This is a genomic window from Pseudomonas glycinis (genome assembly GCF_054871425.1).
Genome location: NZ_JBTYHF010000004.1, coordinates 455,136 through 510,757, shown reverse-complemented (window position 1 = coordinate 510,757; position 55,622 = coordinate 455,136). Strand labels below are relative to the sequence as shown.

The following is a 55,622-nucleotide window of genomic DNA, read 5'->3' as shown; positions in this document are numbered from 1 at the left end:
CCGTTATCGGCGATCGCGATGCAGACGTAACGCCCCGCCGCCAGCCCGCCCTGATGTGGATCCGTGGCATCCGGGACAACGACGTTGCGGGTCTGCACGGTGATCACCGGCTGTTGCTGTTGCTGCTGCCCCAACGCATCGCGGGCATTGGACAGCAGATGATTCAGTGCCATCTCGGCCTGCGCCGGGTCGAGCCGGCAGTTCCACAAGTCCTCGGCCAGTTCGAATCGCGGTTCCAGATCGGCGGATTCATGCGTCGGCAACGGAGAGCGCTCAAGCAAGGCATTAAGATTGATCACCCGCCCCTCAAGCCGTTGTCGGCGGGAGAATGCCAGCAGATGCTGGGTCAGCAAACGTGCTTTTTCCGCCGCCGCGCGAGCGTGGCCGGCGCCGACCACGATGCGTTGCGGATCAATGCTCGGCCGCTTGGCGGTGTGCTGGATCAGCTCGATGTAGCCGATCATCACTTGCAACAGATTGTTGAAATCGTGGGCGATGCCACCGGTCAACTGGCCCAGCGCTTCCATGTTCTCGCTGTAGCGCAGGCCGTCCTCGGCGTCGCGTCGGCGGCTGACGTCCATTTGCGAGGCGAAGAAATACACCAGTTGCCCGCGCTCGTTGAATAGTGGCGCGATAAACAGCTCGTTCCAGAACGACGAGCCATCCTTGCGATAGTTGAGTACCTCCACGCAGGTTTCGTGTTGATGTTTGAGCGCTTGCTTGACCTGTTGCAAGACGGAACGATCAGTCTGCTCGCCTTGCAGAAACCTGCAGTTGCGCCCGAGCACTTCTTCCAGCTCGTAGCCGCTGAGTTCAAGAAACGCATTGTTGGCAAAAATGATGGGATCGTCGGGCTGCGCTGGATCGGTGACAATCATGGCCATACGGCTGACCTGCACCGCCGCGAAAAACACATCTTTGCGTTCTTGCGAAAGGGTCGCCGCATCGGCGCGGTCGACGATCGGCCTGGATTTTCTGGGCAAGTTGGCCTCCGCTAAGTGACTCCGTTTCGCTGTGACCATCATCAGCGAGCGAAGTGCCAAGGCCGCACACCGCAACGGCGGGTGTCCGATGAATTGTCCCGGTACTTCGATGGATCCGAATCGCCTCGCTGATTGTCGAAAGCTCACCGAGAACTGCACGCAATATCTGAAATCCGATCCGCCAGGGAGAACCACCGTGGATTTGTTGTTTCTGGGCACGTCTGCCGGCGTGCCGACCCGCCAGCGCAACGTCAGCGCAACAGCATTGATCGCCTCTGCCGGCAAGGGCTGGTACCTGATCGATTGCGGTGAAGGCACCCAGCACCAGGTGCTGCGCACGCCGCTGTCACTGAGTGAATTGCGGGCGATTTTCATCACTCATGTGCACGCCGATCACTGCCTGGGCTTGCCGGGTCTGCTGGCGAGCACCGGCATGTCCGGACGCACGCGGCCACTGGACATTATTCTGCCGGCGGCGCTGCAGCCGTGGCTGAGAATGAGCCTGGAGGTGACGCAATCGCATCTGCCCTTCGAGATCAACCTGCACGCTGTGGAAACGCTTACCGAATGGCGCAACCTCAACGTTCAGGTGCAGACCGTCGAGTTGTCCCACCGTGTGCCGTGTCATGGTTATGTCTTCACCGAGTCCGACCCGGAACCACGTCTCGACGTGCAGCGACTCGACGCTGAAGGCATCGAACGCGGCCCGCTCTGGGGTCAGTTGGCCCATGGTCAGGACGTGGAGGTTGACGGGCGGATGCTGCACGCTCGCGACTATCTGCTGAGCGCGCGACCTGATCGGCGCATCATCGTCTGCGGCGACAACGATCGGCCGGCACTGCTGGCAGAAGTGGCGCAATGGGCGGATGTGCTGGTGCATGAAGCGACATTCGTGCAGGCAGCAATCGACCGCGCTCGTGCCGGTTACGGCCACAGTAGCGCCGCCGCTGTCGCCGGTTTCGCCGAATCCGCTGGGGTGCGCAATCTGGTGCTGACGCACTTTAGCGCGCGCTATCAGGCCAACCCGGCGCTGAGTCCATCCATCGAAGATGTGCGCAGTGAAGCGGCGGCGCTGTATAACGGCCAACTGATTCTGGCGCGGGATCTGCAGCGCTATCACTTGGATCGGCTGGGTCATTTGCAACCAGTGGAGATCGAGCGCAAGCCGCTGCAGGTCGCACCGTAATTTGATAGCGCGTCCGCCCGTCTGGCAGGCGGACGCCGGTGGCAAGGGTTACTTCTTGGCTTCTTTGTCCGGATCCGCCGAGCGTTCGAGAAACGCGTCGGTCAGTTGCGGCAAATGCTTGAGCAGCCATTCAGCCATGGCCACTTCCTGCGGCAGAATCTGTTCGCAGGCCTTCTGCGTCTGCGTATCCCCCGCCGCTTTCGCCGCTGCGATCAGTACGGTATAGCTGGCGACCTCCATGTTCTCGAAAACGTAGCCGGCCATGGCGCCCTTGATCACTTCATCGCTCATCAAGGAGCCGCCAACAGCCTGACCGAACGCCATCAATTTGCCGCCCAGGTCTTTCATCGTCGAGGATTCACCACCCAGACGTTGCAGGCATTCGTCGATGAGTTTCTGCTGGCCGAGGGTTTCTTCGATGTGCTGATCGATGCGCGCCTTGAGCTGCGGGTAATGTTCCAGACGCTTGGATTGTGCCTTGAGCATTTGCTCGGCCTGTTGCTCCATGGCATGGGCATCACGCAGCCAGTCGAGCAGGTTTTCCTGTGGAGTAGCCATTGTCGAGTCCTCTTCTTGATGATTTCACAGTGATCAACCGGGGCGCGCCGCCTGATGTCCGGCGCGCCCCACGTGCCTTACAAACCAGGCTTGGCCTGCGCGCCGGAGCCCAGATCCGCACCGGTGACCGGCTCGCTGTTGGGGTCGGACATGGTGCGCATCTTCATGTTTTCCAGCAGCGCTTCGTCGGCGCTGTCCAGTTGCACGGTGGCCAGGCCATCGCCGCCGTCGACCGCCGGCGTCGGACTTTCGACGAACTCCCAATCGTCGCCCTGATTCCACGGGCCGCGCATGCTTTCGGTACCTTGCGACATGTTGAAGTAGACGTTGGTGAACTCAGGCATGCCGGGCAGCTTGCCTTGCGGGAAGTTTGGCTGAATCGAATGCAGGGCTTTTTCGAACGACAACTGGTGCGCAATCTCACGGGTCATCAGAAAGCCCAGCGCCTCTTTCACGCCGGGGTCATCGGTCACGTTCATCAAGCGCTCATAAACAATCTTCGCCCGTGCCTCAGCTGCAATGTTGGAACGCATGTCGGCGGTCGGCTCACCGATGGTATCGACATACGCCGCCGTCCAGGGCACGCCGGCCGAGTTGGTCAGGGGCGAACCGGCACCGTAGAGCAGGCTGGTGATGTGCGAGTCATTGCCGTTGCCATTGAGCGAACGATACAGCTCGCCTTCTTGCTCGACGCCTTCAGCCATCCGGCCTTTTGCGCCCTTGTTGAGCATGACGATGATCGAGCCAATGATCTCCAGGTGACTGAGTTCTTCAGTGGCGATGTCCATCAGCAGGTCTTTGCGTCCCGGGTCGTCCTCGGCCAGGGCTTGAGTGAAATAGCGCGAAGCCGCCGCCAGTTCACCTTGTGCGCCGCCAAACTGCTCGAGCAACAGATTGGCCAGCCCCGGATTGGGCTCGGCGACACGAACGGTGTATTGAAGTCGCTTGTTATGTAGAAACATGACAAATCTCCTCAGTCGGGTAAGCGTGGCAAGTTCTGGGTAAAAGTTTGCCTACCCTTTTGTGAAGCATTGTCGTTGCGGAAATTTCAAAAAATTTGTGGCGACAGGACAAATGGTTTGAACCGCGCCAACAAGCGAAACGGGGCTATACCGCTGGGGATATTCGCACTGGAATGACCGGAACTTATTGCCGGAATCGAGTCTCCAGCGCGCGATTCGATTTCCAGCGCCGCGATCACTAACGCAGCAAATGCACCACCAACCCAACCAACGCACAGCCCAGCAACACCTGAATCACGCCGCGCTTGAAGCGAAACAGCGCAATGGCCGCCGCAATGGCGATCAACGCCGAGGGCCAGTCCAGGCTGCCGCTGAAGCCTTGCGGCCAGAGCACGTGGTAGCCGAAGAAACACGCCAGATTGAGAATCACCCCGACCACCGCAGCGGTGATCGCGGTCAGCGGGGCGGTGAATTTGAGTTCGTCGTGCGTCGACTCCACCAGCGGGCCGCCGGCGAGGATGAACAGGAAGGAAGGCAGAAAGGTGAACCACGTCACCAGCGCGGCGGCGACCGCTCCGGCGAGAAACACCTGATCGGCGCCGAACACCTGCGTCACATAAGCGCCGACAAAACCGACAAACGCCACCACCATGATCAGCGGCCCCGGTGTGGTTTCGCCCAGCGCCAGGCCATCGATCATCTGCGTCGGGGTCAGCCAGCCGTAGTGACCGACCGCACCTTGATAGACGTAGGGCAACACTGCGTAAGCTCCACCGAAGGTGAGCAGCGCTGCCTTGGTGAAGAACCAGCTCATCTGCGTCAGTGTGCCCTGCCAGCCGAATAGCGCGGTCAATACCCCCATCGGCAACGCCCAAAGCGCGGCGCCAATCACGGCGAGCGTGGCCAGTTTCGTCCAGCTGAAACGGGCATGGGCCGGGGTTGGCGTGTCGTCGTCAATCAACGCCGCGCCGAAAGACTTCTTCGCTGCGCTATGCCCGCCGGCCCTGAATTTCTCCGGCGCCAGGCGACCGCCGAAATAGCCAATCACCGCCGCGCCCAGCACGATCAACGGGAACGGCACATTGAACGCAAAAATCGCCGTAAACGACGCCGCCGCAATCGCCCACAGCCAATTGTTCTTCAGCGCCCGCGAACCGATGCGATGCGCCGCCTGCACGACGATGGCCGTCACCGCAGGCTTGATCCCGTAAAACAGCCCGGCGACCACCGGCACTTCACCGAAGGCGATATAGAGCCACGACAGGAAAATCAGGATGAACAGCGAAGGCAACACGAACAACGCCCCGGCCACAATCCCGCCCCAGCTCCGATGCATCAGCCAGCCAATGTAAGTCGCCAACTGCTGCGCCTCAGGCCCGGGCAGCAACATGCAATAGTTCAAGGCATGCAGAAAACGCCGCTCGGAAATCCAGCGCCGCCGCTCGACCAACTCCTGGTGCATGATCGAAATCTGCCCGGCCGGCCCGCCGAAACTGATAAAGCCCAGCTTCAACCAGAACCAGAACGCCTCGCGCAGACTCACGGCCTGCGGCCTAACGTCGTCATCACCCACCAACGGCTGAACTTCACTCATCGAGCTGTTCCTTTTATGCAGTCGGCAGGTTGTACCCGAAAAGCCTCACGAACGAAACGCCAGAAACGAAAAAACCCCCGTAATCATCAATGATTACGGGGGCTTTTTCTTGTTCAATAATGGCGGAGAGATAGGGACTCACCATACGTAGCCGCCAAGCCCAGCAGGTGCCGTATTTACTGGCTTTCCCGGCGATTTTACGTAGACTCTTTACGTAGAATCATCGGAGCTACTGACCATGCCCAAGGCCAACAATCTCGAACTTCAAGGCGGCACCTACCACGTCAGAATGGATATACCCAAGGACGTGCGAGAGGCTTTCGGCGGTCGTCGTATCCTGTCCCTGTCGCTGAAAACTGGCTCGCGAGAGGAGGCAATGTTCCGTCGTCTGCCCATCCTGCACGCTTGGAAGAGCCAGATAAAAGCCATACGTGAAGGCAAGCTACTGGGAGATGGCTGGCAAGAAGACATAGTGCAAACCCTTGAAGATTTGGATGCCATCACCCAAGGGCAGAAACGAGCGCTTGTCGGTGAGACCGCCCCACCACTGCCTGATGTTGATCCAGCCCTGAAAGCGAAGCTGATGAGCAGCCCTCGGCTCATGGAAGCAGTGCGCCTGCTCGTGGGCGACCACCTAAAGGATGGAATCGGCGGGCGAGTACAGATTCAGGACGAACTGAATCGAGGGCTCAAAGGCATGCTGCAAAAGCGTCTCGGCACTGATTACAAGCTCACCGCTCAGCAGCGCCAAGAACTGGAAACATTGGTGAAAGATCCGGCCAGCTACAAGGCTCGCTCGCCGATTACGAAGGCACGGTTAGCCTCATTCCGCACCTACAGGCTTGAGCACCATGTCGCCCTCAAGACGGTGAATCAGCAGGAGTCGAAGCTGTTGAATCTGTCGGAGCATCTGCAAACGACTGGCACCAAGCTCGACTTTGATTCGGTGAGTGCATGGCTACAGGGCATGAAACTCAGCTCGAAAACCAAGCAGCAATATCTGCTCGCTGGTAGCCAATTCTGGCGATGGGCAATGACGCATGAGCCACAGTGGCGACAGACCTTCAAAGGGCATGTGAACCCGTTCGAAAAACACACGCTACCTACACTCAAAGGCAAGGCCAAGCTTGACGCGAAACGGAAGGCTTTCACCGTTGAGGAAGTCGGCACCCTGTATTCAGCAGCGAAGAAACAAGGTCTCGACACACTGGCAGACTTGATCATACTGGGTGGGTATACCGGCGCTCGCATTGAGGAACTGTGCCAGCTCCGCAAGGAACATCTGATTACCGTGGACGGGGTGAGGATGTTCGATATCGTGGATTCGAAGACCGTTGCGGGGATTCGACAGGTGCCAGTGCATCCCAACCTAACGGCGCTGGTGGATCGACTCAGCGAATCATCTACGGATGGCTATCTGGTGCCCACCGGCAGCAATAACAAATACTCGATTCGGTCGGACGCATTGAGTAAGGCGTTTGGTAGGCTGAAAACCACCTTGGGCTTTGATCGTAACCGCGTGTTCCACAGCATAAGGGCGACGGTAATTACTCAACTGGTACGGGCAGACATACCTGACAGGTTGATCAAGGAGCTTGTAGGTCATGAAACCGGAACGGTGACGTTCGACGTATATTCGAATGGATCGTCACCGAAACAGAAGTTCGACGCCGTCGCTAAGCTGCCTGCCGTACCAATTGATCAAATGTTAGGCCACTCAATCTGGCTACCAAAGCCCACTAACTATCTAAAAAAAGATATAAAATATCATAACGGCAACAGCACCTGATTGAATCCACTTAGATAAGCGTGACGAAACACATGATGAATTTGCCACCATTTGTACATTGCCACCCCAGTGCTGAGACTTCCAAATAAAAGCGGCCAGACATTATCAGTAAACCATGCCAGCCCCATTGCTCCTTTTAGAAAAGCGTAAACGATAGCAACCATGTACAAAATTCTGTTCGGAGTTACATCGTAGCTTCTCCCCCCCGAAGACTTTATATTCATACCGTCTTTGACAAATTCAGCACTAAGCCCGAATGTTATTTTTACTCGATTCGGGTATGAGTAATCCCAAGGGCCAGTTGGGCTAAATTCATCTCGCCCCCCTTCCCGCTCCAAATCATCTCTGTATGTAAGATATCCATACATCTTCAGCCCGACAAGTTTTCCGTCCTCATCTTCCTCTGCAAGCGAAGCCGCATACTTGAAAGCACTACCTTTGTATGCAAACCTGCAAACATTAATTAACACCCTATCCAAAGTATTATGCATATGCTTATCAAAACGCAGCGACCCTGCTGGAAGCCTCTGGTAAAACCGGAAAAACAGATAAACATTAATTAACGCAATAACGAACCACGCGTGACGGATATTCTCCTTGAGATAGATCTCATTACCCATTAATTTAAACTGACTTAGATCTGCACCAAAGAACCACAACAGCAGAACTACCAATGAATACCCGATCAAAAATCCTCGTGCTTTATTGAAATCTGGCGAATCCGTGTCACCCATCGTGCCCCCTTCGAAACGATAACTACTATCAAGAAAAAATTTGCATTCCCAGCAAAAAAATGCTCGGGCAGTCTCTCAGACTTAAGTATAACCAGAACGTGGTGGCACTATGCCAAAATAAAGGATAATGTCGCAATCCCCACTGACATGGAAGGCATCATGAAATCAAGAAACCTATACACAATCCACGACCTGATAGTCAGAGACTATACGATCACGGAACAACCAAGCGGTAAATTTCTTCATCAGTTCAAACCCTCTACTACTGAGACGCTGTACCAATTCGAGACAAATAGCAGTGCTATCGAATTAGTAAATGGTGAGCGTTATAATATCGGATACATGGAGGACGCGGCTGGCAGAAGAGTTATAGACCCATCATGCTTGGGCAAAGCAGATACCGTAAACAAATACCTTAGCTACTCAGCGGCCAAGCAATTTTCTTTAGACAAACTCGCCGAGAACAAGGGCAAAAATGATGATCGAGTGAGACACAAGGCCAAAGATGGATACTACTGGGGACGCAAATACGCGTGGCGCCGATTTGGCCTAGTGATTGCTAAGGATGCCTTCTACCAATATTTAGAAGAAATTAAACACCCATCCGTGCCATGCAAAACCATTAGCGGCGACGTCGGAATTCACTCAAATCAAGAATCGATTGCTTATAAAGAGGAGGGTCTCGAAGAGGCGATGGATGAACTCATAGAAACAGCAGTCAGAAAAGGTCGCCTTTTCAAATCCCCCAAATACACAAAGCAATTCCAGATTCGGCCTATCAATGCCATAACCGACAAAAAGTAGGTTGAACATCCCCCGCCGTTTTCAGACTTTGCAAAGGGCGGGGGGCGTCTCTGTGCAGGGGTGGAAAAATAAGCTGTAGCCCTGAGTTCTCTCAGAAGTGTTGAGCAGACCACGTCTGAGCGAGGGGTATAGCGTGATGAATTCAAAATAAAGACAGTCGCCCTGTAGCGCTCTCAGACGCTGTCAGAGGCGTGCAACCTCAGCGAAGATGGATGCACTACAAAGACAACAAAGCCCGCTCAAGGCGGGCTGATGTGGGTGTACAGGGTCTAATTCAAACCTTGTTCCAATGTCTCTTGATGGTGGGCAAGCTCACCTTGAGTTCGGCTGCTGCCTGAGCCTGTGTCATGCCTTTAGCCTTGAGCTTCTGCACTGCTTCCGTGGTGTCGGTAGCCACTGGACGACCACCCTTCTTGCTCGACCTTGCGAGGCCCTCTTTGGTGCGCTCCTTGATTCGATCACGCTCAAAGGCTGCAACTGCTGCGAGAACTGTTAGCTGTAGCTTCCCGGCTGCACTGGTGAGGTCTACACCATCGAGGTCAAGACTACGGACATGGATACCATCCTTTGCCAGTTTCTCTACTGTGGCGAGAACGTCTTGCACGTCACGGCCTAGGCGATCCAGTTTCAGCACCACCAACGTGTCCCCCGTTTCCATGCGTTCGGCCATCTTGCTGAACTGTGGACGTTGGAGGGCTGGTACGCCGCCACTGATTTGTTCAGAGAACCAGCGGGTGGGCTTGATATCGAAACCCTTGGAGGTGAGCGCCACCAGTTGGTTGTCGGTGTTCTGCTCTGTTGTACTGACACGACCGTATCCGAATAGACGACTCATTTACTCACCTCCTAGGTATTCCCCCACGCCGTTCGTGGGGTATCAACAATGGAGGGATCATCATGCAATGGTATCAACAATCTGTAAACCCGTATTTGATGATACCGGGATAGCTATCGGATAGACGGTATCGCTTAACGGTCGTTTGTTGACACCAACATCTCCGGTGTCAGGTTCAACGCCGCGTAGCACGCAGGAAGCAACATCGCGTTGGAGTAGGTGCGCTGACCTCTTATGTCATTTGGTTCACCAGTCGCCCAGCCATTAGCGATGAAACGCTCGAAAAGCGGCACGTCATCGCTTCGAATATCAGGAAGCCTACGGTGTAGGCGTAAGGCCAGCGCTATGTATTCATCACCACTAAATACGTCCATATCCACACCCCTGCTCTCATGACTGGAGGATCTAGTGAAGGCATCAGCTCAGCGCCTGTCAATGTTGCCGATTTGCACTAATCGGTGATTCCGGCTCAAAACTACCGTTTTGGCGTAGAAACCTCGGATTGAAGCGTTCTCACCGGATCGAGCTTGACCCACTTTCACCAGACCCCGCGTAAATACTGCCTCATAGCTTTGCTCTATCAATGCAATATTCCTGACAGACACAACTGCACACAGGGTTTTAGTGGGGATTCGCCCCGGTTGTTTTGAGATATGGCCGAGGTTTCAGACTCGGCCAATGGAAGCACTGAGTCAGGCGGCATTTACAGCCGGGTCGAACTCATTAACCTTGTAAATTCCTCGAACCTTCTCAACCACTATACGAGTTGGAGGTGTATTTCCCATTTGAAGTACGTATGAAATCCTCTGGATGTCTAGCTTCTCTACTGTACTTCTTAGTATTTCGTGAATGGAGCCAGCTAACTCATCAATTCTCTGCTGAGTGTTGCTCACATTCATCGGAAGAACCCAAACCGTATCGACGCCATCCACCTTTATGAAATGTACCGCCCTCAACTTCTTGTACAAATCGTCGCGCTGTTCATCAGCGTTTTTCAAGTCCAGCGACAGCATTATGTGAATCATTCCGTGCTTCCTTTCAGGGGGGATGGGATACCCAGACAACCTACCCCGGATAGACGCTAGGAAGCAATGCCAATGAGCCACTATCAAAGTGGTATGGTATCTCTTACCGGAGAGCGCGTGTAAGCCATGGGCGTGAGATGGCATCGACGCCAGTAACTGATCACAGACTATTTTAGGAGTAGAGAGGATGCATGCAGAAGGATGGCGACGGCTCTGGGAGCTGTTGAAGTGGACGGCAGCCATTGCCACCGGGCTGTTTGTATCCTTCAAGCTGATTCAAACATCGCCGCATGTACCAGAGGCAGGAAATAATCAGCTGGGTATTGGTATCTTCCTTGGCGGTGTGCTTGCGGGATTAGCTATATACGGAATATTGCATGCATTTGAGTGGGTGTATCGAGGGTTCCGCCCCTTACTCGTCAGTCCCACGGGAGAGGCTCAACCTGATTCGCAAGCGGAGCGATCTGATACAGCTCTGACACCGGCAGAAGCATTGGAACATCATCCTGCCCTTCCCCATCCAGACAGTCAGCGAATGAACGAGCGTCAGCAGCGACGCTGACAGGGCTGTGCACCTTTGCCCCAACCTTAGCCGGGCGCTGAGCTTTGAACACGATTGGCTGGTATGTGGGGATACGCTCTATAGCTCCGCTGTGGCGCTCCGCGAACACTTCGAGCACTGGGTGAATGGCATCTACGTCTTTCCCGTGCAACACATCGAACAGAGCCTGTAGCTCGGGTGGTGACATGAAGTCGGCTGGCACCCACCCCACCAGCTCATCGATTGAACGAGAGCAAATGACATCGGCTGACCAGCTACTAAAGAAGTGCCCTGCTGCTACATGGATCACCTTCACCACTTGGGCCAGCTCAGGGCGGTGCTGGGCATGGCGCTCAAGCTCGCGATACAACACTTCAAACTGTGTGTAGGCACGTGTGGTGAATTTGAAATTACATCCTTCCTTGCCCTCGATACCGGCCTTAAGGGCTGTCAGGGCCTTTGTTGTCATTGTGTCGAGGCTTGTTAACCATGTGTGGTGTTGGGTGTTACTCGGGTCAAGGTGGGCACGGAGCCAGGTCAACACTGTGACGCGCTTGGATGGCTGCATACCCGCAAGCTTCGACGCTTGGGCAACTACGTTAGGGCCAACAAACTTGATGATGCGTTGCACAATCGCCTTCTGTGTTTCCCCACGCTCAACGGTGTGACGCGGGTTGAGCTTGTTGCGATCAATGCTCACGCCGTGGCCGAAGTGACGGGTGCCGTGACATCTGTTCATGTCCTTGGGTGCCACTGTCAGGTTTCGTGGATGGCAGAGACCGACTGTGTTTTCACCCTGTGACGGAGCAATGTGTGACAGCTCGAAATCCTTGGCTTCGCCGAATCGGTTTGCACGTAGCTTGAAAGCGTACAGACGGTAAAGCTCAGCGAGGGATTCAGCATCAAGGCCGGTGAAGACCTCCAGCGTTCCGGCACGTTGAGCTTCAAAGGCCAGAGTCTGGAAGAAGGCACTGTCTCTGGCTTTCTCAGCGTATCTGACGCGCTTCTTGGCTGTGGCGGCGTTTTGTTTGCACTGACGTGTGCAGTAGATGGCTTTGATACTGGTTGTGCGGAACTGCTTAGCGCAGTGTTTACAACGTGGACGGCGCTCGGCCTTATTAGTCTTGTTCGATGTGTCTTGTTGCATGTAGTGCTCCGTCATGGTCAGCAGGGTGTGTTGGTTTTGGATTGATTAGGGTGAATTCATGTCTGCAACGTCCGCTGCAAAAGACTTGAACCTTTGAATTAGAAAACTGGGTTTGGCAGTGCCTACAGATGAAAGTCTTCATGCTGTGAATACCTCGTATGGGATTGCCGGGTTTCCGTCTGGATGTGTGACGATCCAGCGGAGCTGACCAAATGGATTGATGATCTGTTTGATTACAAATTTCTTACGTGTTGTTCCGATCAGGGTCATGGCAGCGGTTAACGCCGCCCCTGATGATTTGAATTCGAATGGCAATGCCATACAGTTGTCTCCTGTGAAATGGGATAGAAATGTGTGCTCACGCACACGGTGGTGTGACAGGAAAAAGGGTTACAGCCCTTGAATTACTTGACCTGTAGCGATGTACTGAGGAATCACTCAGATACATAGGAGGGTGTTACTTCTTTTCTGGAACTGGTAGGCGGTGATCACTCAGAATATTGAGCTGTGCGAGTTCCTCAGTCGCACCTGCCAGCAGTGAAGACCAAAGCGTATCCAGCACGGCCGGTAGCTGATGCACTACAGCCTCACCGTAAGTCTCGGCGACATAAAGGCCGCAAGCGGCCCTATAGTCTGATTGGTTGACGATCTCATAATATTTCATTGCTTATGCCCCTTGGGAAGTTGAGAAAGCTTCAAGTCGATCCGCTTATCAATCCATGTATGAAGGCTTTCACGCTCTTGCGAGCGTTCCAGCTGAAGTTGGTTATATCGCAAACGTAGTGCCTCATCGGTGTAAGCGTTGGCGTTACGCTCTGCCATTTGGGCATACTGCAACGCCATATCGCTGTTGTGATTGAATAGCCAGAGCGTTAGGCCCGTCGCTATAACGATCTGAACTAAGAAGCCTAGCGCTATGCAAGGATGATTCCTTTCATCACTCAACCTCGGTCTGTGAAGCTCGGGCCGTTCTCAGCGCCTTATTGAATTCATCATGGAAGGTCTCAGCCGAAAGCTGTCTCATTTCGGCAGCATCCATACCACGAGCATCCACATTTACAGAGACGTTAACCTCTGTATGACTTTGGTCGATATTGCTTTCAGCGGGTTTGACGCTTCGCCCATTATTTGGATCATCTGCCGACATCCAGTCACTTGGCAACGCCGTTTGCTTGCGTTGTTGTTGCGCTGCTTCCATCACGTCCTGAGCAGTAACAGGTTGATAACGAAACTGACGAAGTTTTCCGTCTGCAAGATTCTCTGGATCTTTGCCAAGATCTGGAGAGCCAATTCGGAATACATCGAAACTTTCGCGTTGAACTGGGTTGATATGTCCACCCGCCCAACGTTCTCTATGCTCATTGGCTTTAGCTTGATCATCTTCAATGGTTGTTCCAGTGAGAAGACGACGCAGACCATTCAATAGTCCGGGCTGAGCACGCTCTTCCAAGTCTCCTTGGGCATTTAGAGGTGCTGGCTTCAATCTCGGGCCAAGCGCTGCACCTACTGAGCCGGGAGTCGGATTTGCATCTTTCGACATAGCAGTGGTTGCAACAGTGCCATCTGAATCGCGGCCAATCATCCAGCGGATTATGCTTGTGTTTGCACGCATCAAACCTGCTTCGAAATCCATTAACGATTGCTTCAACGGAGCGAGTGCAGTGACAAGCTCACCCTCGGCGGCGATACGATCACTGATGGATTTCACCAGCAAAGGCGAAGCGTTGATTTCCTGTTGCTGCAAATACTTGGCATTGTCCAGACGGGTTTGCTGAGCGTCGATACTCACCATCTGGCGAGCAAGCGTTTCTTGTTGCTGTGATACGAAACGAGCGAAGCCAGCTTCGAAATCCGCCGAGGTGACACCACCCTTTGGAATCGACTTCATGAACGCACCGTCAAGGTTGTCGCCCTTGTACCCGGTACGCTGACCCCAAGCCTCTGTGATAGCCAATCGAATCAAGGGCGCCGATTCTGTGAAGGTTTTTACGTCCTCTGTATCCGCTTTGCCCAAGCTCCGCACCTGCTGCAACTGAATCACGGCGCGATCCTGCTGAGCCTTAGTCATCCCAGCCGCCCGGAACGCCGCAAGCTGCGTTTCATACGTGGCAAGACTCTTTGACATTGCAATGCCTTTGGCCTGCTGACTGAGCATGAACACACGGAAATCGGCGGCTGTCTGGGCGTTGTTGGTCATGCCGTATTTCTCGGTCATTTCGGCGAAAGCCTTTTCAGCTCGTTCCGCATTGGCTGGGTTTTTACCTCCCACCTGAGCGAAGATATTCTGATAGGTTTGGCTCTCGCTTGCGTCGGCTTGACGCTTGTCCAGTCGTGCAGAGAGGGCACCCAGCGCAGCCACTACAGCGGCAACGCCACCTGCAACACCACCAAGGGCAATACCTGCACCAAAGCCTGTAAAGGGCTTAGGCTCAGCCTGCTTAGCAGCCCACGCTGCCTGTCTTGTTTGCGCCCATTGGAAGCGCTCGGCTTTCTGGGCGTGGCTCACATCGAGACGCTGAGCGCGAAGCTTTGCAGCCTCTTGTGACGCAGCGAATTTCTCTGCTGCCCTATGGCCTCGAATTCTCGCCTGCTGCAATGCAAACTCGGCTCTCTGGGTGGCCGTCATTGCTTGGAATTGCTTCTGTTGCAAGATGGCGGTCTTCTGTTGCTGCTGACCCAAGAGCGCTTCCCAGCGAACTTGACGGGCCTTGTGCTGCTCAACGGATTGAGCCTGCTTAAGAGCTGCACCTGACACCTTCAAGCGCTCCCCTTCGGCCTTGGCTGATTTGGCATCTAGAACGGCCTGAGCGATCTTGTCGCGTAGGGCCTGGGACTGGATCGCAGCCCCTTCTTTCTGACGAAGGTTGATGAGTTTCTGCCCTGCCAGCTCAGCGGTGAACGTGGCGCGGCGTGTACGCTGCACAGCGTTTTCAAGCTTCAACTCTCTGTCGAGGTTGGCTCTTACAGTCTTGGCTAGTTTTTCCTGAGCGGCGCTATCAACCTTGATGCCCATCTTGGTGCCAAGCTTCTTGCTCAGTACATCTGCCTCACGAGACAGAGCCATCATCTTCTGGCGTGCTTGGGATAGGCCACGCTCGAATCTCTGGAGGCCGGAGACATCCACTTGAAACTGGAGAAGGCCAACGAGCTTGGCAATGATCTCGGTGTTCATCGGCTGCTCCCCCTTCCGTGGTATCCATGAATTGGGTGAAACAGTAGCGCGACATCTCGTTCGAATTCCGAGTGTCGATGTCCGTAATGCTCAATGTGAAATGCAACTTCGCGATGCTCAAGATAGGACTCAAATGCTTTCAAGACAGAGCGAGTTCCGCTAATTGCGTAGAAGAGCGCCCCACTTTCGTGGCGAGTCCACTTGTAAACAACTTTGACCGGGTGGCCGTGCCAACGATTAGCGTAGTCGGCAAACTGTGACATGAAATCTCGTGTAGAGATTGCTGCGGCAGGGTGTACTGTGAAGATTGCGTGATACTGGTGGGAGGCTTTATTCAGCCTTGTAGCGGTGTTACTTGTTTGATCCATTAGTTTCCTCAGGGTATTCGATAAACACCCAGCTTCCGGCTGGGATGCCTTCATAGGTGCAAGGTAGTTGGTAGCTGTTACTCATCTGTTCGGGATGTAGGCTGTTAAACTCAGCGCAAGCGTTGGTGATATCAGCGTCGTCATACTGGGTTGAATCCATCAAAACAGCAATCACACCAGTACGACCACTTGCAGACTTATATACGACCTCCTGAGAGCTTACAGGAGACACTTTATTGGCTTGCTTATGTGTATGTAGCGACTCAACATTAGAAGCGCTTACAGGAGCTTGTAGGGCCTTGTTAGTTGGATCATATTTCTCAAGCAAGATTCGGGTAGTTGCATCAATTGTCATGCTGCACTTCCATCGGCGTTCAATTTGCCGGATTCAATGAGTTGATCTCGGAGCTTTGCACGGGAAGCGGCGAGTTCATCACGAACTTCTTGTTCACGGTTCAAGCGTTGTTGTTGTTCGGCCTGTAGGCGGTCACGCTCATCTTTGGCAAGTGACAACGCCACTTGACGATCAATTTCAGCATTCAACGCTGCTTCAAGTTCGGCCTCATATTGAGCCTTAACCTGCTGACGAATCTTCACACAATCACTTTCCTGCTGGGCATCAGGCTTCATCAGGTAAATGGTGACGAATGAACCCAGCGGACTATCAAATAGTGTTGCTGTTGGGAGAGCCGACATCTCTTCAAGCGGCGTGTAACCAGCAGAAAGCATTTGATGGTAGTAATCGAGAGACTGTCGCAATGTTAGATTGCTCGGTGAAGATTCGATGATAGCCCCGACGATACCCTCATATGGCTTCTCGATTCGTGACTTATAGAACGCAATTTCATTTTCGCAGCGTGATCGGTACTCCGTTTCGGAAAATACAAATTGCATTGGTGTTTGTGTCGCCATTGGTGTTACCTCTTGGGTTTGAGATTGTTGTTTTGTGTTTTGCTTCTCTTGGCGATGAAACTGCATCCGGCATTTACCGGAACAGAACTTCGCATGGGGTGCTTGGGGCCTTACAGGAAACTTGGTACTGCACACAGCACAAGGCTGATAGGTGACTCTTGATGCCATAGTGGCTCCTTGAACTTAGTTTTTTGGTTTTAGGTTGTGACGCAGATAACGAGGCACGAAAAAATGGCCAGAATTTTTAGGCTCTGGCCACAAATGCAACACCATTGAATATTAGTGCCTATGCCGGGATCACGGCTGCTGCTGTAGGCGGCAACACGACAGATTCACAAGGTCTGTCTATGCGGAGAACTCCCAAGTTTAGGAGCGAGCAAGTTCACCGGCAGTTTGGTTTGAAATTAGTTGTCCATGCCGTCGAGTAGCTGACCGTAGGACTGACGGTGCGGCGAGTGACCTAAACCCACCTTACAGAGTTTCGACCAAGCCGGCCCTGTCAGCGGCTGAGGTGGGTGCAATGAACCCATGGTCTACATCCGCACCGCTCGACAAGTTCATGCTTGGATCGGTGTGGGTGATTCGGAAATGACGAAACCGAACTCAGCTCGGCGCTGGCCCGGTATATGTTCTGGAATTCTGGTTGAAACTGGAGGGTGGCGGAGTGATGAAGCCCGGACAGACGTTTGAGCTTCTACCCTACACTATTGTCGCACGGAACATTTAAAAAGTCAAGCAATTTCTGTGCCAGCTAATGAAATATCTACAACCGACTGTGTGGCTTCCTGCCGCGTTTCTGTACCTGTATGTGCTAAGTATACACCCAAAAGGCGTTTTTGTAAATGGTAATTCTACAAATGTCAATAGCCGTTCGTCACCAAAAGGGCGTCGGCAACCATGGGATGTCGCTCTTATGTACGAACTGTCAATCCGGCTTGGTCGGCACGAGCGGTTGCTCCCACGTCGATCCGTCACGCTGGTGAAGTGATGCCCTAGAGCGCTACAGGCGCAATGAGAACGCTCAGGCAGAACAATGACTGCGAGCCGAAGGAAGCGAGCCACAGGAGCGCCCTGAGGGGGCTGTAGAGACAAGTATTTTACGTAGAAACGCTACGTAGAATCCCAGAAAGCAAAAAGCCCCGCGACCTGAGTCTACGGGGCTTTTCAATGTATGGCGGAGAGATAGGGATTCGAACCCTAGGTACCGGTGAAGGTACAACGGATTTCGAATCCGTCCCATTCGGCCACTCTGGCATCTCTCCAACGGCGCGCATCATAACAACACTTTCGTTGGTTGCGAACCCCCCAAACGAAATTTTTTCCGTGCTATCAGATGCTTGCGTCGATTAAAGCGGTACGCCCAGACGAGCGGCGACTTCTTCGTAGGCTTCGATGACGTCACCGAGGCCCTGGCGGAAGCGGTCTTTGTCCATCTTCTTCTTGGTGTCCTTGTCCCACAGACGGCAGCCGTCCGGGCTGAACTCGTCGCCGAGGACGATGGAGCCGTCGCTGAACACGCCGAATTCAAGCTTGAAGTCGACCAGCAGCAGGCCTGCGTCGTCGAACAGTTTGCTCAGGACTTCGTTGACCTTGAGCGACAGTTCCTTCATGCGCGCCAGTTGCTCGGCGGTGCCCCAACCGAACGCCACGACGTGGGATTCGTTGATGAACGGGTCGCCCTTGGCGTCGTCCTTCAAGAACAGTTCGAAGGTGTACGGGTTGAGCTTCATGCCCTCCTCGACGCCCAGACGCTTGACCAGGCTGCCGGCGGCATAGTTACGCACGACGCATTCGACCGGGATCATGTCGAGCTTCTTCACCAGGCATTCGTTGTCGCCCAGCAGTTTGTCGAACTGGGTCGGCACGCCGGCCGCTTCGAGTTTCTGCATGATGAAGGCGTTGAACTTGTTGTTCACCATACCCTTGCGATCAAGCTGTTCGATGCGCTTGCCGTCGAACGCCGAAGTGTCGTTGCGAAACAGCAGGATCAAGCGGTCAGCGTCGTCGGTCTTGTAAACCGATTTGGCTTTGCCGCGGTAGAGTTCTTCACGTTTTTCCATGATGGGCTCCGCTTGCTAAGTAGGTGGGCTAGGCGATGTGGCGCCAGTCGAGCCCTGAATCTTGATCGGCCAGTTGCAGCCAGTCCGGGTCGCACCCGAGGGTGTCGACAAAACATTGCCGGGCCAGCTGCGGCAGGTTGTTCTTGCTGCTCAGATGGGCCAGCACCAGGTGTTGCAAACCCTGCCAGCCCAACTCGGCCACCAGGAATGCCGCCTGATGGTTGTTCAGATGTCCGCGTTCGCCGCCCACCCGTTGCTTGAGAAAGTACGGGTAGTGACCACGGGCCAGCATGTCGCGGCAATGGTTCGACTCGATCATTAATGCATCGAGGTCCCGATAGCCATCCAGCACCCGCTCGCAGAACGATCCCAGGTCGGTCAACAGGCCGAAGCGCCGCTGTTCCTGATCGCTGAAAACGTACTGGGTCGGCTCCTGCGCGTCATGGGCCACGGCAATGACCCCGACGTTCAGTGCGCCGATCTGCAGTTGCTCGCCGCCGGCCAAAAAGCCTGCCGGTTCAAGCGGTTTGCGCATCCCGCGCAACGTGCCACGACTGAGGTAGACCGGCAGATTGTAGCGCCGAGACAGTAAACCCACGCCATGCACGTGGTCGGCATGTTCGTGGGTCACGAGTATCGCGCTCAGTTGCGCCGGGTGAACACCCAGGCGCAACAGACGTCTTTCGGTTTCCCGCAGGGAAAAACCACAATCCACCAGGACGTACGTATCAGCACTGGCGATCAGCGTGCCGTTCCCTTGGCTACCGCTGCCGAGAACGGCAAAACGCATATCGGATCAGCCCAGGTTGTCCTGAATCACGCTCAACACTTTACGCGCGACATCGGCCGGCGCGACGGTGTTGATGTTCTTTTCGACGGTAACCTGGATGTTCTCGCCCACCTTGCTCAGGCGAACCTGATAACGCTCGGCGCGGGCTTCGACCTCTTCCTTGCTCGGCGCACTGCCGAACAGGCTGCTGAAGAAGCCAGGCTTGTCGTCTTTCTTCTCGGCTTTTTCGGCCAGGTTGATGTAGTACAGGCCCAGGCTGCGGTTGATGTCTTCAACGCGCCATTCGCCCTGTTCCAGCGCACGGCCGACGCTCGACCAGGCGCGGTCCAGATCGGTACCGACGTTCAACACCGGGTTGCCGCTGCCGTCTTCGTTCAGGCTGACACGGCTCGGCGCATCGAAATCACGCGAGGCCAGCATCGACACCGAACCGCCCTTCTCGGAGGTGCGGCTCATGCTCGCGAGCATGTCGTCGACCAGCGCAGCGTCCAGGCCAGTGTTGACCGAACGGTTGGTGAAAGCCACGTCGGCCGTGCTGCCGGCAGGACGCTCGGCGCTGACCACGTAGATCTCACTGGTGTTGCGCTGCACGCCCGGCTCGATGCGCACACGCACGCGGGTTTCGCTGTCGCTGGCGATACCGGCCGCACTCAGGCGCTTGGCCATCGAAGCGGACAGCTCGTCGGAGTGCTGCCAGGTGGTGGTGAATTCACCGGTCTGCGGACGCTGTTCATCCAGACGGAAACCGTTGTCCTGGAAGAACTGCAGCGCCACTGGCCAGACTTCGGCCGGCGGGTGCTGGGCCACGACCCAACGCGAATCACCGCTCTTCTGCAGCGAGTAATCAGTTGCGTCGGCAACCGCCGAAAGCGGCTGAGGACGCGGCACCACGTACTCGCCCGTCGCGGTGTCATCGGCCACATTGCGCGGGATCGGCAACAGCGGATCGAGACGTTTGGCAGTGCTCACATCCGGTGGCAATTGCATCGGTGCAGTCTGTTGCGCTTGCAGGTAATCGCTTCCACGGTCGCGGAAATAACCTTCCGGCCCCCAGACCCATCCGCAGCCACTGGTGCTGGAGATAATCAAGGCAAGTGCGGAAAGTCCGGCCATTCGCTTCATGCGTTGTACTTCCTCAATTAAACCAGGACGTTGCACTGGCGCAGGGCCGAGCGCAGCGTTTCATGACAAGGGGTGCTCAGCCAGGTCAGTGGCAGGCGGATGCCTTCGTGCATCAGGCCCATTTCGACCAAAGCCCACTTCACCGGAATCGGATTGGCTTCGATGAACAGGTCCTTGTGCAGCGGCATCAGTTTTTCGTTGACTGCGCGTGCGGTATCGGCGTCGCCCTTGAGCGCGGCCTCGCACAGGTCAGCCATTTCGCGCGGGGCGACGTTGGCGGTGACCGAAATGTTGCCTTTGCCGCCCAGCAGGATCAGCTCGACAGCGGTCGGATCATCGCCGGACAGCACGATGAAATCCTTGCTCACGCCATCGATGATCGCTTTGGCGCGCTTGAGGTCGCCGGTGGCTTCCTTGATGCCGATGATGTTCGGCACGGTGGACAGGCGAATCACGGTCTCGGCCTGCATGTCGCAGGAGGTGCGGCCGGGAACGTTGTAGAGAATCTGCGGAATGTCGACCGCTTCAGCGATGTGCTTGAAGTGCTGGTACAGGCCTTCCTGGGTCGGCTTGTTGTAATAAGGAACCACCAGCAGGCAGGCATCGGCGCCGGCGGCCTTGGCGTTGCGAGTCAGCTCGACGGCTTCGCGGGTCGAATTGGCGCCGGTGCCGGCGATGACCGGAATGCGCCCGGCAACCTGTTTGACCACGGCTTTGATGACGGCGATGTGCTCTTCTACATCAAGGGTGGCCGACTCGCCGGTAGTACCGACGGCGACGATGGCATGGGTGCCGTTCTTGAGGTGGAAGTCCACGAGTTTGCTGAGGCTGTCCCAGTCAAGACGCCCTTGTGCATCCATGGGAGTGACCAGTGCCACCATACTGCCCGCAATCATGAAACCGCTCCTGCCGGAAAAAGAGAGCGGTAATGGTACTGGCGCCAAGATGCTTGCACAAGCGAAGTACTGCGCCGCCGCCATTCCCCTTGGCGCCGCTTTTCGCTACCCTTCAGACTTTGATCGGTACAGATCAGCTTGTACGCCGGGTTTCAGCCTCCCCTTTCGGCCTCCCAGGCCCCGTTCCTGCGTCGCATCGACGCGCTCCCGCACAGTGGAGCGAGCCGCGAACGCTGGCCGAGGCTCGTTATACGGACCGCCAGAACAGGCACTCCCGGCCGCCAACGCCCGTCAACCTACCGACCGCTCATCGCTTTAGGAATGCTGCATGTCCACCCCCACAGTTCGCGAACAATTCCTTGTCATCAGTGCCCTCGGCGCCAACCCCATGGAGCTGACCAACGTCCTGTGCCGCGCCAGCCATGAAAACCGCTGCGCCGTCGTCACCTCTCGCCTGACCCGCCACGGCGAGTGCAGCGCCCTGGTGCTGGAAATTTCCGGCAGCTGGGACGCCCTCGCGCGCCTCGAAGGCAGCCTGCCATTGCTGGCCAAGCGTCACGCTTTCACCGTCAACGTGGTGCGCAGCGCCGCTCTGGAAAATCGCCCGCAGGCGCTGCCTTACGTGGCTTACGTCAGCTCGGCGTATCGCCCGGACATTATCAATGAGCTGTGCCAGTTCTTCATGGACCACAACGTCGAGCTGGAAAACCTCACCTGCGACACCTATCAGGCGCCCCAGACCGGCGGCACCATGCTCAACGCTACGTTCACCGTGACCCTGCCGGCCAACACCCAGATCAGCTGGCTGCGCGATCAGTTCCTCGATTTCGCCGATGCGATGAACCTGGATGCCCTGATCGAGCCTTGGCGCCCACAAAACCCAATGTAAGGAAGCTTTCATGGCCGTTGCCATCGACCAACCGGTTGCGGATTTCACCGCACCTGCGACCAGCGGGCAGACCGTCAGCCTGTCCGAACTCAAGGGCAAGCAAGTGGTGATCTACTTCTACCCGAAGGACAGCACCCCGGGCTGCACCACTCAGGGCCAGGGCTTTCGCGATCAATATGCGGCATTCAAGGCTGCCAACACCGAAGTCTTCGGCATTTCCCGCGACAGCTTGAAGTCGCACGAAAACTTCAAAGGCAAACAGGAATTTCCGTTCGAGCTGATCAGCGACAAGGACGAAGCGGTTTGCCAGTTGTTCGACGTGATCAAGCTCAAAAAGCTGTATGGCAAGGAATACCTGGGCGTTGATCGCAGCACTTTCCTGATTGATAAGGACGGTGTGCTGCGTCAGGAATGGCGTGGCGTGAAAGTGCCGGGGCATGTTGATGCCGTGCTGGCGGCGGCTGAGGCTCTGAATAAAGCCTGATGTTTTTGCTGCGTCTGTAAAGACGCCTTCGCGAGCAGGCTCGCTCCCACAATTGAAATCTAATCACCGTGGGAGCGAGCCTGCTCGCGAATAGCCTCTCTGTAAAATCCGGATCAACCGCTAAAGCAACGGCGCCACCACCGGCTCCTTGCGCGGCCACGCATCCAGCACTGCCTTGAACAGCGTCGCCAGCGGGATCGCGAAGAACACACCCCAGAATCCCCACAACCCGCCAAACAACAGCACCGCGCAGATGATTGCCACCGGATGCAGATTCACTGCTTCCGAAAACAGCAACGGCACCAGCACGTTGCCGTCCAGCGTCTGAATGATCCCGTAGACCGCCATCAGGTAGATGAACTGATCGCTCCAGCCCCACTGGAACAGCGCAATCAGCAGCACCGGCACGGTCACCACTACCGCACCGACATACGGCACCACCACCGACAAGCCGACCAGCAACGCCAGCAGCGCCGCGTAATTCAGGCCCAGCGCGATGAAGGCGATGTAGGTCACGCCGCCGCAAATCACGATCTCGATGCCTTTGCCACGTATGTAATTGGCGATCTGCCGGTTCATTTCCTGGGCGACGCGGGTGATCAGCGCGCGTTCGCGAGGCAGATAGCCGCGCACCCACTCGCCGATTATCGCCCGATCCTTGAGGAAGAAGAACACCAGAATCGGTACCAACACCAGATAGATCATGATGTTCACCAGCAGTGGCAAACTCGACAACGAGAAAGTCAGTGCCCACTGACCGAACTTGCCAATCTCGCCCCGCGCCGCTTCGATCGCCTGCAGGACTTGCTCGTCAGACACCAGATGCGGATAGCGCTCGGGCAATAGAAGCAGCAGCGATTGCCACTTGGCGAGCATGCCCGGCAACTCGTTGAACAGCGTGATCAACTGATGCCACAACAATGGCAGCACTACGACGATAAACAGCATCAGCGCGCCCATGAACAGCGCAAACACCAGCCCCACCGCCACCCCGCCCGGCACGCGCAGCCGCTCGAGCGTCACCACCAGGCCCTGCATCAGATACGCCAGCACCATCCCGGCCAACACCGGCGCAAGCATGCCGCCGAGGGTGAGCACGGCGGTGAAGGCGAGAAACAGCAGCACTGCCAGCACCACGGCTTCTTCATCGGAGAAGTAGCGCTGAATCCAGTCGCGTAACACTTTGAACATCAATAATCCCTTCGATTTTAGGCGCGGCGCTTCAGGCTTTTTTCAACCAGTAACGGTAGACGCCAGCCTCGTCTTCTTCGCGCAACAGCGCATGACCGGCGAGTTTGGCAAAGGTACGGAAGTCGCGTTGCGAGCCGGCATCGGTAGCGATCACCTTGAGCACAGCGCCACTTTGCAGTTTGTTGAGTTCCATTTTTGCCTTGAGCAACGGCAACGGACAGTTCAGGCCACTGGCGTCCAGTTCCACGTCATGGGCTACAGCGTCAGTCATTGCGTCACTCCGGTTCGGGTTGTCGAGCTGCCTAGAATATCTGGTCGCGGCTTCGGTGTCCGGCTACAGTAAGGTCTTTGTCCTCCAAGGCTTTGTGCATGACTTTTCTGCGCCCTACCCTGCTGACGCTCGCTTGCCTGCTCGCCTCACCAGGCTTTGCCGACGATCTGCCGTCACTCGGCGACGCCAGCTCTGCCATTGTCTCGCCGCAACAGGAATACCAGCTCGGCCGCGCCTGGCTGGCCATGCTGCGCAGTCAGGTTTCCCAGCTCAACGATCCGCAGCTCAAGGATTACGTCGAATCCAGCGTGTACAAGCTGGTCGAGACCAGCCAGGTCTCCGACAGGCGCCTGGAATTCATCCTGATCAACAGCCCACAACTCAACGCCTTCGCAGCGCCGGGCGGCGTGGTCGGGGTCAACGGCGGCCTGTTCCTCAACGCCCAGACCGAAGGTGAATACGCCTCGGTGCTCGCTCACGAACTGGCGCACTTGTCGCAACGTCACTTCGCTCGCGGCGTCGAAGCCTCACAAAGAATGCAGGTGCCGATGATGGCCGCGTTGCTGGCAGGTATCGTCATCGCGGCGGCAGGCGGCGGTGATGCCGGCATCGCCACCATCGCCGGCACCCAGGCTGCGGCGTTACAGGAACAACGGCGCTTCTCGCGGCAGAACGAACAGGAAGCGGACCGCATCGGCATCCTTAACCTGGAAAAGGCCGGTTACGACCCGCGTTCGATGCCAACCATGTTCGAACGCCTGATGCGCCAGTACCGCTTTGACGCCAAGCCGCCGGAATTCCTCCTGACTCACCCGGTTACCGAATCGCGTATCGCCGACACCCGCAACCGCGCCGAGCAGGCGAAACCGGGCGGCATCGAAGACAGCATGCGCTACCAGTTGATCCGCGCGCGAGTGCAGTTGATCTACGAAGAAACCCCGGGGCTGGGCGCCAAGCGTTTCCGCGCCCTGCTCGATGAAAACCCGAAAAATGATGTCGCGCGATACGGCCTGGCCATCGCGCAAATCAAGGGTGGCCAGCTCAACGAAGCGCGAGAGAACCTCAAGCAATTGTTGGCCAAGTCGCCGAACGAGATCATCTACAACCTCGCGCAGGTCGATCTGGACATCACCAACAATCGTCTGCCTGATGCGCAGTCACGGGTCGACCGCATGCTTACGCAGTTCCCGGGCAACTACCCGCTGAATCAGGTGCGCGTCGATCTGCTGTTGAAACAGAATCGCGCTGCCGATGCCGAGAAGGCACTCGACAGCCTGCTCAAGTCACGCCCGGATGATCCGGACGTTTGGTATCAGGTTGCTGAAACCCGCGGCTTGTCGGGCAACATCATCGGCCTGCATCAGGCGCGCGCCGAGTATTTTGCACTGGTCGGCGATTACCGCCAGGCCATTCAGCAGCTGGACTTCGCCAAGCGCAAGGCCGGCAACAACTTCCCGCTGTCCTCGCGCATCGATGCCCGCCAGCGCGAGCTGATGGAGCAGGAGCGCATGGTCAAGGACATGATGGGCTGAGTCTTTCCCGACAAAGACAAAAGCTGCTGACACAAAAAAACCGCCTCTTTCGAGGCGGTTTCTTTTTACCTGCCTGCTGGCTTATTCAGCCAGTTTGAAGGTGATGAAGCTGGCACGGCCCTGACGCAGCACGCGCATCGACACCGAACGGTTCTTCGGCAACGCCTTGGCGATGTCGGTGAACTCCTTGGCCGAGCCGATGGCTTGATTGTTCAGGTGGGTGATCACGTCACCCGGTTGCAGACCGATCAGGGCCGCAGGACCGTCCTGCACTTCCTTGATCACCACACCACCTTTGAGGTCGTAGGTTTTCTTCTGCTCGGCGGTCAATTCACCGACCGCAACACCGAGGCGGTTGCTGCTGCTTTCAGCGCCGGATTTCGGCAGACCTGCCAGCTCTTTGTCCTCGTCCGGGATTGCGCCGACGGTCAGCTCGACGTTCTTGCGCTTGCCTTCACGAATCACTTCCAGATTGGCTTTGGCGCCAGCCTTCAGCGCGCCGACCAGATGCGGCAGATCGGCGGACATGACGATCGGCTGACCGTTCATGCTCAGGATCACGTCGCCAACCTGCAGGCCGCCCTTGGCCGCAGGGCCGTCATCCTGGATCTGCGCTACCAGCGCGCCAGCTGGCTTGTCCAGACCGAACGACTCGGCCAGATCCTTGTTCACTTCCTGAATGACCACGCCTAGCCAGCCGCGGCTGACTTTGCCACCGCTTTTGAGCTGATTGGAAACATCCATCGCCACGTCGATCGGAATGGCGAAAGACACGCCCATGAAGCCACCGGAGCGGGTGTAGATCTGCGAGTTGATGCCGACCACTTCACCGTTCAGGTTGAACAGCGGGCCACCGGAGTTGCCCGGGTTGATCGGCACGTCGGTCTGAATGAACGGCACATAGTTTTCGTTTGGCAGGCTACGACCGACGGCGCTGACGATGCCTTGGGTCACGGTGTGGTCAAAGCCAAATGGCGAACCGATCGCGACGACCCACTGGCCAGCCTTCAGGTCTTGGGATTTGCCGAGCTTGAGCACCGGCAGATCCTTGCCTTCGATTTTCAGCAACGCCACATCAGAGCGTGGATCGGTGCCGACCAGCTTGGCTTTCATCTCACTGCGATCAGCCAGACGGACGAGGATTTCGTCAGCATCGGCGATCACGTGGTTGTTGGTGAGGATGTAGCCATCCGGGGAAATGATGAAACCCGAGCCCAGCGATTGCGCTTCCCGCTGGCGCCCGTCGCCACGTGGCGAGCGCTGCTGAGGCGGCATGCCGCGCTCGAAAAATTCGCGCAGCATCGGTGGCAGGCCTTCCAGATCCGGCATCTGCTGGTTGACCCGACGGTCCGGCAGTTTCTGCGTGGTACTGATGTTCACCACCGCAGGCGACGCTTGTTCGACCAACTGGGTGAAATCAGGCAGATCGGCCGCTTGCGCAGCAGGGACCGCCTGACCGAGCAACAGCACGGTGGCGAAGATGGAAAGATAAGACTTCAAACTTGGTATCGACATACAGCTCCCGTTACGACGAGCAGGGTTAAGCGATATGGAGCAAAGGAACACCGGAAACCACAGACCGGCATTTTTGTTCCGGGAACAACAAACAAGGCCAGAGCCGTGAGGCTCTGACCTATAAAAAATTTTCAGGGGTTTTGCAAATGAAAATGCTCAGCAAACATTTCGACGTCTCGACGACGAAGTGGAAATGACTGAAATCAGCTCACTGCTTGCTGGTCGCAGCGCCATCGTTGTTACGCATCGATAGAGCGATTCGTTCGGCGGTGCCAATCGGGATTTCGCCGACCACCGTGACCATCATTTCACCTTGCGGTGTAGTCAAACGACGGGATACCGCGACGGTAGGGCCCAACTGGGTACGGGTATCGGTGACGGTTGCACCGTTCAATGGCTCAAGGAACACCGAGAAACGCGCCAGACCATCGTCATACATCAAGCTGCTGACTTGGGTCTTGGTCTGCGCATCCTTGTGCGAACTGCTGCTGGTCAGCTCAAAGCCTGGCGGGAGCCAGTCCGAACGCCAGTTTTGCACGGTTTTAGCTGCAGAAGCCTTGTCGCTTGCGATATTGATCGGCTTACAATCCGGGTCCGCCAACAAGTCCTTGTCCGACGGGATTTCATCCGTGTCGAGGCTGGTGAACTGGAAACGCTCGAGCAACTGCCCTTTGTCGTTCAACAGTAACGACTTGAGCGGCAGCCCGGTTTTCTTGTCCAGGTGCAGCTCGAAACCGTAACGGTGCTGATCACGAGGCGTCAGCGACACGATCACTGCGTCACGGCCGGCCACGCGCGACTTGCCAATGACGGCAAGGTCATACCAATTCTTCAGCTTTTTGGGATCCAGCGCACGGGCGGCAGCGTTGGGTGAATCACCCAATCCCGCAATCAGGGTGCCGCTGACGCATTGAGTACGTCCATCAATGCGCACGACTTCCTGAGCCGAACCGTCGAGCTGCAATAACCGCTCGCGGACCTGGCCATTCTGGACGCGATGCCAGATATTGTGCGTGGAAAAACTGCCGTTGCGCTCGTAAACGAAAGTGCCGTGGAAGCTCTGCTGCTGCTCGGCCTGGCCCAGACGGGTCAACCAGTCCTGGGCCTCGTCAGCGTGGGCTGGAACGATGAACCAGCCACTGAGCAGAAGCGAAAGTAGGGGGATGGCGCGCATGATCCTCCTTAACGGTTTTCCAGGCTTGCGGCACGTGCGTATGGCAGCGCGCTTTCAGTTCCTTTGAGTGCAGCCTGCTGAGCGTGCTGACGCAGATAGCCTGGCAGACGCTGATCATGCCAGCCTGGCTGACCTTGCAGAACGCCGTTGGCCATCGGACCAGTCGCTTCCGAGCTTTCGCTATAACCAGCCAGAACTGCCGGACCCTTGACCTGTGGAGTGGCCAAAGTAGGCTGGTTCGACTGCTGGGCCAGTTCAACACCAGCAATTTCGTCTTGGTTGTACAGGCGAACACCGGCCAGTACGGCCACGGTCACCGAAGCGGCAACAGCGAGGCGACCCAGGTTGCGCCATGGGCTACGGGATACTTTGGCCGGAGCCGTTTCGTCTTCCAGCGCAGCGGACACTGCCGCAGCGATATCCAGACGCGGAAGCAGCAGATCCTTGTGCATGGCTGCCCGAGCGATCTGGTAACGAGCCCAGGTCTCACGGGTATCAACATCATCCAGTGCGCTGAGCACTCGACGCAATTCCAGTTCGTCCGCTTCGTTATCCATCACTGCGGACAGCGATTCCTGCAGGGCTTCACGACTCATGGCGTTCCTCTCTTGGCTGTCGCCGCTGTCTCAGTTTTCCTGCAACAACGGTTGCAGGGCTTTGTCGATGGCCTCCCGAGCGCGGAAAATCCGGGAGCGCACGGTACCCACCGGACACTGCATGACGCTCGCAATGTCCTCGTAACTCAGACCATCGAATTCACGTAAAGTTAAAGCCGTACGCAAATCCTCTGGCAGTTGCTGGATGGTCCGATGGACAGTGCCTTCGATCTCATCCCGCAGCAATGCACGTTCTGGTGATTCGAGATCCTTGAGGCCGTGATCGCCATCGTAGAACTCTGCATCCTCCGAACTTACATCGCTATCCGGCGGCCGACGGCCGCGGGAAACCAGGTAGTTCTTTGCCGTGTTAATGGCAATACGGTACAGCCACGTATAAAACGCACTGTCACCGCGGAAATTTCCAAGTGCCCGATACGCCTTGATAAAGGCTTCCTGAGCAACGTCCTGGGCCTCATGGGTGTCGTGCACAAAACGCACGATCAACCCGAGAATTTTGTGCTGATATTTCAGCACCAGCAGATCGAAAGCTCGCTTGTCGCCACGCTGTACGCGTTCGACCAGCTGCTGATCCTCTTCCTGGGTTAGCATGAACACTCCTCGATAAGCCCGGAGGAGACTTGCATTACTAAACGACCAGACTTGCAAACATAGACTCGGGCTTTTCGCAAAAGTTCTCCCCCTCCAAGCAAGTTTCCTGCGAGCTCTGATTTGGCACGCACGAAAAACGCAGCGCGGGATAAACCGGCTGCGCGAATAATCTTGTTATCGGTTTCGCCGGCAGGAATCCAAACGCAGATTCCGCACTGAAGCCGACACTGTCCCTGGTTTCTGGCACCGTCTATTGATCTTGGGCCTTTGGCAAAAGTTCCAATTATTTATAGCCGTACCCACCTGACATTGCGCAACCCTGCTCGGAAAAGACTGTTTCAGCGCCGATACAGGTGTCATTTTTCAAAACCGATGAAAAAAACTTCCGACGAAGCACAGCGCTTTTTACTGCGCAGTAGTCTCACAATGCCATCTGGGCCCGGCTATTGTGCCGCCCAACCCCTCTATATACTAGTGGGCTGTGTGGCTGTCTTGACTCGCCGATCCAGCTGTCTTGCGCCAACCCCGACCCGGGTCGCTTTGAGCGGAATCCTGAAATGAGCCAACAGTTCCAACACGATGTTCTGGTGATTGGCAGCGGTGCTGCCGGTTTGACTCTCGCTTTGACCTTGCCCGGTCATCTGCGCATTGCCGTATTGAGCAAAGGCGATCTCGCCAACGGTTCGACATTCTGGGCCCAGGGCGGCGTTGCCGCCGTGCTCGACGATACCGACACTGTCGAATCCCACGTCGACGACACCCTCAATGCGGGCGGCGGCTTGTGCCATGAAGACGCGGTACGCTTCACCGTCGAGCACAGTCGCGAAGCCATCCAATGGCTGATCGACCAAGGCGTGCCGTTCACCCGCGACGAACAGTCCGGCACTGAAGACGGTGGTTTCGAATTTCACCTGACCCGCGAGGGTGGCCACAGCCATCGACGGATCATCCATGCTGCCGACGCCACTGGCGCTGCGATCTTCAAAACCTTGCTGGCCCAGGCCAAAGAGCGCGCGAACATCGAATTGCTGGAACAGCGCGTCGCCGTCGATCTGATCACCGAACGCCGCTTGGGTATGGAAGGCGATCGTTGCCTGGGCGCTTACGTGCTGAACCGCGCCACGGGCGAAGTCGACACCTACGGCGCACGTTTCGTGATTCTGGCCTCGGGCGGCGCAGCCAAGGTCTACCTTTATACCAGCAACCCCGACGGCGCCTGCGGTGACGGCATCGCCATGGCCTGGCGTTCCGGTTGCCGGGTGGCGAACCTGGAATTCAACCAGTTCCATCCGACCTGTCTGTATCACCCGCAAGCCAAAAGCTTCCTCATCACCGAGGCCCTGCGTGGCGAAGGCGCGCATTTGAAGCTGCCCAACGGCGAGCGCTTCATGTATCGCTTCGACAAACGCGCGGAGTTGGCGCCTCGCGACATTGTCGCGCGGGCCATCGACCATGAAATGAAGCGCCTAGGTGTCGACTGCGTTTATCTCGACATCAGCCACAAGCCTGAATCGTTCGTCAAAAGCCACTTCCCTACTGTTTATGAGCGCTGCCTGGGCTTCGGCATCGACATCACCAAACAACCGATCCCGGTGGTCCCCGCTGCGCACTACACCTGTGGCGGGGTGATGGTCGATCAGCACGGTCGCACCGACGTGCCCGGCCTCTACGCCATCGGCGAAACCAGTTTTACCGGTCTGCACGGCGCCAACCGCATGGCCAGCAACTCACTTCTGGAATGCTTCGTTTATGCCCGTTCGGCAGCGGCGGACATTCTCGCGCAACTCGATGACGTTGCGGCGCCAAGCGCCCTGCCCGTCTGGGATGCCAGTCAGGTGACCGACTCGGATGAAGACGTGATCATCGCGCACAACTGGGACGAATTGCGCCGATTCATGTGGGACTACGTCGGCATCGTGCGCACCAACAAGCGTCTGCAACGGGCGCAGCACCGGGTGCGTCTGCTGCTGGATGAGATCGATGAGTTTTACAGCAACTATAAAGTCAGCCGCGACCTGATCGAGTTGCGCAACCTGGCACAGGTTGCCGAATTGATGATCAGCTCAGCCATGGAACGCAAGGAAAGTCGCGGGCTGCATTACACCCTCGACTATCCGGATATGCTCCCCGAAGCGCTCGACACTATTCTGGTGCCACCCACCTACGTCGGCTGAACTTGAGCCGCACTCGCAGGCGTCGGTGCAGATCCGCCGCCTGCGAGTCACGTGGCACGCAGATCGACCTGACCCGCCACTCTCCGCGCAGGCGAAAGCGCAGCACCACGATCAATGGCAGCGCCAGACTGTCCGGGCGCAGTTGCACCGCTTGCCAGCCATCAGCCTGATTCCACACCTGCCAGCCATCGCCGTCGCGCCGCAAGCCGCAAAATGCTTTCGGATGATTCAACAGAATCTGCCGTGGCAGCACCCAAAAACCGTGCAGCGCACAGACGCAAGCGCCGAGCAGGCTGGCCCAGAATGGAATCGACAGCAGAAACAACGAACCCATGGCGAACGCCTGGGCCGACAGATACGCCGCCAGCAACTGCCGTGAGGCATGCCAGCGGCATTCGAACGTATTACTTGGGCTGGACACGATCCAGAATCATCCGGACCATGCGTTGCAGCTCGGGGTCTTCCGACTCGCTGCGCTCCATGAACCAGCCGAACATGTCCTGATCCTCACAGGTCAGCAAACGCACGTACAGATCGCGATCCACTTGATTCAACGTCGCGTAAACCTCCTGCACGAACGGCACCAGCAGCACGTCAAGCTCAAGCATGCCGCGACGGCTGTGCCAAAAGAGGCGATTCAGTTCAACTTGTTCGACCATGGAGCCCTCCTCGAATTTGCCGGGCAGTATACAGCCCCGGCGCGGGCCGCACAGTCGGCTTTGGTCGGGGACCCCTGATCCTTTATCAACTACCCATTTCAACCCTGCCCCCTTATGATGTGCCCCAGTCTATTTACCCTGCGATGACCCATGGCCGATTCTGCTTTTTTCTGCACCCTGTCTCATGAAGGCGTACTCGCGGTTCGCGGTGCGGACGCCGGAAAATTCCTGCAAGGCCAGTTGACCTGCAATATCAATTACCTGAGCGACACCTGCGCCAGCCTCGGCGCCCGCTGCACGCAGAAAGGCCGAATGCAGTCGAGCTTCCGCATCCTGCTTGAGGGCGACGGCGTGGTGATGGCGATGGCCAGCGAGCTGCTCGAGCCGCAACTGGCCGACCTGAAAAAGTACGCGGTGTTCTCCAAATCGAAGCTGACCGATGAAAGCGCCGCCTGGGTGCGCTTCGGTCTGGCGCATGGCGATGCAGCCCTGACCAGCCTCGGTCTGGCACTGCCCGCCGAAACCGACAGCGTTGTGCGCCATGAAGGCCTGATCGCAATTCGCGTTTCGCCCGAGCGCGCCGAACTCTGGGTGCCTGCCGCTCAGGCGCCAAACATTCAAAGCCAACTGTCGATCGCACTGCCTGAGGCCGAACTGAATCAATGGCTGCTGGGCCAGATCCGCGCCGGTATTGGCCAGGTCATGCCTTCCACTCGCGAACTGTTCATCCCGCAGATGCTCAATCTGCAGGCGGTCGGCGGGGTGAGCTTCAAGAAAGGCTGCTACACCGGCCAGGAAATCGTTGCGCGCATGCAGTACCTGGGCAAGCTCAAGCGGCGCCTGTACCGCCTGCGCCTCGACGCGGCCGAGTTGCCGGAGCCCGGCACTCAACTGTTTGCCCCCAGCCACAACAGCTCGATTGGCGAAGTGGTCCTGGCAGCGAACGCCGAAGGAAACATTGAACTCCTGGCCGTGTTGCAGGCCGAAGCTGCCGAAGCCGGTGATTTGCGTCTGGGCGCCCTCGAAGGCCCCGCGTTGCACGTGCTCGACCTGCCTTACGAACTGGATCGCGACCGCGAAATCCAGCGTTGATCGCAGCATTGTTGCAACACCCTAGAGAGTCCAAATGAGCGAACTGGCGGAAAAGGTCCAACAGGATTTGGTTGCGGCCATCGATAACGATGACCTGGTTCTGCCAACGTTGCCGGAAGTGGCCCTGCAGATTCGCAAGGCCGCCGAGGATCCGGAAATCAGCGTCAGCGATCTGAGCAAAGTCATCGGCCGCGACACCGCGCTGTCGGCGCGCCTGATCAAAGTGGTCAACAGTCCGCTGCTGCGCGCCGCGCAGGAAGTCACCGACCTGCACACCGCCATCACCCGTTTGGGCATCAACTACAGCAGCAACCTGGCGATCGGTCTGGTGATGGAGCAGATCTTCAATGCCCGCTCCGAGGTGGTCGAACAGAAGATGCGCGAAGTCTGGCGCAGCAGTCTGGAAATCGCTGGCGTCAGCTATGCCCTGTGTCGTCGTCACACTCAGCTCAAACCCGATCAGGCGGCACTCGGCGGGCTGGTGCATCAGATTGGCGTGCTGCCGATTCTGACTTACGCCGAAGACCACAATGAACTGCTCTCCGATGCGGTCAGCCTGACCCATGTGATCGAGCAGATTCACCCATTGCTCGGCGAGAAATTGCTGCGGGTCTGGGAGTTTCCCGAGCGCCTGGTGCATTTGCCGTTGCTGTATCAAGACTTCAGCCGCGACTCGGCGCGCATCGATTACGTCGATGTCGTGCAAGTGGCCAATTTGTATTGCCGCAAGGACACCGATCATCCGTTTGCGCGGATTGATCCGTTTAGCGTGCCGGCGTTCAGGAAGCTGGGGATTGACCCGGAGAACAAACAGTTTTGCGCGGATCTGGAAGAATCGCGGTCGATGTTCTACTGACCTGTGGTGAGGGGATTTATCCCCGTTGGGTTGCGAAGCGACCCTGAACTCTGCGACCCGGTTTTTTTCCAGACAGATTGTGATCGCTGAACTGCGACTGCTGCGCAGCCGAGCGGGGATAAATCCCCTCGCCACAAAAAACCCTTGCCACAAAAGTATTACCCGGCAATAAAACTGACCCGCACCTTCAACCCTGCCTGCTCGCCATCATGCAAGGTGATCTGCGCCAGATGCGCGCGACAGATCTCGCCGACAATCGCCAAGCCCAGACCTGAACCGGCAACCTGCTGATTGCGCCGATAAAACCGTTCGAACACCCGATCACGCTCGTGCAGCGGGATGCCCGGCCCGTCGTCCTCGACCTCAAGCACCGCCGGGGCCGTGACCCGCAGAATCACATTGCCGCCCGATGGCGTATGCGCCAGCGCGTTGTCGACGAGATTGCTCAGCAGCTCATTGAGCAGCGTCGGCTCACCGCGCAGCCACACCGGTTCATCCGCTTCAAGCGCCAGCGCCACGCCGCGCTTGTGCGCCAAAGGCGCCATGGCCATGCCCAGCTCTCGGGCCAATTGACTCAGATCGAGCAACTGCGCGCCGCCCTCGGCAATCGCCCGCGCGCCGTTTTCGACCCGGGCCAGCGATAGCAGCTGATTGGCCAGATGGGTCAGGCGATCGGTGCTTTGCGCGGACGATTCAAGGGTGGTGCGCCAGGTCTCCGGCTCGTTCGAGCGCAGGCCCAGTTCCAGGCGTGCCTTGAGTGCGGCCAGCGGCGTACGCAACTCGTGAGCGGCATCGGCGATGAACTGCGCCTGCCGCTCGAACTGGCCGCGCAGACGCTCGGTGAAATGATTGAGCGCGCGGACCAGGGGTCCCAGTTCATGCTGCACTTCCACCAGCGGCAGTGGCCGCAAATCATCGGGCTGGCGTTCCTCAACAGCGGTTCTTAACCGCTCCAGCGGGCGCAACGCCGCACTGACCGCAAACCACACCAGCAACAATGCACCCACGGCCAGCATGCCCAAGCGCAACAGGGTGTCAGCCGCCAGACTGCGCGCCATGCTGACCCGCGCTTCGTCGGTTTCAGCCACGCGGATTTCCGCCATGCCGTTCATGTTCGGCTCGCTTACGGCCTTGAGCAGACTGACCACACGCACGTTCTGGCCGTTGTACTTCGCGTTGTAAAAGCGCGCGAGCGCCGGATAGCTGTCGGTACGCGGCGTGCCGGGCGGTGGCCCGGGAAGATTTTCGTAGCCGGAAATCAGCTTCTGGTGAATGTCGTTGACCTGGTAATAGATGCGCCCGGCGCTGTCGTAAGCGAAGGTGTCCAGCGCCACGTAAGGCACATCGGCGCTGAGGCTGCCATCGCGCTGCGACAACCCGGCGGCGATGGTGCGTGCCGAGGCCAGCAGCGTGCGGTCATACGCGGTGTCGGCGGCTTCGCGACCATTCCAGTAAGCGCTCAAGCCACTGGCGAGCATCAGCACCACCAGCAACCATCCAAGGTTCCACAGCAACCGCCAGCGCAGGCTGCTGGGCTTATGCATCGCGGCTTTCCAGCAGATAGCCGAGGCCACGGAAGGTGACAATGGCCACGGGCTGGCCATCGAGCTTCTTGCGCAAGCGGTGCACGTAGATTTCGATGGCGTCGGGGCTGGCTTCTTCGTCGAGGCCGAACACCTGCGCGGCCAGTTGTTCCTTGCTCATCACTCGCCCCGGTCGCGCGATCAACGCTTCCAGGACAGCTTGCTCGCGGGAGGTGAGGGTCAGCAGTTCTTCGCCGAGGGTGAAGCGCCGCGTATCGAGGTCGTAAGCCAGCACACCACAGCGCTGCTGACGCTCGCCGCCCAGCACACTGCGGCGCAGCAAGGCTTTGACCCGCGCTTCCAGTTCCGTCAATTCGAACGGCTTGGCCAGGTAGTCGTCAGCACCGAGATTGAGGCCATGCACGCGATCCTTGACGTCACTGCGCGCGGTCAGCATTAACACCGGCAGGTTCTTGCCGCGAGCACGCAGCCGCGCCAGCACCTCGAAACCGTCCATGCGCGGCAGGCCGACATCGAGGATCGCCACGGCGTATTCCTCACTGCCCAGCGCCAGGTCGGCGGCCACGCCATCGTGCAACACATCCACCGTCAGACCGGTGCTCTTGAGCGCCTGAGCCACGCTTTCGGCCAGTTGCAGATGGTCTTCGACGAGCAGGACACGCATGGATTTTTACCTCGTTCAGGGTTGGCCGACGCCACGCTTTGCCGCGGAGTTTACAGCCGCAACCGCCGCTGTGAAGCCCGAAAACCGTGAAAGACAACTGAAAGGTTGTTGAAAGGTTAGCCGGTTAGAGTCGGCCCACGGACAGTTTCGACTGTCGCCGCTGCCGCCACACAGCGCAACGAAAAACGCCATGAAGCGTTTTCGACTCATAAGAACAATAACGGAGTACCCCAGCATGCCCTCCATGCGCACCAAGGCTGTAATGCCTGCTCGCCTTGCTCGATTCCACCGTTGCACTGTCGGTTTTTCGCCGCAGTCCTGTTTCCCCTCCGTTGTTTCAGTCGTTGCGCTCGCGCCGCGAGAGAACTGCGCCTGCCGCTAGGTTTTCGCGTTGCCCTTTGGTCATTCGGTCCATCCATAACAACAACTCCTCTGGAGACTCAAATGAACGTATCACTGCGTAAAGTTGCTCTCGCCGCTGGCGCGATGCTGTTTGCCGGCCAACTCATGGCCGAGCCGAAACGTCCCGAATGCATCGCCCCCGCCTCCCCCGGCGGTGGTTTCGACCTGACCTGCAAACTGGTGCAGAGCGCACTGGTCAACCAGAAGCTGTTGAGCAAACCGATGCGCGTGACCTACATGCCCGGCGGTGTCGGCGCGGTGGCATACAACGCAGTAGTGGCGCAACGTCCGGCGGATGCCGGCACGCTGGTGGCGTGGTCGAGCGGTTCGCTGTTGAACCTGGCCCAGGGCAAGTTCGGCCGCTTCGATGAAACCAACGTGCGCTGGCTCGCGGCCGTCGGCACCAGCTACGGCGCCATCGCAGTGAAAAGCGATTCGCCCTACAAGACCCTCGACGATCTCGTCCAGGCGTTGAAGAAAGATCCAGGCTCGGTGGTCATCGGCTCCGGCGGCACCGTCGGCAGCCAGGACTGGATGCAGACCGCACTGATCGCCAAGGCTGCCGGGATCAACCCGCGCGAGCTGCGTTACGTGGCACTCGAAGGCGGTGGTGAGATCGCCACGGCCCTGCTCGGCGGCCACATCCAGGTCGGCAGTACCGACATCTCCGACTCCATGCCGCACATCCAGAGCGGCGACATGCGTCTGCTCGCGGTGTTCTCGGACAAGCGTCTCGACGAACCGGAAATGAAAGACATCCCGACCGCTCGCGAGCAAGGCTATGACATCGTCTGGCCAGTGGTGCGCGGCTTCTACCTCGGGCCAAAAGTCAGCGACGAAGACTACGCCTGGTGGAAAGACGCGTTCGACAAACTGCTGGCTTCCGACGAGTTCGCCAAGCTGCGCGATCAGCGTGAGCTGTTCCCGTTCGCCATGACCGGCCCGGAACTGGACACCTACGTGAAAAAGCAGGTTGCCGACTACAAAGTGCTGGCCAAAGAGTTCGGCCTGATCCAGTGATCGTCTCTGTCTAGTGGCTGCGTCTCCTACGCGGGGACGCAGCACAGGAGCTCCCATGCTTATTCAACGCATTTTCGCCTCGGTGTTGCTGCTGGTGTGTGCCGGCCTGGCACTGATGGCGTGGCCGTACCAAGCGGCTTTTTCCTATGAACCGGTCGGCCCGCGCGCCTTTCCGCTGCTGATGCTCGGCCTGATGGGGCTGGCGCTGCTGTACATGGTGTTTCGCCCGGCGCCGATCAAACACAACCCGGATGAGCCGCCGCTGGATCGCGAAACCCTGACCAAGATCGGTCTGTGCGTGGTGTTGCTGCTGGTGTTCGCCGGCACCTTCGAACCCCTTGGCTTCATCGTGGCCAGCATCATTACCGGCGTACCGATGGCCCGTCTCTATGGCGGCCGCTGGCTGCCGAGCGTGGTGATCATCAGCCTGATGGCGGTTGGTCTCTATCTGCTGTTCGATCGCTTGATGGATGTTCCGCTGCCCCTCGGCCTGCTCAGCGTCCTGGAGAACTGATATGGATACCCTTGGCTATTTGGGTCAGGGCTTCGGCGTCGCGCTGAGCCCGTACAACCTGGTGACCGCACTGTGCGGCACCCTGATCGGCACCGTCGTCGGCCTGTTGCCGGGCCTTGGTCCGATCAACGGCGTGGCGTTGCTGATTCCGATCGCGTTCGCGCTCGGCCTGCCGCCGGAGTCGGCGCTGATCCTGCTCGCGGCGGTCTATCTGGGCTGCGAATACGGCGGCCGGATCAGCTCGATCCTGCTGAACATTCCGGGTGAAGCTTCCACCGTCATGACCACCCTCGACGGCTACCCGATGGCTCGTAAAGGTATGGCCGGTGTCGCGCTGTCACTGTCGGCGTGGAGTTCGTTCATCGGCGCGTTCATCGCCACCTGCGGCATGGTCCTGTTTGCGCCGCTGCTGGCGAAATGGGCGATTGCCTTCGGACCGGCGGAATACTTCGTGCTGATGGTGTTCGCAATTGTCTGTCTCGGCGGCATGGCCGGTGATCGACCGTTGAAGACCTTTATTGCGGCGCTGATCGGTCTGTTCCTTTCCACCGTCGGCATCGACGCCAACAGTGGCGTGTACCGTTTCACCGGCGACAACATTCACCTGACCGACGGCATCCAGTTCGTTGTGCTGGTGCTGGGTCTGTTCTCGATCAGCGAAATCCTTCTGCTGCTGGAAAAAACCCACCACGGCCAGGAAGCGGTGAAAGCCACCGGCCGGATGATGTTCAACTTCAAGGAAGCGGCGTCGGTATTCGTCGTCAACGTCCGCTGCGGCGTGCTCGGTTTCATCATGGGCGTGCTGCCCGGTGCTGGCGCAACGCTCGCCAGTGCCGTGGCCTACATGACCGAGAAGCGCATCGCCGGCACCAGCGGCAAATTCGGTGAAGGCGATCCCCGTGGTCTGGCCGCGCCGGAAACCGCTATCGGCGGCGCGGCGTGCGGCGCTCTCGTTCCGATGCTGACCCTCGGCGTTCCGGGTTCGGGCACCACGGCGGTGATGATCGGCGCGCTGTCGCTGTACAACATTACCCCGGGTCCACTGCTGTTCCAACAGCAACCGGACATCGTCTGGGGCCTGATCGCGTCGTTGTTCATCGCCAACGTGATGCTGGTGATCCTCAACATCCCGATGATCCGCGTATTCACCCGCATCCTCGCCGTGCCGAACTGGGCGCTGGTGCCGATCATCGCGATCATCACCGGGATCGGCGTTTACGCTGTGCACGCGACCACCTTCGATCTGTTCCTGATGATCGGTATCGGCATCTTCGGTTACATCCTGCGCAAGCTGGATTTCCCGCTGTCGCCGCTGCTGCTGGGCTTCATCCTCGGTGGCCTGATGGAGCAGAACCTGCGTCGCGCCCTGTCGATCTCCAATGGCGCGCTGGAGATTCTCTGGTCGAGTCCGATCACCTTCGGTTGCTGGATCCTCACCGCGATCATGCTGCTGATGCCGCTGATCCGCATCTGGCGCAAGCGTTCGGCGGCACGGCGCGTCATTGCCGATGTTTGATCGCTTGTCCCTGAAAGCCTGGTGGGGCACCCCGCTGGTCGGTCTGCTTGGCGGTTTCATCGCCAGCCAGATCGGCTGGCCGCTACCGTGGATGGTCGGCTCGTTGCTGGCGATCATCCTGGTGCGCTGCCTGACGCCGTGGCAACTGGCGGAAATCCCTGGCGGGCGCAAGTGCGGCCAGTGGATCGTCGGCATCGGCATCGGCCTGCACTTCACCCCGCTGGTGATGGAACAGGTGCTCAGTCATTTCGGTTTGATCTTCTTCGGTGCATTGGTCACCAGCCTTTCGGCGGTGGTCGGCGTGTGGCTGATGCGCCGCACCGGCGAGGATCGCGCCACGGCTTTTTTCTCAAGCATGCCCGGTGGTTCCGGGGAGATGGTCAACCTCGGCGCTCGTAACGGTGCACTGCTCAGCCATGTCGCGGCCGGGCAGAGTCTGCGGGTGTTGGTGGTGGTGTTGTGCGTGCCGGCGGCGTTCAAGTATCTGCTCGGTGACGGCACGCCGATTTCTCACGCCGGCAGTGTCGATTGGCGCTGGCTGGCGATTCTGTTTCCGGCGGGCGCCCTGCTCGCCTGGCTCTGGCAGCGTCTGCGCCAACCCAATCCATGGCTGTTCGGGCCGTTATTGGTCAGTGCGGCGGTCAGCATCGCCTGGGATCTGCACATCGGTTTGCCTAATGGCGGCAGTCAGATCGGCCAATGGCTGATCGGCAGCGGCCTGGGCTGTCACTTCAATCGGCAGTTCTTCCGCCGCGCGCCGTCGTTCATGGGCCGGACGTTGATCGGCACGGCGCTGACCATGTTGATCGCGTCGCTGGCGGCGTTGGGCTTGAGTGCGTTGACCCATCTGGATCTGCGTTCGCTGACCCTGGGCATGATGCCTGGGGGGATCGCCGAGATGAGCCTGACGGCGGAGACCCTGCAACTGTCGGTGCCGCTGGTGACGGCGATGCAGGTGATGCGGCTGTTGTTTGTGCTGTTTCTGGCGGAGCCGTTGTTCAAGTACTGGAATCGTATTCCAGAGTCCTGACTGATCGTTCCCACGCTCTGCGTGGGAATGCCTCAATGGACGCTCCGCGTCCGCTTTGGGACGCAGAGCGTCCCGGGCTGCATTCCCACGAGGAGCGTGGGAACGATCTCAGGCGAGAGGTGGCAAGCGCCAGTCGATCGGCGTTTCGCCATTCTGTTCGAGAAACTTGTTGGTCCGGCTGAAATGCCCACAGCCCAAAAACCCGCGATAGGCCGACAACGGCGACGGATGCACCGAGGTCAGCACCAGGTGCTTGGTCGCGTCGATCAGCTTCTGCTTGCTCTGCGCATGGGCGCCCCAGAGCATGAACACCAGATGCGGCTGCCGTTCGCTGACCACTTCAATGATGCGGTCGGTGAAGTGTTGCCAGCCCTTGTCCTTGTGCGCGTTGGCGTTGGCGCGCTCAACCGTCATGGTGGTGTTGAGCAGCAGCACGCCCTGTTCGGCCCAGCTCTGCAGGTAGCCGTGGTTGGGAATGTCGATATTGAGGTCGCGTTTCAACTCTTTATAGATGTTGACCAGCGACGGCGGTGCCGGCACGCCCGGTTGCACCGAGAAACACAGACCGTGGGCCTGGCCCGGGCCGTGGTAAGGGTCCTGGCCGAGAATCACCACTTTCACCTTGTCCAGGGGCGTTGAGTTCAGTGCGTTGAAAATCATCGGTCCCGGCGGATAGATCTCCTTGCCGGCGGCCCGCTCCTGCTGCAGAAAGCTGCGCAACTCTGCCATGTAAGGCTGGTCGAACTCAGCACGCAGTGCCTCCTTCCAGCTCGGTTCGAGTTTGATACGGTCGTCAGCAGTCATGGTCATTTCCGGCAAAAACAATGGGGCGAACCCTAGGAAAGCCGACCACGCTTGTCAATTGATCTGACGCAGATCCGGCACTTTCCCCCATAGCGATCATACTGTTCGCTCAAATTCCCGATCGAGGTCACGATGAATCTGCACTTCGAAGAACTTACCGGCACTGACGGCGCCCGCATCGGCATCGCCAGCCTGGATGCCGAAAAATCGCTGAACGCGCTGTCCCTGCCGATGATCAACGCGCTCAGCGAAAAATTGAACGCCTGGGCCAATGACCCGCAAATCGTCTGCGTGCTGCTGCGCGGCAACAGCAGCAAAGCTTTCTGCGCCGGTGGCGAGGTGCGCAGCCTGGTCGAAGCCTGCCGCGCTCACCCCGGCGAAGTGCCGCCGTTGGCCGCGCAGTTTTTCAGCGCGGAATATCGCCTCGATTACAGCCTGCATACCTATCCAAAGCCGCTGATCTGCTGGGGTCACGGTTATGTGCTCGGTGGCGGCATGGGCCTGTTGCAGGGCGCCAGCACGCGGATCGTCACGCCGAGCAGCCGTCTGGCGATGCCGGAAATCACCATTGGCCTGTATCCGGACGTTGGCGCCAGTTGGTTTCTCGCCCGATTGCCGGGCAAGCTCGGCTTGTTTCTCGGCCTGACCGGCGCGCACATCAACGGCCGTGATGCGCTGGATCTGGATCTGGCCGACCGCTTCCTGCTCGACGAACAGCAACCGCAATTGATCGAAGGCTTGCTGCAATTGAACTGGCAGGAACAGACCGCCATGCAGCTCAACAGCCTGCTCAAGGCTTTGCAGCAGGAAGCATTTGGGCAAATGCCCGAAGCGCAGTGGCTGCCGCGTCGTCAGCAGATCGACGAACTGCTCGATGTCAGCGACGTTGCCTGTGCGTGGAAAGCCATCAGCCTGCACCGCGACAGCAGCGATCCGTTGATTGCCCGCGCGGCGAAAACCATGACTGAGGGCTCGCCGCTGACCGCGCATCTGGTCTGGGAACAGATCAGCCGCGCGCGGCACATGTCGCTGGCCGAAGTATTCCAGATGGAATACACCCTGAGCCTCAATTGCTGCCGTCATCCGGAATTCAGCGAAGGCGTGCGGGCGCGTTTGATCGACAAGGATCAGAAGCCGCACTGGCACTGGCCGGACATCAATAACGTGCCGGATGCGGTGGTCGAGGCGCACTTTCATAAAGTCTGGGAGGGGCGGCATCCGTTAGCGGATCTGACCCAGTATTGAGGTGACGCGAGGCCCGCGATGGCAACAGGATTTCCATCGCGGGCCGGCTCAATCGGTCATCTTGTCAGACATTCAGTTCGTAGAACTCAATGATTTCCTTGATTGCCCGCTGCGCTGCATCGTCGCCTTTTTGCAAGATATCCTCGACATCCCTCAGTGGCGGAAGCGGGTGCAGACGTTCAGCGATTTGCCTTGCGCTGTAGTCTTGAGTCGCTGTTCCTTCGCTGACTCTTATGAAGCCAATAGCGCTTTCACCAGCGGCAAAATGACTGGAAACCCGTATTTTCGGCGCCATGCCGTAATCCACCACGATCACCAGATCATCGCGCTCACGGTGAAACTTCAAGTTGTCGATCGTCAGCCTGCGTTCGGAAAAATCGATTCCGTCCCGGCCGCCTCCGTTGTTGATGATCACGTCTCTGCCGAGGCCATCGTATCGGTAGAGATCATTTCCAGCGCCGCCCGCCAGCGTGTCATTGCCCGGCCCACCCAGCAGCAGATCATCCCCGGGGCTGCCCGTGAGCACGTCATCCCCGTGCATGCCTCGGATCTCCCCCGCGCCGCTTATCGTGTCGTTGCCGCGACCGCCCACGAGTGGCAGCGCTCGTCCGTCTCGCAAGGAAGTTGAACGGGTGGGATGGTTGACGATGACACCCGTACGAAAGGTCTCGGGCGCAGGGCCGAGCTGACTTGACTCCAGGAGCTGCTTCAAACTTGCGACCGACCCATCGGCGAACTTGACGAGCTCAATACCGGCGCCCTCAAGTTCACCGTTGTGGGGCCAGACGATGCGGACTTTTTGCGTCCCGCCCCATTGGATATCGAGTGTCGGATGAAGCATTTTCGCTCTCGGCGGGTTGCGGTAAGCCGCGCGATCCGGGTTGGGCTCAAGCTCGACATGGGTGGTCTCTATCAGCGCAGCACCCCAGCTCAATTGCAGTGCATCGCGCTGCGCGCCTGCTGGAAGAACGACCGTGTCCTGATCGATCAATCCGTACTCGTCTTTCCACCCCGCTACGCCAACTTCTGCTCGGTGGAAAACAGGGTAGAGCACGTCCGCAATCGTGGTTGTCGCCCCGGCATGCGCTTGCACGATGTAGGTGTCGGCGCCGTCTTCGCCGTAGAGCCAGTCATCACCCGAGCCGCTGAGCAGATAGTCGGCGCCCTCGGAGCCGAGCAAGGTATCGTCACCTGCACCGGCGGATAAAAACGCGCCCGGTGTTCTGTCGCCGACAGTGCCGTAGTCAAGTGGGGAGCCTGCATAAGCGACGATCAGATCGTCTCCCGCGCCGCCGTGGAAAACGTTTTCCACTTCAACGTTCACTCGCCCGCCGGCATCGTCGCCATGGACGATTTTGCGTTTGATCGTTTCAGTTGTGACATCCCAGCGAAACGCCTTGGGCACTGTAGCGCCCGAACTGAAGCTCGCCGCCGGATAGACGTACCAGCCTTCAAGCGCGCCGGATTGCTTTCGGTCCTCAACCAATACGTCGCCCGTATTGAAGGAAAACCCGTTGGCCGAGCCGGATCGATAATAGCGAGGCGCCTGATTTGAGGAGGCGATTGCTCCCTCGGCTTTCACCGGTTTATGTTCGACACGGGTTGTGGTTGTCGACTGCCTTTCACTGACTACGGCTTGCCTGCCATCAGCCTTCATCCATGGCGGCGTTTCAGACAGTGTTCCTGCGTCGACGCTGTCCTCGCTCAGCTCGGTGTGAGTGGTGTAACCGGTGTCGCTGGTGGTGACATGACTGCGGACCCAAACGCCTTGCTCATTCAAGGTAAAACCTGTGGCGTGTTTGCGGGCGGAGCGTTTTGACTTGATTTGCGCGAGGAACTCATCGGTCCAGTTGACCGTTTGAACAGACGCCACCGGGCCTTGCGCCGCAGCGGTGACATCGTCTGGCTGAACCGGATCCGCAACTTTGCTTTCAGGGGTTGCCGGGGCGGTGACAGGTTCCGGTACGGGTGGCTCGGACATCTCTATCGGTGGCAGTGTTTTGCGCAGGACATCTGCGTAATCCAGTACCACGCCGTCGCTGAAAGTGAATGTGGAAGACTTCCACTTCTCGTGATTCTTGATGAGTATCGCGTCGCCCGTGCCATTGGCCAGTCGCAACACCGTGCCGACGGTAACTTCGATAACGTCGGCCTTCAGGCTTTGCGCGCAAAACCCTGCACCGAACCTGATGATGTTGCGGCCGCCGACATCGGTGACGATATCCAGACCGTCGCCAGCGCCGAAATAGTAGATGTCAGCGCCATCCATGCCATCCAGCACGTCAGCACCGGGACCGCCATCAAACACGTTGTCGCCAGAATCGCCGCGAAGGTAGTCCGTACCTTCCCCGCCCAGCAGGGTGTCGTTGCCACCACCTCCGAGCAGCGTGTCGTTACCTGAGCCACCGTGCAGATAATCGGCATTCTGCTCGGCCTCAGCGCTGTTCTCGTAATCGCCGGCAAGAATGTCGTCACCCGCACCGCCGTCCAGCGTGTCGGCACCGAAACCACCCTGTAACGTATCGTTTCCTTCGCCGCCCTGAAGCACGTCATTGTTGCTTCCACCCGGCTGCAGGTCAGACACATCGCCATCGAGAAAATCCGCCCCTGCGCCACCCGCCAGCGTATCCGCGCCGCCCATGCCGCGCAGGGTGTCATCCCCCGCGCCGCCATCGAGAAAGTCGTTGCCGTGATAGCGAACCGGATGCTCAGGGCTATCGCCGATCAGATCGTCATGGCCTTCGCCGCCGAAGAGCAAATCATCGCCAGCGCCGCCCCAGAGCGTGTCATCGCCGGAGCCACCGTCCAGCAGATCATCGCCAAAAAAATGCGCGGCATCGCCTTCGACGCCGTCCAGTACGCCGTCATCACCCTGCAAAATGTCGTTGCCAGGGCCGCCATACAGCGCGTCGCTGCCACCGTTACCGGCGAGCCGGTCATCACCGCTACCGCCGTCCAGCACATCGTTGCCATGGTGTTTGCTGGGTAGCCCACCGCCCCAATCGAGGTTGTCGCCGAGCATTACGTCGTTGCCGCTGCCACCGGCCAGGGTGTCGTTACCTTGATCGCCCTTGAGAAAATCGTCGTCAGCTCCGCCGTCAAGCAGGTCCTCTCCCCAGCCGCCGTCGATAAAATCCTTGCCACCCTGCCCGTACAGCACGTCGTCACCGCCCTCGGACGCACTGTTTATCGAGGCCTTTGAAAAGACCGTTCGGTGACTGGTGACACCACCAGCTATGGGGACGTCAGCGCGTTTGACCGCCCAACCTTGTTCCAGCGCACCGGTGGTTTCGTCTCCGGATAACACATCGTCGCCAGCACCGCCGATCAAGGTATCCCGGTCATTGCCACCGAGCAGAACATCTCGGGACGCCGTACCGATAAGCAAATCGTCACCTTGCCCGCCGTCGAGCCAGTCTCCGCGACTTGCCTTGCCCTTGGCGTCACCGTCGGCCATAGCTTTTTCGAGCGTCGTCTGCTTGTCGCCGAATAACCGATCGTCTCCAGCCTTACCGAACAATCGATCAGAACCACCCAGGCCGAGAATGACGTCGTCTGCGGCGGAACCGTAAAGTACGTCGGCCTTGTTGCGCTGTTTGACCTTGGGCAGCAGCACCACGTTGCCCAGCTCATCAAAGGAGGGCTGATCGCCAGGGACGGTGGGATCAGCGTCTTTGGCTTTCCAGTCGCCCTGAAGCGTCAAATCCGCAGCAGTGAGCGGCTGCCCCTCGTATTCAGGGAGGCGGATGCCAAGCATCCCGGGCTGAAAGTTCTTGATGACCACCAGATCGCCCTGGCCATATTTGATGTTGAGGGTGTGTTCAACAAGCGTCAGGGTGATGGACCGATCCTCGGTAGACCAGATATTGCTCAGAGGCGCGCGGCGTTTGAGTTGGGGAATCGGCGCGCCGTTGATCCACAGTTGCCCATCGGCGTTGGCATCAAGAATCTCGTCGATGCCATCGCCGCTGGCGAATTCATAACGGTCGTTGCCTTCGCCCCCGATCAAAGAATCGTTACCCTTTCCTCCGAGCAGAACATCGTCACCGGCCATCCCGTACAACTCATCATTGCCGTCACCTCCGGTAAGCGAGTCGTTACCGCGACCACCTTCAATAAAATCGTGACCGGCCATCCCATGGATGGAGTCATTGCCCACGCCGCCATACAGATGATCGGCATTTGCGCCGCCGGCGAAAGATCGCCCGCCGTCATCACCGAACAGGGCCAGCGGGTTCAACACACCGGTGGTCATCGGCGCCTGTTTGCCTGAGGCGAGATCGGAGTAGGAAAACTGCTGCAGCGAGTGTTCTGCGAACGAGCCTTGGGTTCGGGCAATCAAACGGGCGAGCATCTGCGCACGGTCCGCCAGCCACTGCGCGGTGATAAAGCCTTCGCCAGTGTGCGGATCGTAAAGCTCGAGGTTGCGGTCGGGATAACCGTCGGCTCGCTCTATGACGACTTCACTGAGTTGCTGCAAAGCGTTGCGCAACGCCAGGCCGAGCGGCGTCGCCTCGCCTGCCAGTTTTGCCCATGCATTGGCATTGCCGAACTCGCCTATTGTCCGGGTGACGATGCTTTGCGACTGCTCCGGGGAGAATGCCGAGAAGAAGGCGTAAGCGTTGCTGGCGAAGGTTTCGTCGGTGGTGGGTGTGGCAGCAGAATCGCCGTCGTAAGTGCGCTTGAACATGTCGAGAAATTCGTTCTGGCCGTAGCGCAAGATCAGCTCGACCACGGCGGCAACAGGCGTGCCTTTGACTACATGCTGAATCAGCGGATTCACACTGCCGCTGGCCAGCGCGATGTTGATTTGCTCGGGTACGACCGAGAGCAGACTTTGCAGTGGATTGATGCCGAAATTGCTGATCGCCGCTCGCAGGCCGACGCTGTAGGCGTCGATGGCGAAGAGAATGTTTTTATAGTCGTCGAGCCGGTTGGGTTTTGCCTGGATGGGTGGGCCGCCATCTTCCCTGTTCGAATCACCGGCGCAGATCAACCGCCAGGTTTCATAGGGAGGCTTACCGCCCAACAGGCTGAATCCGACTGTTCCAGACCAGCCGGCATTGCGTTTCACGGCGGTATCGTCCTCCCCGCAAACCTCCTTGAACAGCGCCTCGCCAATCGCGCTGGCGTCGATTTCAGCGATCTGGCTGATTGACGGAACCGTCCACGGCGCCAGTTGACCGGCAAGGGATCCGTTGATCAGGGTATTGATGAAGTTGACGGCAACCTGGTTGGATGAAAGCTGCATCAGGTCTTCACTGAAAATTGTATTCAGTCTCAGTTCACCCTGGCGGGAGGTGTAACCACGAATCAGGGCAGAGTAGGCACCGTTTCCACCGTTGGCATCAATGGCCACGGCGAGCCAGAGTCTGGCGCTTTTCAGTACGTCTCGAGCCTCTTTATCGGCGGCTGCAACGTCAGAAACTTTTTCACCAATAATGTCGAACAGCTTTTGGTACAGGGGGGCGCAGCTTGCCCCTGCTAATTCCAATGCAATGTACTCCACACCCTCAGAATTTAATGTCATGCCTTTGCAACTATTTGCCGCATTGAAAATTTCGGATTTTTCCATATCGTTAAAAACATAACTCATTGTTACTTCCTTGTAATAACAGAGCGTGAAAGATAATCACTGAGATACTTGAGCATCTCAGGTGCTTCGCGTAATGACGACAGACCAAGACCTACACTACCGTGCCCTCCAGCGAAGTCGAAGTTATCCAGATTGACCGTGCAGAAGAAATTCAGCTTGCCGAAATCCAGATTCTCCAATTCAGCCCTACCAAAACCTGCCAGCTTTTTGTCAGTCAGTTGCTCTTCGGAAGCCGGGCGAATCAAGCCGTCACACTTGATCAGCCGAGGGGTTCCGTCTCGCCGCGGCCAACCTGCAATGACAAAATTTCGTACGGATGACACATTCTTGAAATGCGGTGGCGGAGCATTCAGCCAAACTTCCAGCCCCGGATAATTCTTTAGTTTCACAATCAACTCATCCGGCCAGTTGACGTGCCGATAACCCCGTTCATGGGGCTCGGTAGTTTCCTTCCTGGTAAAAAGCCCGGCATTCAATTTATAGAGCCGCCAGCTTTCGGGGATCGGTTCCAGGCGCTGATTCTGGTGCCGATGCAGCCCCGTCCCGGTCCACCAGAAAAGGCCCTTCAGAGCAATCGCCAGACACGCTTTCTTGTTCACCATCTCAGGCATGCCAACGTAAAACTCAGGGACTAGCGTCTTATCTATATAGGCGCCGCCTAATATCGGCACTTGCTGCATGCTCGCCAGCTTGTTCTGGCAAGCTTTCTCGTTTGCCTGGTGAATAGCCGCCGACTCGGCAGATTGTTCTTTGCGAATATAAAATTCCGCTACGCAATAACAGACATAAAAGAACAATCCATACTTCAACAACCTTTTAAACCACTTGATCGCCTGCTTACGCGACTTCCTGGACATTTCAAACCTCCCGCTCAAACTGCGGAACGGTTGGTATGTCGTTATGCCCGGATATCGCGCTTGCAAAAACCTCAAAGTATTGGCTCACGCCCGATTCCACACTGAACCGACCTGCCGTCAACTTCGCGGCGCTGGCAAGTCCATCGTACTCACCTGCCGACTTCAAAACCTTGCTTACACTTCTGGCAATTCCTTGATGGTCGAAGAAATCCATCAACACGCCATTAGCCCCATCGACAATGACTTCCCTTACCGGAGCCGTATCCGACGCAACAACCACACAACCAGACGCCATCGCCTCCAGTAACGACCACGACAAGACAAACGGATACGTCAAATAAACATGGACTTTGGAACATGCGAGAACCGCGCGGTAAGTCTGGTAAGGAAGTTTCCCTGTGAAATGCACTCTGGAGTGATCGAAACTGACTTCTGCCTCCATCCTGCTGCGCCAATCCGGGTACCCGACCGGCTTACTCCCATAACTGACACCGTCACCGCCAACCACGATGATCTGCGCATCGGGGCACTCAGCCTGAACAAGCGGGATCGCTCGCATGAAACTGTGAAAGCCGCGATAAGGCTCAAGGTTTCTGGCGACATAGGTAACGATTGGCTGTCCGGCTTTGAGCTCGATTCCATTGGGCAATCTGACTGCCCTGACTTTCGCCAGGTCAGATCTTTGAATCACACCCTCGTGAATGACCCGAATAGCCGACCGGTAAGCGGCTGGAAACAGGCTGCGCTGCCACTGGGTAGGCGCGATTGCGATATCACATTGTTGAAGATTCAACAGATGCAGCGAGTTGAGCACGCGCAGCCGTGACGACTCTCTTGTAGCTCGGCGGAATTCGGGGTCGAACCCGCAATCGGCGCCCTGCGCTCGATAGTAATACTCGCAATAGTGAATCAGTGGCGTATCGGGATAGATGTCCTTGGCGAACAGCGTCTCTCCCCATCCGGGATGAGCAAGAATGACATCTGGCTGATAACCCGAACGTTTCAGCCTGCCCAGAATTTCAAAAACCTTCTGCCCGTCGATCACCGCTTGTTCGTAGCGGATCAGATAGGGGTGAATATTGCCGGGCGCTCGGCTGGTCGCTCGATATCGATGGATTTGCACACCGGCGACGCCCGGTGCCGTGTCCCGGCCGATCGCCACAACCTCATCACCGCGCTCCAGCGCTGCCAGTACCACATGACGGAACTGACCGGGAAAATTTTGATGAATAACCAGTAGCTTCATAGCGCTGAACGTCCATTTTTCGCCGCTATCGAGCTGAGGATTGCTCGCCTCGTTCGGCATCCACGAACGCTAACAAACACCACGAAATGGAACTGTAGGACGCTTCCGGGATTGTCCTAGGAGATGGCCAACGGAAGGACTTTTCGACGGGCAAAAAAAAAGCGGCGCATCATGCGCCGCTTTTTTATTTACGGTCAGTTACCAGCGGTTACCACGGCCGTTGTAGTCACGACGACCGCTGTGACGATCATAGTTGCCGCGACCCCGGTGGTCATTGTCCCAGCCGCCGCGACGGTGACCGTCCCAGCGTCCGCGATCATTGCCGTGCCAGCGACGGCTTTCGTAGTAACGAGGGGCCGGTTGATAGTGCCGCGGCGCCTGGTAATAACGCGGTTGCTGGTAGTACCGCGGCGCTGGCTGGTAGTAGCGCGGCTGGGTGTAATAGGTGCCGCCGCTGCGGTAATAGGAGCCGCCACCGCTGTAATAGGCCGGTGCGGGTGATGTGTAGACCTCTGACCTGTAGTAGCTGTCTCCGTATGAATAAGGGACGCATCCGCCAAGGGAAAAAAGCATCACGGCAAGCAGTAGGATTCGGCGATACATGGCGGCCTCCTGGACCGCGGGTTGGCCACACCAGCGACGCTGGCAGGCGACCGTCAGCAATTGCTGACTGTCGAAGAATCAGACAGCGATTTCAGAATCTGGTGCGTTCCTGCAACAAGTTGAAACAAGTGATTATGAAATCTTGTTTATCCGCAAAATCAGCGACCCATGAAGCGCAAACGCGCTGCATGACGGTGCAACCACGCACCACCACGATGCGCTGTCGCTCGCCACGCTCACCTCGGCAATCCAGCAGATCCACGCCGCAGAGGCCTCGGCGCGACTTGGCACGTCTCTCGCTTTAGCAAACCTGTGCAGGAGTCATCACAGGTTCGCGGCACCACAATTTGCAATGGCTGACTAGGGTTCCGGCTCGCAAGCGCGAGTGGCTGGTCCGAGAGTTGGCGACCTCCAGTTGAGGTTACACGGCGGGACAAAAGCCCGGGAGACAAGCCACCGTTCGCGGTGCCGCGTTGCCTTCCTGTCCGCCCTCGATCAACTGGAGAATCCGCAATGATCCGACTACGTTTCCCCGCCCTGCTCGCCGCCGCTTTCGCCGCGCTCATCAGCACGCAATCTTCCGCCGCCCAGAAAGACCACTTCAGCGTGTGCTGGACGATCTACGCCGGCTGGATGCCATGGGAATACGCCGGCAGCCAGGGCATCGTCGACAAATGGGCGAAGAAATACGGGATCAAGATCGACGTCGTGCAACTCAACGACTACGTCGAATCGATCAACCAGTACACCGCCGGCCAGTTCGACGGCTGCACCATGACCAACATGGATGCGCTGACCATTCCCGCTGCCGGCGGCGTTGACAGCACCGCGTTGATCGTCAGCGATTTCTCCAATGGCAACGATGGCATCGTGCTCAAAGGCGAAGGTAAAAAAGTCGCCGACCTCAAGGGCATGGACGTCAATCTGGTCGAGCTGTCGGTCTCCCATTACCTGCTGGCTCGCGCGCTGGACTCGGTGGACCTGACCGAGAAAGACCTGAAGGTGGTCAACACCTCCGACGCCGACATTGCCGCCGCATTCAACACCGACGACGTCAACGCCGTGACCACCTGGAACCCGATGCTCTCGGATATCAAAGCCAAACCCGGCGTCACCGAAGTGTTCAATTCCAGCCAGATCCCCGGCGAGATCATGGACATGATGGTGGTCAACAGCGCCACCCTCAAAGACAACCCGGCACTGGGCAAAGCGCTGACCGGGGCGTGGTTCGAAGTGGTCGCTTTGATGAACGCGAAAAGTGCCACGAGCAAAGCTGCGCTGGAGCACATGGCCAAGGCCTCGGGAACTGATCTCGCCGGCTTCCAGGCGCAACTGGACACCACAAAACTGTTCGCCACGCCGAGCGAAGCGCTGAATTTCGCCACCAGCAAACAACTGCCGGACACCATGCGCAAGGTCGCCGAATTCTCCTTCGAGCATGGTCTGCTCGGCGAAGGCGCGAAGGACCCGAGCGCGGTCGGCATGTCCTTCGCCAACGGCGTGACCAGCGGCGACACCGCCAATCTCAAGCTGCGCTTCGATCCGACCTACGTGCAGATGGCCGCCGACGCCAAGCTGTAAGCCACGGAGGATTTGGCCATGCGCCTGATCAATCGCCACCCCGATCGTCCTAGTCGCCTGTTGCTGGTGATCCTGCCGTTCGCGCTGGTGCTGTTCGCCTACTTCACAGGCTCGGCCGAGCGCCTGGCGGACAACCCCAACGACAAACTGCTGCCCAGCGCCGTGCAGATGAGCGACGCGGTAAAACGCCTGGCCTTCAACGCCGACAGCCGCACCGGTGAATATCTGTTGTGGCAAGACACCGCGTCGAGTCTGCGCCGTTTGGCCATCGGCCTCGGCATCGCGGCGCTGGCGGGTCTTTGCCTCGGTATAGCGGCGGGCACCCTGCCGCTGTTCGGCGCGCCGTTGTCGCCGTTGCTGACGGTGCTGTCGATGGTGCCGCCGCTGGCGATCCTGCCGATTCTGTTCATCGTCTTTGGCCTGGGCGAGTTGTCGAAAGTCATGCTGATCGTGATTGGCATCACCCCGGCGCTGGCCCGGGATCTGGAACAGCGTGCCCGCGACATTCCGGTCGAACTGCTGATCAAGGCGCAGACCCTCGGCGCCTCGACCTGGACGCTGATGCTGCGCGTGGTCTTGCCGCAGCTGTTGCCGCGCTTGCTGATCTCGCTGCGCTTGATGCTCGGTTCGGCGTGGCTGTTCCTGATTGCCGCCGAAGCGATCGCCTCCACTGATGGCCTCGGCTACCGGATCTTTCTGGTGCGGCGCTACCTGGCGATGGATGTGATCCTGCCCTACGTGGTGTGGATCACCCTGCTCGCCTGGCTGATGGACTGGGGCTTGAAACAGCTGACCCAGCGCGCTTTTCCCTGGTACGAGGGAGCGGCGAAATGAGCTTCATCACAGTAAAGAACGTCTGGCAGCAGTACGCCGATCAAGTGGTTCTGGAAGGCTTGAACCTGAACGTCAACGAAGGCGAGTTCTGCACCTTGGTCGGCGCCTCCGGTTGCGGCAAATCGACCTTCCTGCGCCTGTTGCTCGGCCAGGAAAGCGCCAGTCGCGGGGAGATTCTGCTCGACGGCCAGCCCTTGGCCAGCGAGCCGGATGCCAGCCGTGGCGTGGTCTTTCAACGCTACTCGGTGTTCCCGCATCTGAGCGTGCTCGACAACGTCGCCCTCGGTCTCGAATTGCCGCGCGCGCCCTTGCTTGGCCGGCTGTTCGGCAACGCCAAGCGCGAGGCGCGCGAGCAGGCTGCAGCCCTGCTGACAAAAGTCGGCCTCGGCCATGCGCTGGACAAGTACCCGGCACAGCTGTCCGGCGGCATGCAGCAACGCTTGGCCATCGCTCAGGCGCTGATCATGAAGCCGCGCGTGTTGTTGCTCGACGAGCCGTTCGGCGCGCTCGATCCGGGCATTCGCAAAGACATGCACGCGCTGCTGCTGGAGCTGTGGCGCGAGACGCAACTGACGGTGTTCATGGTCACCCACGACCTGTCGGAAGGCTTCAGCCTGGGCACGCGCCTGCTGGTGTTCGACAAGGTGCGCCTCGACCCGCACGCCCCCGGCGCCTATGGCGCCCGCATCACCTACGACATCCCGTTGAACAGCGACCGCCGCGCCCAGCGCGCCGCCGTCGAGGCCCTGCCGCTGCCGCTGGCGGGCACCCTTCGCACTGCTTGAGAGGACTGCTCCAATGACTGATTCAATCCAACTCTTCCCACCCTTCGCTGAAGAACTGCTGCCGGGCGGCGGCCACCGTTCGTTCGTGCTCAAGCGCGGCCAGTTACTGCGCCTGACCGACCTGCGCGGCGGTGCCAATGTCAGCCTGACCTTGCTCAATGCCAATGAAAAAACCGAGCGATTGAACCTGCCCGACAGCCTCAAATGCCAACACACCGCCAAGCTCACTGCCGGCCACTGCCTGTACTCGGACATGGGCCGCGTACTCGCCGCGATCACCGCCGACACCTGCGGTTGGAGCGACAGCCTCGGCGGTGTGCTTTGCGCACAGGAAGTCGCCGAAAAGTACGGTCAGGGCCGCTACCAGGAACTGCGCAACGGCTTCTTTCGCAACGGCACCGACAACCTGCTGGTGGAACTCGGCAAGTGGGGCCTGGGCCTGTCCGACCTGCTGATGACCCTCAATCTGTTCAGCCGCGTGAACGTCGATGAGGCCGGGCGTTTCCACTTCGTCGAAGGCAACTCGAAGGCCGGTGACTACATCGAGTTGTACGCGCCGATGGACACCCTGATGGTGCTCACCGCCCTGCAACATCCGATGGACCCGTCCCCCGAATACGCTCCGAAACCCTTGAAGCTGAGCTGGATGAACGCCGACGCCAGCGTCGCCGAACACTGCCGCACTTCGCGCCCGGAAAACGAGCGCGGCTTCATCAACACCGACCGTTTGTTCGCCTGAGGATCGCTGCCATGTCACTCGCAATCGCCACTTCCCACAAGCAAGCCGACAGCGCGATCTACCGCGCGACCATTCCCGCCGGCGAGCCCTGGCTGATGGAAGTCAAGGCCGGGCAGACC

Annotated in this window: 52 protein-coding genes, 1 tRNA gene and 1 riboswitch (2 of these 54 cut by a window edge); of the genes, 19 read left to right on the top strand and 34 right to left on the bottom strand. The window is 58.0% G+C overall.

Features of this window, described 5'->3' with window-relative positions:
- Nucleotides 1-983, bottom strand: partial view of a histidine kinase famiy protein gene (locus tag ACYSTU_RS12810; RefSeq protein WP_260470849.1) — the 5' portion only. The gene continues 601 nt to the left of window position 1, outside the view; the window shows 983 of its 1,584 coding nt (coding positions 1-983); the start codon lies at nucleotides 981-983; its stop codon lies beyond the left edge, outside the window.
- A gap of 196 nt (nucleotides 984-1,179) precedes the next feature.
- On the opposite strand from ACYSTU_RS12810, the gene ACYSTU_RS12805 reads away from it, so the two are divergent.
- Nucleotides 1,180-2,169, top strand: coding sequence for a ribonuclease Z (locus ACYSTU_RS12805; protein WP_498998993.1), 990 nt, complete (start codon nucleotides 1,180-1,182; stop codon nucleotides 2,167-2,169).
- Nucleotides 2,170-2,217: 48 nt separating this feature from the next.
- Here ACYSTU_RS12805 and ACYSTU_RS12800 read toward each other — a convergent pair whose 3' ends face one another.
- From ACYSTU_RS12800 to chrA, 3 genes are all read right to left on the bottom strand, one after another.
- Nucleotides 2,218-2,727, bottom strand: coding sequence for a ferritin-like domain-containing protein (locus ACYSTU_RS12800; protein WP_024012005.1), 510 nt, complete (start codon nucleotides 2,725-2,727; stop codon nucleotides 2,218-2,220).
- Nucleotides 2,728-2,804: 77 nt separating this feature from the next.
- Nucleotides 2,805-3,689: a manganese catalase family protein gene (locus ACYSTU_RS12795; protein WP_073472943.1), complete on the bottom strand. Its 885-nt coding sequence runs from the start codon at nucleotides 3,687-3,689 to the stop codon at nucleotides 2,805-2,807.
- A gap of 238 nt (nucleotides 3,690-3,927) precedes the next feature.
- Nucleotides 3,928-5,283: a chromate efflux transporter gene (chrA, locus tag ACYSTU_RS12790; protein WP_498998983.1), complete on the bottom strand. Its 1,356-nt coding sequence runs from the start codon at nucleotides 5,281-5,283 to the stop codon at nucleotides 3,928-3,930.
- 238 nt (nucleotides 5,284-5,521) lie between these two features.
- Between chrA and ACYSTU_RS12785 the strand changes: the two genes are divergently transcribed.
- Nucleotides 5,522-7,072, top strand: coding sequence for a tyrosine-type recombinase/integrase (locus ACYSTU_RS12785; RefSeq protein WP_498998980.1), 1,551 nt, complete (start codon nucleotides 5,522-5,524; stop codon nucleotides 7,070-7,072).
- On the opposite strand, the gene ACYSTU_RS12780 is transcribed toward ACYSTU_RS12785, so the two are convergent.
- Nucleotides 7,051-7,806 (bottom strand): hypothetical protein, encoded by a 756-nt coding sequence (locus ACYSTU_RS12780; RefSeq protein WP_498998976.1) that lies wholly within the window; start codon nucleotides 7,804-7,806, stop codon nucleotides 7,051-7,053. The genes ACYSTU_RS12785 and ACYSTU_RS12780 overlap by 22 nt on opposite strands.
- 159 nt (nucleotides 7,807-7,965) lie before the next feature.
- Here ACYSTU_RS12780 and ACYSTU_RS12775 point away from each other — a divergent pair, with 159 nt between their 5' ends.
- Entirely contained in the window at nucleotides 7,966-8,610 is a 645-nt protein-coding gene (locus tag ACYSTU_RS12775; protein WP_123596287.1) for a hypothetical protein, read from the top strand.
- A gap of 274 nt (nucleotides 8,611-8,884) precedes the next feature.
- Here ACYSTU_RS12775 and ACYSTU_RS12770 read toward each other — a convergent pair whose 3' ends face one another.
- The 14 genes from ACYSTU_RS12770 to dapA form a co-directional block, all read right to left on the bottom strand.
- Entirely contained in the window at nucleotides 8,885-9,445 is a 561-nt protein-coding gene (locus ACYSTU_RS12770) for a recombinase family protein (RefSeq protein WP_130926750.1), read from the bottom strand.
- Nucleotides 9,446-9,579: 134 nt separating this feature from the next.
- Nucleotides 9,580-9,819: a hypothetical protein gene (locus ACYSTU_RS12765; RefSeq protein WP_498998970.1), complete on the bottom strand. Its 240-nt coding sequence runs from the start codon at nucleotides 9,817-9,819 to the stop codon at nucleotides 9,580-9,582.
- A 318-nt stretch (nucleotides 9,820-10,137) separates the two neighbouring features.
- Nucleotides 10,138-10,470, bottom strand: a complete 333-nt coding sequence (locus ACYSTU_RS12760; protein WP_498998964.1) for a hypothetical protein — start codon at nucleotides 10,468-10,470, stop codon at nucleotides 10,138-10,140.
- Between the two features lie 419 nt (nucleotides 10,471-10,889).
- On the bottom strand, nucleotides 10,890-12,158 hold the full coding sequence (locus ACYSTU_RS12755; RefSeq protein ID WP_498998961.1) for a hypothetical protein: 1,269 nt from the start codon (nucleotides 12,156-12,158) through the stop codon (nucleotides 10,890-10,892).
- A gap of 138 nt (nucleotides 12,159-12,296) precedes the next feature.
- Complete coding sequence (locus tag ACYSTU_RS12750) at nucleotides 12,297-12,479, bottom strand: hypothetical protein (protein WP_130926754.1); 183 nt, start codon at nucleotides 12,477-12,479, stop codon at nucleotides 12,297-12,299.
- 136 nt (nucleotides 12,480-12,615) lie between these two features.
- Nucleotides 12,616-12,822, bottom strand: a complete 207-nt coding sequence (locus tag ACYSTU_RS12745; RefSeq protein WP_130926755.1) for a hypothetical protein — start codon at nucleotides 12,820-12,822, stop codon at nucleotides 12,616-12,618.
- Between the two features lie 273 nt (nucleotides 12,823-13,095).
- Nucleotides 13,096-15,330 carry a tape measure protein gene (locus ACYSTU_RS12740; RefSeq protein WP_498998955.1) on the bottom strand — a complete coding sequence of 745 codons (2,235 nt, stop codon included), beginning with the start codon at nucleotides 15,328-15,330 and terminating at the stop codon, nucleotides 13,096-13,098.
- Between the two features lie 351 nt (nucleotides 15,331-15,681).
- Nucleotides 15,682-16,053: a hypothetical protein gene (locus tag ACYSTU_RS12735; RefSeq protein WP_498998952.1), complete on the bottom strand. Its 372-nt coding sequence runs from the start codon at nucleotides 16,051-16,053 to the stop codon at nucleotides 15,682-15,684.
- A complete protein-coding gene (locus tag ACYSTU_RS12730) occupies nucleotides 16,050-16,676 on the bottom strand; it encodes a hypothetical protein (RefSeq protein WP_130926759.1) in 627 nt (208 codons plus the stop codon). Before ACYSTU_RS12730 ends, ACYSTU_RS12735 begins: the two co-directional genes overlap by 4 nt.
- A gap of 1,106 nt (nucleotides 16,677-17,782) precedes the next feature.
- A tRNA-Ser gene (locus tag ACYSTU_RS12725) sits at nucleotides 17,783-17,872 on the bottom strand.
- A gap of 84 nt (nucleotides 17,873-17,956) precedes the next feature.
- Entirely contained in the window at nucleotides 17,957-18,670 is a 714-nt protein-coding gene (gene purC / locus ACYSTU_RS12720) for a phosphoribosylaminoimidazolesuccinocarboxamide synthase (RefSeq protein ID WP_016771262.1), read from the bottom strand.
- 28 nt (nucleotides 18,671-18,698) lie between these two features.
- Nucleotides 18,699-19,460, bottom strand: a complete 762-nt coding sequence (locus tag ACYSTU_RS12715) for an MBL fold metallo-hydrolase (RefSeq protein WP_024012002.1) — start codon at nucleotides 19,458-19,460, stop codon at nucleotides 18,699-18,701.
- 6 nt (nucleotides 19,461-19,466) lie between these two features.
- Entirely contained in the window at nucleotides 19,467-20,582 is a 1,116-nt protein-coding gene (gene bamC / locus ACYSTU_RS12710; RefSeq protein ID WP_016771264.1) for an NlpB/DapX family lipoprotein, read from the bottom strand.
- A gap of 17 nt (nucleotides 20,583-20,599) precedes the next feature.
- Entirely contained in the window at nucleotides 20,600-21,478 is an 879-nt protein-coding gene (dapA, locus tag ACYSTU_RS12705; RefSeq protein WP_217879482.1) for a 4-hydroxy-tetrahydrodipicolinate synthase, read from the bottom strand.
- Nucleotides 21,479-21,806: 328 nt separating this feature from the next.
- On the opposite strand from dapA, the gene ACYSTU_RS12700 reads away from it, so the two are divergent.
- Both ACYSTU_RS12700 and ACYSTU_RS12695 read left to right on the top strand, forming a co-directional pair.
- Nucleotides 21,807-22,367: a glycine cleavage system transcriptional repressor gene (locus tag ACYSTU_RS12700; protein ID WP_071174673.1), complete on the top strand. Its 561-nt coding sequence runs from the start codon at nucleotides 21,807-21,809 to the stop codon at nucleotides 22,365-22,367.
- 10 nt (nucleotides 22,368-22,377) lie between these two features.
- Complete coding sequence (locus tag ACYSTU_RS12695; protein ID WP_016771267.1) at nucleotides 22,378-22,851, top strand: peroxiredoxin; 474 nt, start codon at nucleotides 22,378-22,380, stop codon at nucleotides 22,849-22,851.
- A 120-nt stretch (nucleotides 22,852-22,971) separates the two neighbouring features.
- Here the strand turns inward: ACYSTU_RS12695 and ACYSTU_RS12690 are convergent, their stop codons facing one another.
- The gene (locus tag ACYSTU_RS12690) at nucleotides 22,972-24,042 is read right to left on the bottom strand and encodes an AI-2E family transporter (protein WP_498998937.1); all 1,071 of its coding nucleotides are present in this window, start codon (nucleotides 24,040-24,042) and stop codon (nucleotides 22,972-22,974) included.
- Nucleotides 24,043-24,073: 31 nt separating this feature from the next.
- Nucleotides 24,074-24,313 (bottom strand): sulfurtransferase TusA family protein, encoded by a 240-nt coding sequence (locus ACYSTU_RS12685; RefSeq protein WP_016771269.1) that lies wholly within the window; start codon nucleotides 24,311-24,313, stop codon nucleotides 24,074-24,076.
- 98 nt (nucleotides 24,314-24,411) lie between these two features.
- Here ACYSTU_RS12685 and ACYSTU_RS12680 point away from each other — a divergent pair, with 98 nt between their 5' ends.
- Entirely contained in the window at nucleotides 24,412-25,845 is a 1,434-nt protein-coding gene (locus tag ACYSTU_RS12680) for a M48 family metalloprotease (protein WP_024011999.1), read from the top strand.
- An 81-nt stretch (nucleotides 25,846-25,926) separates the two neighbouring features.
- On the opposite strand, the gene ACYSTU_RS12675 is transcribed toward ACYSTU_RS12680, so the two are convergent.
- From ACYSTU_RS12675 to rpoE, 4 genes are all read right to left on the bottom strand, one after another.
- A complete protein-coding gene (locus ACYSTU_RS12675; protein ID WP_016771271.1) occupies nucleotides 25,927-27,360 on the bottom strand; it encodes a DegQ family serine endoprotease in 1,434 nt (477 codons plus the stop codon).
- Between the two features lie 208 nt (nucleotides 27,361-27,568).
- A complete protein-coding gene (locus tag ACYSTU_RS12670) occupies nucleotides 27,569-28,534 on the bottom strand; it encodes a MucB/RseB C-terminal domain-containing protein (RefSeq protein WP_016771272.1) in 966 nt (321 codons plus the stop codon).
- Between the two features lie 8 nt (nucleotides 28,535-28,542).
- Nucleotides 28,543-29,130, bottom strand: coding sequence for a sigma-E factor negative regulatory protein (locus tag ACYSTU_RS12665; protein ID WP_008077804.1), 588 nt, complete (start codon nucleotides 29,128-29,130; stop codon nucleotides 28,543-28,545).
- Between the two features lie 30 nt (nucleotides 29,131-29,160).
- Entirely contained in the window at nucleotides 29,161-29,742 is a 582-nt protein-coding gene (gene rpoE, locus ACYSTU_RS12660; protein ID WP_003172477.1) for an RNA polymerase sigma factor RpoE/AlgU, read from the bottom strand.
- A gap of 557 nt (nucleotides 29,743-30,299) precedes the next feature.
- Between rpoE and nadB the strand changes: the two genes are divergently transcribed.
- A complete protein-coding gene (gene nadB, locus ACYSTU_RS12655) occupies nucleotides 30,300-31,916 on the top strand; it encodes an L-aspartate oxidase (protein WP_498998925.1) in 1,617 nt (538 codons plus the stop codon).
- Here the strand turns inward: nadB and ACYSTU_RS12650 are convergent.
- Together ACYSTU_RS12650 and ACYSTU_RS12645 are read right to left on the bottom strand one after the other, a co-directional pair.
- Nucleotides 31,885-32,337: a protein YgfX gene (locus ACYSTU_RS12650; RefSeq protein WP_498998917.1), complete on the bottom strand. Its 453-nt coding sequence runs from the start codon at nucleotides 32,335-32,337 to the stop codon at nucleotides 31,885-31,887. The two genes, nadB and ACYSTU_RS12650, sit on opposite strands and share 32 nt — an antisense overlap.
- A complete protein-coding gene (locus ACYSTU_RS12645) occupies nucleotides 32,321-32,575 on the bottom strand; it encodes an FAD assembly factor SdhE (protein WP_007911418.1) in 255 nt (84 codons plus the stop codon). The genes ACYSTU_RS12650 and ACYSTU_RS12645 overlap by 17 nt, the downstream gene beginning before the upstream one ends.
- Before the next feature lie 150 nt (nucleotides 32,576-32,725).
- Here ACYSTU_RS12645 and ygfZ point away from each other — a divergent pair, with 150 nt between their 5' ends.
- Nucleotides 32,726-33,667: a CAF17-like 4Fe-4S cluster assembly/insertion protein YgfZ gene (gene ygfZ, locus ACYSTU_RS12640; protein ID WP_498998908.1), complete on the top strand. Its 942-nt coding sequence runs from the start codon at nucleotides 32,726-32,728 to the stop codon at nucleotides 33,665-33,667.
- A 34-nt stretch (nucleotides 33,668-33,701) separates the two neighbouring features.
- Nucleotides 33,702-34,523, top strand: a complete 822-nt coding sequence (locus ACYSTU_RS12635; protein WP_024011994.1) for an HDOD domain-containing protein — start codon at nucleotides 33,702-33,704, stop codon at nucleotides 34,521-34,523.
- Nucleotides 34,524-34,681: 158 nt separating this feature from the next.
- On the opposite strand, the gene ACYSTU_RS12630 is transcribed toward ACYSTU_RS12635, so the two are convergent.
- Together ACYSTU_RS12630 and ACYSTU_RS12625 are read right to left on the bottom strand one after the other, a co-directional pair.
- Nucleotides 34,682-36,067 (bottom strand): sensor histidine kinase, encoded by a 1,386-nt coding sequence (locus ACYSTU_RS12630; protein WP_024011993.1) that lies wholly within the window; start codon nucleotides 36,065-36,067, stop codon nucleotides 34,682-34,684.
- Complete coding sequence (locus ACYSTU_RS12625) at nucleotides 36,060-36,731, bottom strand: response regulator (RefSeq protein ID WP_034153139.1); 672 nt, start codon at nucleotides 36,729-36,731, stop codon at nucleotides 36,060-36,062. The genes ACYSTU_RS12630 and ACYSTU_RS12625 overlap by 8 nt, the downstream gene beginning before the upstream one ends.
- A gap of 444 nt (nucleotides 36,732-37,175) precedes the next feature.
- Between ACYSTU_RS12625 and ACYSTU_RS12620 the strand changes: the two genes are divergently transcribed.
- From ACYSTU_RS12620 to ACYSTU_RS12605, 4 genes are read left to right on the top strand one after another with little or no spacing between them, the layout of a single operon-like run.
- A complete protein-coding gene (locus tag ACYSTU_RS12620) occupies nucleotides 37,176-38,153 on the top strand; it encodes a Bug family tripartite tricarboxylate transporter substrate binding protein (RefSeq protein ID WP_016771275.1) in 978 nt (325 codons plus the stop codon).
- 55 nt (nucleotides 38,154-38,208) lie between these two features.
- Nucleotides 38,209-38,667, top strand: a complete 459-nt coding sequence (locus ACYSTU_RS12615; protein ID WP_016771276.1) for a tripartite tricarboxylate transporter TctB family protein — start codon at nucleotides 38,209-38,211, stop codon at nucleotides 38,665-38,667.
- Between the two features lies 1 nt (nucleotide 38,668).
- Nucleotides 38,669-40,183 carry a tripartite tricarboxylate transporter permease gene (locus ACYSTU_RS12610; RefSeq protein ID WP_016771277.1) on the top strand — a complete coding sequence of 505 codons (1,515 nt, stop codon included), beginning with the start codon at nucleotides 38,669-38,671 and terminating at the stop codon, nucleotides 40,181-40,183.
- On the top strand, nucleotides 40,176-41,213 hold the full coding sequence (locus tag ACYSTU_RS12605) for an AbrB family transcriptional regulator (protein ID WP_498998885.1): 1,038 nt from the start codon (nucleotides 40,176-40,178) through the stop codon (nucleotides 41,211-41,213). Before ACYSTU_RS12610 ends, ACYSTU_RS12605 begins: the two co-directional genes overlap by 8 nt.
- A 108-nt stretch (nucleotides 41,214-41,321) precedes the next feature.
- On the opposite strand, the gene ung is transcribed toward ACYSTU_RS12605, so the two are convergent.
- Nucleotides 41,322-42,017, bottom strand: coding sequence for a uracil-DNA glycosylase (gene ung, locus ACYSTU_RS12600; protein ID WP_073473079.1), 696 nt, complete (start codon nucleotides 42,015-42,017; stop codon nucleotides 41,322-41,324).
- A gap of 132 nt (nucleotides 42,018-42,149) precedes the next feature.
- On the opposite strand from ung, the gene dspII reads away from it, so the two are divergent.
- Nucleotides 42,150-43,262, top strand: coding sequence for an enoyl-CoA hydratase/isomerase DspII (dspII, locus tag ACYSTU_RS12595; protein ID WP_498998875.1), 1,113 nt, complete (start codon nucleotides 42,150-42,152; stop codon nucleotides 43,260-43,262).
- A gap of 64 nt (nucleotides 43,263-43,326) precedes the next feature.
- Here dspII and ACYSTU_RS12590 read toward each other — a convergent pair whose 3' ends face one another.
- The 4 genes from ACYSTU_RS12590 to ACYSTU_RS12575 form a co-directional block, all read right to left on the bottom strand.
- Nucleotides 43,327-48,858, bottom strand: a complete 5,532-nt coding sequence (locus tag ACYSTU_RS12590) for a calcium-binding protein (RefSeq protein WP_498998872.1) — start codon at nucleotides 48,856-48,858, stop codon at nucleotides 43,327-43,329.
- Nucleotides 48,859-48,860: 2 nt separating this feature from the next.
- Nucleotides 48,861-49,715, bottom strand: coding sequence for a hypothetical protein (locus tag ACYSTU_RS12585; RefSeq protein ID WP_498998869.1), 855 nt, complete (start codon nucleotides 49,713-49,715; stop codon nucleotides 48,861-48,863).
- A gap of 1 nt (nucleotide 49,716) precedes the next feature.
- Nucleotides 49,717-50,961, bottom strand: coding sequence for a glycosyltransferase family 4 protein (locus ACYSTU_RS12580; RefSeq protein WP_498998865.1), 1,245 nt, complete (start codon nucleotides 50,959-50,961; stop codon nucleotides 49,717-49,719).
- A 198-nt stretch (nucleotides 50,962-51,159) separates the two neighbouring features.
- Entirely contained in the window at nucleotides 51,160-51,564 is a 405-nt protein-coding gene (locus ACYSTU_RS12575; protein ID WP_130910879.1) for a hypothetical protein, read from the bottom strand.
- Between the two features lie 349 nt (nucleotides 51,565-51,913).
- A riboswitch (guanidine-I (ykkC/yxkD leader) is annotated at nucleotides 51,914-52,014 on the top strand.
- Between the two features lie 63 nt (nucleotides 52,015-52,077).
- Here ACYSTU_RS12575 and ACYSTU_RS12570 point away from each other — a divergent pair.
- The 5 genes in view from ACYSTU_RS12570 to ACYSTU_RS12550 are tightly spaced (at most 18 nt apart) and all read left to right on the top strand, a layout consistent with a single transcriptional unit that may run on beyond the window.
- The gene (locus ACYSTU_RS12570) at nucleotides 52,078-53,145 is read left to right on the top strand and encodes a putative urea ABC transporter substrate-binding protein (protein ID WP_498998857.1); all 1,068 of its coding nucleotides are present in this window, start codon (nucleotides 52,078-52,080) and stop codon (nucleotides 53,143-53,145) included.
- Nucleotides 53,146-53,163: 18 nt separating this feature from the next.
- The gene (locus tag ACYSTU_RS12565; RefSeq protein WP_024011982.1) at nucleotides 53,164-53,979 is read left to right on the top strand and encodes an ABC transporter permease; all 816 of its coding nucleotides are present in this window, start codon (nucleotides 53,164-53,166) and stop codon (nucleotides 53,977-53,979) included.
- Nucleotides 53,976-54,764: an ABC transporter ATP-binding protein gene (locus ACYSTU_RS12560; protein WP_024011981.1), complete on the top strand. Its 789-nt coding sequence runs from the start codon at nucleotides 53,976-53,978 to the stop codon at nucleotides 54,762-54,764. Before ACYSTU_RS12565 ends, ACYSTU_RS12560 begins: the two co-directional genes overlap by 4 nt.
- 13 nt (nucleotides 54,765-54,777) lie before the next feature.
- Nucleotides 54,778-55,503: an urea amidolyase associated protein UAAP1 gene (locus tag ACYSTU_RS12555; RefSeq protein WP_110644979.1), complete on the top strand. Its 726-nt coding sequence runs from the start codon at nucleotides 54,778-54,780 to the stop codon at nucleotides 55,501-55,503.
- 11 nt (nucleotides 55,504-55,514) lie between these two features.
- A protein-coding gene (locus ACYSTU_RS12550; protein ID WP_130903204.1) for an urea amidolyase associated protein UAAP2 crosses the window boundary here: on the top strand, nucleotides 55,515-55,622 show its beginning. 534 nt of this gene lie beyond the right edge of the window; the window shows 108 of its 642 coding nt (coding positions 1-108); the start codon lies at nucleotides 55,515-55,517; its stop codon lies off the right edge, out of view.

What these genes read in the sequence shown, in the direction of transcription:
- ACYSTU_RS12800 (WP_024012005.1), bottom strand. Translation starts at nt 2,727, where the DNA reads ATGGCTACTCCACAGGAAAACCTGCTCGACTGGCTGCGTGATGCCCAT.
- ACYSTU_RS12795 (WP_073472943.1), bottom strand. Translation starts at nt 3,689, where the DNA reads ATGTTTCTACATAACAAGCGACTTCAATACACCGTTCGTGTCGCCGAG.
- chrA (WP_498998983.1), bottom strand. Translation starts at nt 5,283, where the DNA reads ATGAGTGAAGTTCAGCCGTTGGTGGGTGATGACGACGTTAGGCCGCAG.
- ACYSTU_RS12785 (WP_498998980.1), top strand. Translation starts at nt 5,522, where the DNA reads ATGCCCAAGGCCAACAATCTCGAACTTCAAGGCGGCACCTACCACGTC.
- ACYSTU_RS12780 (WP_498998976.1), bottom strand. Translation starts at nt 7,806, where the DNA reads ATGGGTGACACGGATTCGCCAGATTTCAATAAAGCACGAGGATTTTTG.
- ACYSTU_RS12775 (WP_123596287.1), top strand. Translation starts at nt 7,966, where the DNA reads ATGAAATCAAGAAACCTATACACAATCCACGACCTGATAGTCAGAGAC.
- ACYSTU_RS12770 (WP_130926750.1), bottom strand. Translation starts at nt 9,445, where the DNA reads ATGAGTCGTCTATTCGGATACGGTCGTGTCAGTACAACAGAGCAGAAC.
- ACYSTU_RS12765 (WP_498998970.1), bottom strand. Translation starts at nt 9,819, where the DNA reads ATGGACGTATTTAGTGGTGATGAATACATAGCGCTGGCCTTACGCCTA.
- ACYSTU_RS12760 (WP_498998964.1), bottom strand. Translation starts at nt 10,470, where the DNA reads ATGATTCACATAATGCTGTCGCTGGACTTGAAAAACGCTGATGAACAG.
- ACYSTU_RS12755 (WP_498998961.1), bottom strand. Translation starts at nt 12,158, where the DNA reads ATGCAACAAGACACATCGAACAAGACTAATAAGGCCGAGCGCCGTCCA.
- ACYSTU_RS12750 (WP_130926754.1), bottom strand. Translation starts at nt 12,479, where the DNA reads ATGGCATTGCCATTCGAATTCAAATCATCAGGGGCGGCGTTAACCGCT.
- ACYSTU_RS12745 (WP_130926755.1), bottom strand. Translation starts at nt 12,822, where the DNA reads ATGAAATATTATGAGATCGTCAACCAATCAGACTATAGGGCCGCTTGC.
- ACYSTU_RS12740 (WP_498998955.1), bottom strand. Translation starts at nt 15,330, where the DNA reads ATGAACACCGAGATCATTGCCAAGCTCGTTGGCCTTCTCCAGTTTCAA.
- ACYSTU_RS12735 (WP_498998952.1), bottom strand. Translation starts at nt 16,053, where the DNA reads ATGACAATTGATGCAACTACCCGAATCTTGCTTGAGAAATATGATCCA.
- ACYSTU_RS12730 (WP_130926759.1), bottom strand. Translation starts at nt 16,676, where the DNA reads ATGCAGTTTCATCGCCAAGAGAAGCAAAACACAAAACAACAATCTCAA.
- purC (WP_016771262.1), bottom strand. Translation starts at nt 18,670, where the DNA reads ATGGAAAAACGTGAAGAACTCTACCGCGGCAAAGCCAAATCGGTTTAC.
- ACYSTU_RS12715 (WP_024012002.1), bottom strand. Translation starts at nt 19,460, where the DNA reads ATGCGTTTTGCCGTTCTCGGCAGCGGTAGCCAAGGGAACGGCACGCTG.
- bamC (WP_016771264.1), bottom strand. Translation starts at nt 20,582, where the DNA reads ATGAAGCGAATGGCCGGACTTTCCGCACTTGCCTTGATTATCTCCAGC.
- dapA (WP_217879482.1), bottom strand. Translation starts at nt 21,478, where the DNA reads ATGATTGCGGGCAGTATGGTGGCACTGGTCACTCCCATGGATGCACAA.
- ACYSTU_RS12700 (WP_071174673.1), top strand. Translation starts at nt 21,807, where the DNA reads ATGTCCACCCCCACAGTTCGCGAACAATTCCTTGTCATCAGTGCCCTC.
- ACYSTU_RS12695 (WP_016771267.1), top strand. Translation starts at nt 22,378, where the DNA reads ATGGCCGTTGCCATCGACCAACCGGTTGCGGATTTCACCGCACCTGCG.
- ACYSTU_RS12690 (WP_498998937.1), bottom strand. Translation starts at nt 24,042, where the DNA reads ATGTTCAAAGTGTTACGCGACTGGATTCAGCGCTACTTCTCCGATGAA.
- ACYSTU_RS12685 (WP_016771269.1), bottom strand. Translation starts at nt 24,313, where the DNA reads ATGACTGACGCTGTAGCCCATGACGTGGAACTGGACGCCAGTGGCCTG.
- ACYSTU_RS12680 (WP_024011999.1), top strand. Translation starts at nt 24,412, where the DNA reads ATGACTTTTCTGCGCCCTACCCTGCTGACGCTCGCTTGCCTGCTCGCC.
- ACYSTU_RS12675 (WP_016771271.1), bottom strand. Translation starts at nt 27,360, where the DNA reads ATGTCGATACCAAGTTTGAAGTCTTATCTTTCCATCTTCGCCACCGTG.
- ACYSTU_RS12670 (WP_016771272.1), bottom strand. Translation starts at nt 28,534, where the DNA reads ATGCGCGCCATCCCCCTACTTTCGCTTCTGCTCAGTGGCTGGTTCATC.
- ACYSTU_RS12665 (WP_008077804.1), bottom strand. Translation starts at nt 29,130, where the DNA reads ATGAGTCGTGAAGCCCTGCAGGAATCGCTGTCCGCAGTGATGGATAAC.
- rpoE (WP_003172477.1), bottom strand. Translation starts at nt 29,742, where the DNA reads ATGCTAACCCAGGAAGAGGATCAGCAGCTGGTCGAACGCGTACAGCGT.
- nadB (WP_498998925.1), top strand. Translation starts at nt 30,300, where the DNA reads ATGAGCCAACAGTTCCAACACGATGTTCTGGTGATTGGCAGCGGTGCT.
- ACYSTU_RS12645 (WP_007911418.1), bottom strand. Translation starts at nt 32,575, where the DNA reads ATGGTCGAACAAGTTGAACTGAATCGCCTCTTTTGGCACAGCCGTCGC.
- ygfZ (WP_498998908.1), top strand. Translation starts at nt 32,726, where the DNA reads ATGGCCGATTCTGCTTTTTTCTGCACCCTGTCTCATGAAGGCGTACTC.
- ACYSTU_RS12635 (WP_024011994.1), top strand. Translation starts at nt 33,702, where the DNA reads ATGAGCGAACTGGCGGAAAAGGTCCAACAGGATTTGGTTGCGGCCATC.
- ACYSTU_RS12630 (WP_024011993.1), bottom strand. Translation starts at nt 36,067, where the DNA reads ATGCATAAGCCCAGCAGCCTGCGCTGGCGGTTGCTGTGGAACCTTGGA.
- ACYSTU_RS12625 (WP_034153139.1), bottom strand. Translation starts at nt 36,731, where the DNA reads ATGCGTGTCCTGCTCGTCGAAGACCATCTGCAACTGGCCGAAAGCGTG.
- ACYSTU_RS12620 (WP_016771275.1), top strand. Translation starts at nt 37,176, where the DNA reads ATGAACGTATCACTGCGTAAAGTTGCTCTCGCCGCTGGCGCGATGCTG.
- ACYSTU_RS12615 (WP_016771276.1), top strand. Translation starts at nt 38,209, where the DNA reads ATGCTTATTCAACGCATTTTCGCCTCGGTGTTGCTGCTGGTGTGTGCC.
- ACYSTU_RS12610 (WP_016771277.1), top strand. Translation starts at nt 38,669, where the DNA reads ATGGATACCCTTGGCTATTTGGGTCAGGGCTTCGGCGTCGCGCTGAGC.
- ACYSTU_RS12605 (WP_498998885.1), top strand. Translation starts at nt 40,176, where the DNA reads ATGTTTGATCGCTTGTCCCTGAAAGCCTGGTGGGGCACCCCGCTGGTC.
- ung (WP_073473079.1), bottom strand. Translation starts at nt 42,017, where the DNA reads ATGACTGCTGACGACCGTATCAAACTCGAACCGAGCTGGAAGGAGGCA.
- dspII (WP_498998875.1), top strand. Translation starts at nt 42,150, where the DNA reads ATGAATCTGCACTTCGAAGAACTTACCGGCACTGACGGCGCCCGCATC.
- ACYSTU_RS12590 (WP_498998872.1), bottom strand. Translation starts at nt 48,858, where the DNA reads ATGAGTTATGTTTTTAACGATATGGAAAAATCCGAAATTTTCAATGCG.
- ACYSTU_RS12585 (WP_498998869.1), bottom strand. Translation starts at nt 49,715, where the DNA reads ATGTCCAGGAAGTCGCGTAAGCAGGCGATCAAGTGGTTTAAAAGGTTG.
- ACYSTU_RS12580 (WP_498998865.1), bottom strand. Translation starts at nt 50,961, where the DNA reads ATGAAGCTACTGGTTATTCATCAAAATTTTCCCGGTCAGTTCCGTCAT.
- ACYSTU_RS12575 (WP_130910879.1), bottom strand. Translation starts at nt 51,564, where the DNA reads ATGTATCGCCGAATCCTACTGCTTGCCGTGATGCTTTTTTCCCTTGGC.
- ACYSTU_RS12570 (WP_498998857.1), top strand. Translation starts at nt 52,078, where the DNA reads ATGATCCGACTACGTTTCCCCGCCCTGCTCGCCGCCGCTTTCGCCGCG.
- ACYSTU_RS12565 (WP_024011982.1), top strand. Translation starts at nt 53,164, where the DNA reads ATGCGCCTGATCAATCGCCACCCCGATCGTCCTAGTCGCCTGTTGCTG.
- ACYSTU_RS12560 (WP_024011981.1), top strand. Translation starts at nt 53,976, where the DNA reads ATGAGCTTCATCACAGTAAAGAACGTCTGGCAGCAGTACGCCGATCAA.
- ACYSTU_RS12555 (WP_110644979.1), top strand. Translation starts at nt 54,778, where the DNA reads ATGACTGATTCAATCCAACTCTTCCCACCCTTCGCTGAAGAACTGCTG.